The sequence below is a fragment of the Nocardiopsis sp. NPDC057823 genome (assembly GCF_042797335.1).
In the GTDB taxonomy this organism is placed as follows: domain Bacteria; phylum Actinomycetota; class Actinomycetes; order Streptosporangiales; family Streptosporangiaceae; genus Nocardiopsis; species Nocardiopsis changdeensis.
Genome location: NZ_JBHVLR010000018.1, coordinates 1 through 56,723, shown reverse-complemented (window position 1 = coordinate 56,723; position 56,723 = coordinate 1). Strand labels below are relative to the sequence as shown.

46 protein-coding genes (1 of these 46 running past the window's edge) are annotated in these 56,723 nt (G+C 75.6%); 18 read left to right on the top strand and 28 right to left on the bottom strand.

Annotation, left to right across the window (positions count from 1 at the left end; all coding sequences use genetic code 11):
- On the top strand, nt 1-472 hold the 3' portion of the coding sequence (locus tag ACFVNO_RS24415; RefSeq protein WP_355264340.1) for a hypothetical protein. The gene continues 344 nt to the left of window position 1, outside the view; 472 of the gene's 816 nt are visible here — the last part of the coding sequence; the start codon falls outside the window, past its left edge; its stop codon occupies nt 470-472.
- 34 nt (nt 473-506) lie between these two features.
- Here the strand turns inward: ACFVNO_RS24415 and ACFVNO_RS24410 are convergent, their stop codons facing one another.
- Nucleotides 507-1,601 (bottom strand): Zn-dependent alcohol dehydrogenase, encoded by a 1,095-nt coding sequence (locus tag ACFVNO_RS24410; protein ID WP_355264343.1) that lies wholly within the window; start codon nt 1,599-1,601, stop codon nt 507-509.
- A gap of 159 nt (nt 1,602-1,760) precedes the next feature.
- Here ACFVNO_RS24410 and ACFVNO_RS24405 point away from each other — a divergent pair, with 159 nt between their 5' ends.
- The 3 genes from ACFVNO_RS24405 to ACFVNO_RS24395 all read left to right on the top strand — a co-directional run bounded on the left by ACFVNO_RS24405 (nt 1,761) and on the right by ACFVNO_RS24395 (nt 4,586).
- A complete protein-coding gene (locus ACFVNO_RS24405) occupies nt 1,761-2,708 on the top strand; it encodes a Ku protein (RefSeq protein ID WP_378895944.1) in 948 nt (315 codons plus the stop codon).
- Between the two features lie 207 nt (nt 2,709-2,915).
- On the top strand, nt 2,916-3,761 hold the full coding sequence (gene ddaH, locus ACFVNO_RS24400) for a dimethylargininase (RefSeq protein WP_378895943.1): 846 nt from the start codon (nt 2,916-2,918) through the stop codon (nt 3,759-3,761).
- A gap of 207 nt (nt 3,762-3,968) precedes the next feature.
- On the top strand, nt 3,969-4,586 hold the full coding sequence (locus ACFVNO_RS24395) for a TetR/AcrR family transcriptional regulator (protein ID WP_220561350.1): 618 nt from the start codon (nt 3,969-3,971) through the stop codon (nt 4,584-4,586).
- A gap of 389 nt (nt 4,587-4,975) precedes the next feature.
- Here ACFVNO_RS24395 and speB read toward each other — a convergent pair whose 3' ends face one another.
- Nucleotides 4,976-5,929 carry an agmatinase gene (gene speB, locus ACFVNO_RS24390; protein WP_220561349.1) on the bottom strand — a complete coding sequence of 318 codons (954 nt, stop codon included), beginning with the start codon at nt 5,927-5,929 and terminating at the stop codon, nt 4,976-4,978.
- Nucleotides 5,930-6,159: 230 nt separating this feature from the next.
- Here speB and ACFVNO_RS24385 point away from each other — a divergent pair, with 230 nt between their 5' ends.
- A complete protein-coding gene (locus ACFVNO_RS24385) occupies nt 6,160-7,656 on the top strand; it encodes a PucR family transcriptional regulator (RefSeq protein ID WP_355264354.1) in 1,497 nt (498 codons plus the stop codon).
- 310 nt (nt 7,657-7,966) lie between these two features.
- The gene (locus ACFVNO_RS24380) at nt 7,967-9,286 is read left to right on the top strand and encodes a GAF domain-containing protein (RefSeq protein ID WP_355264357.1); all 1,320 of its coding nucleotides are present in this window, start codon (nt 7,967-7,969) and stop codon (nt 9,284-9,286) included.
- 280 nt (nt 9,287-9,566) lie between these two features.
- On the opposite strand, the gene ACFVNO_RS24375 is transcribed toward ACFVNO_RS24380, so the two are convergent.
- Nucleotides 9,567-10,079 (bottom strand): hypothetical protein, encoded by a 513-nt coding sequence (locus tag ACFVNO_RS24375; protein WP_378895939.1) that lies wholly within the window; start codon nt 10,077-10,079, stop codon nt 9,567-9,569.
- 543 nt (nt 10,080-10,622) lie between these two features.
- On the opposite strand from ACFVNO_RS24375, the gene ACFVNO_RS24370 reads away from it, so the two are divergent.
- Both ACFVNO_RS24370 and ACFVNO_RS24365 read left to right on the top strand, forming a co-directional pair.
- Nucleotides 10,623-11,855 (top strand): PLP-dependent aminotransferase family protein, encoded by a 1,233-nt coding sequence (locus tag ACFVNO_RS24370; RefSeq protein WP_355264621.1) that lies wholly within the window; start codon nt 10,623-10,625, stop codon nt 11,853-11,855.
- A 48-nt stretch (nt 11,856-11,903) separates the two neighbouring features.
- Nucleotides 11,904-12,854: a D-alanine--D-alanine ligase gene (locus ACFVNO_RS24365; RefSeq protein ID WP_378896038.1), complete on the top strand. Its 951-nt coding sequence runs from the start codon at nt 11,904-11,906 to the stop codon at nt 12,852-12,854.
- 63 nt (nt 12,855-12,917) lie between these two features.
- Here the strand turns inward: ACFVNO_RS24365 and ACFVNO_RS24360 are convergent, their stop codons facing one another.
- The 14 genes from ACFVNO_RS24360 to ACFVNO_RS24295 all read right to left on the bottom strand — a co-directional run bounded on the left by ACFVNO_RS24360 (nt 12,918) and on the right by ACFVNO_RS24295 (nt 34,056).
- The gene (locus ACFVNO_RS24360) at nt 12,918-13,880 is read right to left on the bottom strand and encodes a S1C family serine protease (protein WP_378895937.1); all 963 of its coding nucleotides are present in this window, start codon (nt 13,878-13,880) and stop codon (nt 12,918-12,920) included.
- Between the two features lie 184 nt (nt 13,881-14,064).
- Complete coding sequence (locus ACFVNO_RS24355) at nt 14,065-14,823, bottom strand: SDR family NAD(P)-dependent oxidoreductase (protein ID WP_355264369.1); 759 nt, start codon at nt 14,821-14,823, stop codon at nt 14,065-14,067.
- A complete protein-coding gene (locus ACFVNO_RS24350; protein WP_355264372.1) occupies nt 14,820-15,680 on the bottom strand; it encodes a TauD/TfdA family dioxygenase in 861 nt (286 codons plus the stop codon). Before ACFVNO_RS24350 ends, ACFVNO_RS24355 begins: the two co-directional genes overlap by 4 nt.
- 38 nt (nt 15,681-15,718) lie before the next feature.
- On the bottom strand, nt 15,719-19,873 hold the full coding sequence (locus tag ACFVNO_RS24345) for an AMP-binding protein (RefSeq protein ID WP_378895935.1): 4,155 nt from the start codon (nt 19,871-19,873) through the stop codon (nt 15,719-15,721).
- Entirely contained in the window at nt 19,870-20,442 is a 573-nt protein-coding gene (locus ACFVNO_RS24340) for a DUF6309 family protein (RefSeq protein WP_378895933.1), read from the bottom strand. The genes ACFVNO_RS24345 and ACFVNO_RS24340 overlap by 4 nt, the downstream gene beginning before the upstream one ends.
- A gap of 6 nt (nt 20,443-20,448) precedes the next feature.
- The gene (locus ACFVNO_RS24335) at nt 20,449-21,246 is read right to left on the bottom strand and encodes a phytanoyl-CoA dioxygenase (protein ID WP_355264381.1); all 798 of its coding nucleotides are present in this window, start codon (nt 21,244-21,246) and stop codon (nt 20,449-20,451) included.
- Nucleotides 21,247-21,682: 436 nt separating this feature from the next.
- Nucleotides 21,683-22,636, bottom strand: a complete 954-nt coding sequence (locus ACFVNO_RS24330) for an FAD binding domain-containing protein (RefSeq protein WP_378895931.1) — start codon at nt 22,634-22,636, stop codon at nt 21,683-21,685.
- Entirely contained in the window at nt 22,633-25,233 is a 2,601-nt protein-coding gene (locus ACFVNO_RS24325; protein ID WP_355264387.1) for a molybdopterin-dependent oxidoreductase, read from the bottom strand. The genes ACFVNO_RS24330 and ACFVNO_RS24325 overlap by 4 nt, the downstream gene beginning before the upstream one ends.
- Nucleotides 25,234-25,404: 171 nt before the next feature.
- Nucleotides 25,405-27,069, bottom strand: coding sequence for a serine/threonine-protein kinase (locus ACFVNO_RS24320; protein ID WP_378895928.1), 1,665 nt, complete (start codon nt 27,067-27,069; stop codon nt 25,405-25,407).
- Nucleotides 27,070-27,243: 174 nt separating this feature from the next.
- Nucleotides 27,244-28,683, bottom strand: coding sequence for an NCS2 family permease (locus ACFVNO_RS24315; protein ID WP_378895926.1), 1,440 nt, complete (start codon nt 28,681-28,683; stop codon nt 27,244-27,246).
- 219 nt (nt 28,684-28,902) lie between these two features.
- Entirely contained in the window at nt 28,903-31,302 is a 2,400-nt protein-coding gene (gene pucD, locus ACFVNO_RS24310) for a xanthine dehydrogenase subunit D (protein WP_355264395.1), read from the bottom strand.
- Complete coding sequence (locus ACFVNO_RS24305; protein WP_378895924.1) at nt 31,302-32,672, bottom strand: 8-oxoguanine deaminase; 1,371 nt, start codon at nt 32,670-32,672, stop codon at nt 31,302-31,304. Before ACFVNO_RS24305 ends, pucD begins: the two co-directional genes overlap by 1 nt.
- A complete protein-coding gene (locus tag ACFVNO_RS24300) occupies nt 32,669-33,193 on the bottom strand; it encodes a (2Fe-2S)-binding protein (protein ID WP_220561337.1) in 525 nt (174 codons plus the stop codon). Before ACFVNO_RS24300 ends, ACFVNO_RS24305 begins: the two co-directional genes overlap by 4 nt.
- On the bottom strand, nt 33,184-34,056 hold the full coding sequence (locus ACFVNO_RS24295; protein ID WP_355264401.1) for a xanthine dehydrogenase family protein subunit M: 873 nt from the start codon (nt 34,054-34,056) through the stop codon (nt 33,184-33,186). Before ACFVNO_RS24295 ends, ACFVNO_RS24300 begins: the two co-directional genes overlap by 10 nt.
- 224 nt (nt 34,057-34,280) lie before the next feature.
- On the opposite strand from ACFVNO_RS24295, the gene ACFVNO_RS24290 reads away from it, so the two are divergent.
- Complete coding sequence (locus ACFVNO_RS24290) at nt 34,281-35,849, top strand: PucR family transcriptional regulator (protein ID WP_378895921.1); 1,569 nt, start codon at nt 34,281-34,283, stop codon at nt 35,847-35,849.
- Between the two features lie 48 nt (nt 35,850-35,897).
- Nucleotides 35,898-36,599: a pentapeptide repeat-containing protein gene (locus ACFVNO_RS24285; protein WP_355264407.1), complete on the top strand. Its 702-nt coding sequence runs from the start codon at nt 35,898-35,900 to the stop codon at nt 36,597-36,599.
- On the opposite strand, the gene ACFVNO_RS24280 is transcribed toward ACFVNO_RS24285, so the two are convergent.
- Nucleotides 36,583-37,410 carry an SDR family oxidoreductase gene (locus tag ACFVNO_RS24280; protein WP_378895919.1) on the bottom strand — a complete coding sequence of 276 codons (828 nt, stop codon included), beginning with the start codon at nt 37,408-37,410 and terminating at the stop codon, nt 36,583-36,585. The genes ACFVNO_RS24285 and ACFVNO_RS24280 overlap by 17 nt on opposite strands.
- Before the next feature lie 74 nt (nt 37,411-37,484).
- On the opposite strand from ACFVNO_RS24280, the gene ACFVNO_RS24275 reads away from it, so the two are divergent.
- Nucleotides 37,485-38,453, top strand: a complete 969-nt coding sequence (locus ACFVNO_RS24275; RefSeq protein WP_378895917.1) for an AraC family transcriptional regulator — start codon at nt 37,485-37,487, stop codon at nt 38,451-38,453.
- Here the strand turns inward: ACFVNO_RS24275 and ACFVNO_RS24270 are convergent.
- From ACFVNO_RS24270 to ACFVNO_RS24250, 5 genes are all read right to left on the bottom strand, one after another.
- A complete protein-coding gene (locus ACFVNO_RS24270; RefSeq protein WP_378895915.1) occupies nt 38,421-39,380 on the bottom strand; it encodes a helix-turn-helix domain-containing protein in 960 nt (319 codons plus the stop codon). The two genes, ACFVNO_RS24275 and ACFVNO_RS24270, sit on opposite strands and share 33 nt — an antisense overlap.
- Before the next feature lie 19 nt (nt 39,381-39,399).
- Entirely contained in the window at nt 39,400-40,368 is a 969-nt protein-coding gene (locus ACFVNO_RS24265) for an alpha/beta hydrolase fold domain-containing protein (protein ID WP_355264419.1), read from the bottom strand.
- Between the two features lie 104 nt (nt 40,369-40,472).
- Nucleotides 40,473-41,387, bottom strand: coding sequence for an aminoglycoside phosphotransferase family protein (locus ACFVNO_RS24260; protein ID WP_355264422.1), 915 nt, complete (start codon nt 41,385-41,387; stop codon nt 40,473-40,475).
- 11 nt (nt 41,388-41,398) lie between these two features.
- Complete coding sequence (locus ACFVNO_RS24255; RefSeq protein WP_355264424.1) at nt 41,399-42,556, bottom strand: endo-1,4-beta-xylanase; 1,158 nt, start codon at nt 42,554-42,556, stop codon at nt 41,399-41,401.
- Between the two features lie 3 nt (nt 42,557-42,559).
- Nucleotides 42,560-43,813 carry a cytochrome P450 gene (locus ACFVNO_RS24250; protein WP_355264427.1) on the bottom strand — a complete coding sequence of 418 codons (1,254 nt, stop codon included), beginning with the start codon at nt 43,811-43,813 and terminating at the stop codon, nt 42,560-42,562.
- A gap of 283 nt (nt 43,814-44,096) precedes the next feature.
- Here ACFVNO_RS24250 and ACFVNO_RS24245 point away from each other — a divergent pair, with 283 nt between their 5' ends.
- The gene (locus ACFVNO_RS24245) at nt 44,097-45,962 is read left to right on the top strand and encodes a serine/threonine-protein kinase (RefSeq protein WP_355264430.1); all 1,866 of its coding nucleotides are present in this window, start codon (nt 44,097-44,099) and stop codon (nt 45,960-45,962) included.
- Between the two features lie 7 nt (nt 45,963-45,969).
- On the opposite strand, the gene ACFVNO_RS24240 is transcribed toward ACFVNO_RS24245, so the two are convergent.
- The gene (locus ACFVNO_RS24240; RefSeq protein WP_378895911.1) at nt 45,970-47,178 is read right to left on the bottom strand and encodes an FAD-dependent oxidoreductase; all 1,209 of its coding nucleotides are present in this window, start codon (nt 47,176-47,178) and stop codon (nt 45,970-45,972) included.
- Between the two features lie 124 nt (nt 47,179-47,302).
- Between ACFVNO_RS24240 and ACFVNO_RS24235 the strand changes: the two genes are divergently transcribed.
- Nucleotides 47,303-47,788 carry a MarR family winged helix-turn-helix transcriptional regulator gene (locus ACFVNO_RS24235; protein ID WP_378895909.1) on the top strand — a complete coding sequence of 162 codons (486 nt, stop codon included), beginning with the start codon at nt 47,303-47,305 and terminating at the stop codon, nt 47,786-47,788.
- Nucleotides 47,789-47,803: 15 nt separating this feature from the next.
- On the opposite strand, the gene ACFVNO_RS24230 is transcribed toward ACFVNO_RS24235, so the two are convergent.
- The 4 genes from ACFVNO_RS24230 to ACFVNO_RS24215 form a co-directional block, all read right to left on the bottom strand.
- Nucleotides 47,804-48,730 carry a sucrase ferredoxin gene (locus ACFVNO_RS24230; RefSeq protein ID WP_355264439.1) on the bottom strand — a complete coding sequence of 309 codons (927 nt, stop codon included), beginning with the start codon at nt 48,728-48,730 and terminating at the stop codon, nt 47,804-47,806.
- 83 nt (nt 48,731-48,813) lie between these two features.
- Entirely contained in the window at nt 48,814-49,512 is a 699-nt protein-coding gene (locus tag ACFVNO_RS24225) for a GntR family transcriptional regulator (protein WP_378895907.1), read from the bottom strand.
- Nucleotides 49,513-49,727: 215 nt separating this feature from the next.
- Nucleotides 49,728-50,519, bottom strand: a complete 792-nt coding sequence (locus ACFVNO_RS24220; RefSeq protein WP_355264445.1) for an SDR family oxidoreductase — start codon at nt 50,517-50,519, stop codon at nt 49,728-49,730.
- 51 nt (nt 50,520-50,570) lie between these two features.
- On the bottom strand, nt 50,571-51,509 hold the full coding sequence (locus tag ACFVNO_RS24215; protein ID WP_355264448.1) for a LysR family transcriptional regulator: 939 nt from the start codon (nt 51,507-51,509) through the stop codon (nt 50,571-50,573).
- Between the two features lie 70 nt (nt 51,510-51,579).
- Here ACFVNO_RS24215 and ACFVNO_RS24210 point away from each other — a divergent pair, with 70 nt between their 5' ends.
- The 5 genes from ACFVNO_RS24210 (at nt 51,580) to ACFVNO_RS24190 (ending at nt 56,636) form a co-directional block, all read left to right on the top strand.
- Nucleotides 51,580-52,869, top strand: coding sequence for an MFS transporter (locus ACFVNO_RS24210; protein WP_378895904.1), 1,290 nt, complete (start codon nt 51,580-51,582; stop codon nt 52,867-52,869).
- 33 nt (nt 52,870-52,902) lie between these two features.
- Nucleotides 52,903-53,853 (top strand): ring-cleaving dioxygenase, encoded by a 951-nt coding sequence (locus tag ACFVNO_RS24205; RefSeq protein WP_355264454.1) that lies wholly within the window; start codon nt 52,903-52,905, stop codon nt 53,851-53,853.
- The gene (locus ACFVNO_RS24200) at nt 53,850-54,485 is read left to right on the top strand and encodes an alpha/beta hydrolase (protein ID WP_355264457.1); all 636 of its coding nucleotides are present in this window, start codon (nt 53,850-53,852) and stop codon (nt 54,483-54,485) included. The genes ACFVNO_RS24205 and ACFVNO_RS24200 overlap by 4 nt, the downstream gene beginning before the upstream one ends.
- 358 nt (nt 54,486-54,843) lie before the next feature.
- Nucleotides 54,844-55,611 (top strand): TSUP family transporter, encoded by a 768-nt coding sequence (locus ACFVNO_RS24195; protein ID WP_355264460.1) that lies wholly within the window; start codon nt 54,844-54,846, stop codon nt 55,609-55,611.
- 104 nt (nt 55,612-55,715) lie between these two features.
- A complete protein-coding gene (locus ACFVNO_RS24190; RefSeq protein ID WP_378895901.1) occupies nt 55,716-56,636 on the top strand; it encodes an SPFH domain-containing protein in 921 nt (306 codons plus the stop codon).
- The last annotated feature ends 87 nt before the right edge of the window (nt 56,637-56,723 follow it).

Sequence of the window (56,723 nt, the reverse complement as noted above, 5' to 3'; positions counted from 1 at the left end):
CGCCGTGCTCGTATGGTGGGAGCACCGGGGCGGCCCGGGGGAGCCCCCGCCGCCCACCGAGCGGCTCGTGCCGCGCACCGCCGCCGGGTGGCGGCTGCTCCTGGCCGTTCCGGTGCTCGACGGGCTGTCCGGGGTGCTCGTGTTCGCCCTGGTCCTCTACCCGACCGTGGCGGTCCTGGTCGACCCCTGGGCGGCGGTGCTGGCGGCGGGCTGGATGTGGGGCTGGCGCAGCTGGCGCTGCCCCATGAACGGCGGGGTCGGTGCGGGCACCCTCTTCGGGGTGTTCGCCGCCCTGCTCTACGCCCTGGGACTTCCGGGTTTCCCGGTCCCGGGGGCGTTGATCATGGTCGGGATGGGCGCGCACCGGTCGATCCTCTTCCACCGGCTCCTTTCGGCCCTCGCAGACCGGGCCGACGACGAGGCGCCCCTGGAGGTGCTGGAGGTGACGGTGGAGGACCCCGGGCGGCGCTGAGCACGGTGGGGGCGCCGCCGCGCCCCCACCGCGTTCACGCCCCGAAGCGGACCAGCGACCGGCCGCCCTTGCCCTGGCGCATCCGCTCGAACGCGTCGGGCACGCCCGACAGCGGGATCTCGTCGGTCACCATCGCCCCGAGCCGCAGCTCGCCCGAGCGCACGCTCTCGGCGATGACGGGGATGTCGCGGTCCGGGTCGCTGGACCCGAACACGCAGCCGCGCAGCGTGCGGGCCTGGTGGAACAGCTCCAGGGCGTTGAACGTCACCTCGTCCTTCACCGATCCCAGGCCCACCACGGTGACGGTGCCGCCGCGGCGGCTGGCCCTCCAGGCGGCGCGCACCACCTTCGCCGAGCCCACCACCTCGAAGACGTGGTCGGCGCCGCGCCCGCCGGTGAGCGCCCGCACCGCCTTGGACAGGTGCTCGTCGGCGAGCAGGAACTCGGTGGCCCCCAGCGACCGGGCCAGTTCCTCCTTGTCGGGGGAGACGTCCACGGCGACCACCGGGTCGGCCCCGGCCATACGGGCCGCCTGGAGTACCGACAGGCCCACCCCGCCCAGGCCCATGACCACGGCCGACTGGCCCGGGCGCACGGCGGCGGAGTTGTTGACGGCGCCCCATCCGGTGAGCACCGCGCACCCCAGGATGGCGGCGGCGGCCGGGTCCAGGCCGTCGGGCAGCGGGACCACGGCGTCGGCCCCCACGACGGTCGCCTCGGCGAACGCGCCGCAGCCCAGGCCGGGGTGGACGGGGGTGCCGTCGGTGAGGTGGGCGTAGGGGACGGCGGACCGGTCCAGGGCGTGCTCGCACAGGTGGGGTTCGCCGTTGCGGCAGAACCAGCAGGCGCGGCAGGCCGGGGCCCAGTTGAGGATGACGTGCTGGCCGGGGTTGACCGAGGTGACGCCCTCGCCGACGGCCTCGACGGTCCCGGTGCCCTCGTGGCCCAGGACGGCGGGCCACTTCTGGGCCAGGGTCCCGTTGGACAGGGAGAGATCGGAGTGGCACACCCCGGCGGCGGTCAGGCGCACCCGCACCTGGCCGGGCCCGGGGTCGGGCAGCACGAGATCCCGGATCTCCGGGGGTGCCCCTTGGGAGGCGAAGACGGCGGCCTTGACGGTCGTACTCATGGTAGGAACTCCAATCGCGGACTGCCGCGATCCTAGCGATACCGACCGGTCGGTAAAAGAACGGGGTTCGGTTGTCGGGAAAGTCCCATGGCCGGTTCTTTGTTCTTTTCGACCGGTATTTTGCCCGCCCCCGGTGATCATGGGGACTAGGGAGGCACCATGGTCAATCCTGTCTGGGTGGGCACCCTCATGTTCGGCGAAGTGCCGATCGGGGTGCGCCTCTACAGCGCCCGCGAGCGCCGCGGACCGGTCCTGCACCAGTTCGAACGCGGCACCGCCGACCGCATCCGCTACATCCGCGTCAACGAGCGCACCGGCGAGGAGGTCCCCGCCGAGAAGATCGTGCGCGGCGCCCGCACCGCCGTCGAGGACGAGTACGTCGTCCTGGAACCGGAGGAACTGGAGGAGATCCTCCCGCACGGGTCGCGCACCATGCGCCTGGACGGGTTCGTCTCCGAGGGGTCGGTCGGGCCCCTCTGGTACGCCTCCACCTACTACATGGCCCCGCGCGACCCCGCCGACGCCCAGCCCTACCAGCTGCTCTACGCGGCCCTGGACCGCACGCGCCGGGCGGGGACGGCCACCGTCGTCCTGCGCGACCGCGAGTCCCCGGTGCTCATCGAGCCGACCCGCGGCGTGCTGTCCGCCTCCACCCTGTGGTGGCCCGACGAGGTGCGCGCCCCCGACGACGTGATGCCGCCGGTGCCCTACCCCGCGCTGGGCAAGGAGGAGCTGGCGCTGGCCGCCGAACTGGTCGACTCGCTGTCGGTCGACTGGGACCCGGCCCGCTACGAGGACAGCTACGGCCACCGCCTCACCGAACTGGTGCGCGCCAAGGCCAGGGGAGGCACCATCACCCACCGGCCCGGCGGGGAGGACCGGCCGCGCCGGACCGAGGGGTCCTCCGGGGACGGCGCGCTCCAGGAGGCGCTGCGCCGCAGCCTCCCGCACGGGCGCGCCCCCGGGCCGCGCCCGCCCGCCCGCGGTGAGGGCCGGCGCACCAAGCGCGAACTGCTCCGGCGCGCCTCGGAGCTGGACGTGCCGGGCCGCTCGAAGATGAACCGTGAGGAACTGGAGGAGGCGGTGGCCCGCGCGGGCGGCCGCTGACCGCGCGCCCCGCGGCCGCCCCCGTGCCCGTCCGGTCGCGGGGGCGGCCCGTGCCGGGGACCGCGTGTTCACCGAACCGTGCCCCTTGGCCCGGCCCCGGTGCGGGTATCCCCACATCGAACGGACGAACCCCGAGGTGGCGCACGGTGGTGAAGGCTGTGCCGCCGCGGGGGTCCGTGATTCCCGACGGTCTCACTGGGAGGTTCAATGAAGAACCCGACCGGTCCGGTGGCGGTTCGACGGCACTACCTCATGTGCCGCCCCACCTACTTCGCGGTCGAATACGCGATCAACCCCTGGATGGACCCCGCCGTGCGGGTCGACCGGGAGCGGGCGATCCGCCAATGGGAGGCGCTGCGCGACCTCTACCTGGAGCTGGGCCACGAGGTCCAGGAGATCTCGCCCATCGAGGGGCTGCCGGACATGGTGTTCGCCGCCAACGGCGCCCTGGTGGTCGACGGCCGGGTCTACGGCGCCCGCTTCGCCAGCGCCGAACGCACCCCCGAGGGGCCCGCCTACCTGGAGTGGTTCCGGGCCGCGGGGTACACCGAGACCCGGGAGCCCAAGCACGTCAACGAGGGGGAGGGCGACTTCATCACCCTCGACGACGTGGTCCTGGCCGGCACCGGCTTCCGCACCGAGGCGGCCGCGCACCAGGAGGCCGAGCGCTTCCTGGGCCGCCCGGTGGTGACCCTGCAACTGGTGGACCCCCGCTTCTACCACCTGGACACGGCCCTGTTCGCGCTGTCGGGCGAGCGCGTCGCCTACTACCCGGGCGCGTTCTCCGCGGGCAGCCGCAGGGTGCTGGAGGCGCTGTTCCCGGACGCCCTCGTCGCCACCGAGGACGACGCCCGCGTCCTGGGCCTGAACGCCGTCTGCGACGGCCGCAACGTGGTCCTGGCCGCCGAGGCGCGGGACCTGGCCGACCGGTTGCGCGCCGAGGGCCTGACCGTCCACCCGGTGGAGCTGGACGAGCTGCGCAAGGCCGGCGGCGGCGCCAAGTGCTGCACGCTGGAGCTGCGCCCGGCGTACGGGCAGGCCGTGACGGACTGACGGGAGGCGGCCGGGTTCCGCGCACCCGTGTGCGGTATCCGGCCGCCCAAACCCCGGAGAATGTGGGATGCACCACCATGGGTAAGGGTGGACTCACCCGTAGTCACAGGTCATCCGCCCACCACGGAATCCGAAGCCCTTCCGCGTCCGGAAACGGGTGCCGGGAGGCCCTGGTCAAAAGAGGGCGGATCAATAGGGTTCGTCAGAGTGAAGAGCAAACAGCGCAGACTACCGCGTCGGATCCGTGAACAACTGATGATCGACGCCGCCGTCACGGAATTCTCCCGAGGCGACTACCACACGGTGCGCGTCGAGCAGATCGCCGCGGCCGCGGGGACCTCCAAACCGACGGTGTACCACTATCTGGGCTCGAAGGAAGGCATATTCACCGCCTGCGTGCGCCGCGAGTCCGAACGCCTCATGCTCACCCTGCGCGCCGCCGTCCACGACCCCCGCGCCCCGCGCGGAGAGGACCCCCTGCGCCGCGGAATCCGCGCCTTCTTCGGATTCGTGGTGGAGAACAGGGAGAGCTGGACCGTCCTGTACCGGCGCGCCGCCGCCGGCCCCTTCGCCGCCGAGGTGACCCGGGCCCGCGACCGCGTGCTGGCCGAGGTCACCGACCTCATCACCACCTGCGGCGGGCTGCCCGGGGACGTCCGCGAGCGCGACGCCGCGCTGCTGGCCAGGATCGCGGTGAGCACCGCCGACGCGTTCGCCGACTGGCTGCTGGACCACCCGGGGGAGAGCCCCGAGGCGATGGCCGACCACGTCACCGCCCTGACCTGGGCGCACCTGGAGGCACGCGGAGCCCCGGCCGGAGCGTAGGGCGTGTCCGGCGGATCATTCCGGGTCGCGGTCGCCGGGCCGCCTCTCGCCGCGCCGCCTGGGCTCGGACGGCCGACCACGGGCCGACATCGCCGGGCGGCTTGCGGGAGATCGCCCGACGACCGCTCCCGGCACCCGGCGCGAGCGCCGGGACGCACGAAGGCATCCACCGGACACGCCTCGGCGGCGGGGCGCCCGCGTGCGCCGGAGCGCCCCGCCGCTCCGGCCCGGGACCCGCCCGGAGGGGGCGTGCGGCCGTCCGGAGGGACGCGGGGCGCAGCCGGAAGGGCGCCGGAGCCGGCCCCCACACCGGTCCTCGACGCCCTTGAGGACCTTCCGCCGCGCGACGGGCGGGCCGCAGCGGGGCGGAGGTCCGGAAGAGTACGGCCTCAGGCCCTGCGGGCGTGGTTCAGCGCGAGCACGCTGACCAGGTCGTAGGCGACGTGGGAGGCCGCGGTCGAGGTGATCTGCGCGTGGTCGTAGGCCGGGGCGACCTCCACCACGTCGGCGCCCACCAGGTTGCAGGAGGACAGCCCGCGCAGGATCTCCAGCAGCTCGCGGCTGGTCAGCCCGCCCGCCTCGGGGGTGCCGGTGCCGGGCGCGTGCGCCGGGTCCAGCACGTCGATGTCCACCGACACGTAGAGCGGCCGGTCGCCGATGCGCTGGCGCAGCGCGTCGGCGATCTCGTCCACGCCCTTGCGCATGACGTCGGCGGAGGTGACGATCCCGAAGCCGAAGCGGCGGTCGTCCTCCAGGTCCTTCTTGCCGTACAGCGGGCCCCGGGTGCCGACGTGGCTGATCGCCTCGGTGTCGAGGATGCCCTCCTCCACGGCCCGGCGGAACGGGGTGCCGTGGGTGTAGGGCTCGCCGAAGTAGGTGTCCCAGGTGTCCAGGTGGGCGTCGAAGTGCAGCATCGCGATGGGGCCGTGCTCGCGGTACAGCGAGCGCAGCAGCGGCAGCGCGATGGTGTGGTCGCCGCCCAGGGTGACCAGGCGGGTGCCCGCCCGCACGAAACCGGAGGCGGCCTCGTCGATGGTCTCCACGGCGTCGCCGATGGAGAACGGGTTGACCGCGATGTCCCCGCCGTCGACCACCTGGGCGGTGGCGAACGGGGACACGTCCAGGCCCGGGTGGTAGGGGCGCAGCAGGCGGCTGGCCTCACGGATGGCGGAGGGGCCGAACCGGGCGCCCGGACGGTAGGAGACACCGGTGTCGAAGGGGACGCCGACCACGGCGATGTCGGCCCGCTCGACCTGGTCGATGCGGGGCAGCCGCGCGAACGTCGCGGGTCCGGCGAAACGCGGTACGAGGCTGGAGTCGGTGGGTCCGATCGGTGCGCTCATCGGGCGGTGGTGTCCCTCTCGTGGTCGGCGCGCTCTGCGCGGCGGGTCGGGGGTGCGACCGGCGACGTCGTCGGCGCCGGCCGCACGCGCTCCGGTCAGGGTAGGCGGGAACCCGGGACCACTCCAGTGGACGAAAAGCACAATCGGATGTGTTCCCATGGACGGAGTATCCAAGGCCGATCCAGGGGTCGGAGGGTGTCCGGGGAGGGCCGGGCGGGGGAGGGGGACGGGTGGACGAGGAGCACCGCGGGGCCGACGGCATCGCGCTGGGCACCGTGCTGGCCCGCCGCGACCTGGGCCTGCGCCCGGTCGTGGCGGCGGGGGACCCGGCGGTGACCTGGGCGGTGTCCAGCGAACTGGCCGACCCCACTCCCTACCTGCGCGGCGGCGAGCTGCTGCTGACGGCCGGCAGCGGGCTGCCCGCGGACGGGGCCGGGGTCCGCGCCTACGTGGCCGCCCTGGTGGAGACCGGGGTGGCCGCCCTCGGGTTCGGCGTCACCCCGGTCCACGACGCCGTCCCGGCCGCCCTGGCGGAGCAGTGCCGCCTGCACGGGCTCCCCCTGTTCGAGGTGCCCCGCCCCACCCCCTTCGCCGCCGTGGTCCGGGCCGTCGCCGAGGCGCTGGAGGAGGTGCGGCTGCGCGACCTGCGCCGCCTGGGCGAGGCCCACCGCGACATGGCCCGCGCCGTCTCCGCACCCGACCCGGCCGAGCGCGTCCTGCGGGTGCTGGCCTCGGCCCTGGACGCCTGGGCCCTGGTCCTGGAACCGGACGGGTCGGTGGCGTTCTCCGCCCCCGGGGCGCCCGACGACCCCGGACCGGAGGCCGCCGAACTGCTGGGCCGCCTGACGGCGCCGGCCGGACCGCGCAGCGCCAAGACCCGCCTGGCGGGCGACGAGGTGTTCTGGCACACTGTCGGCGCCCCGCCCCGCGAGTACGGGGTGCTGCTGGTGGGGCGCCCCGAACCGCTGGGCCTCACCGACCGCGCCGTGCTGCGCACCGCCACCGCCCTGCTCGACCTGGTCGCGCGCACCGCGCCCGCGCCGCCCCCGGTCCCCGGGGCGCTGATCACCGCGCTGCTGCTGGACGGCGGGCCCGGCGGCGCGGCGGCGCCCCTGCTCTCCGAACTGGCCGGAGACCCGTCGGCGGACCGCTACCGGGTGCTGCGCGCCGCTCCGGCCGGGACCGGCCGGCCCGCCCCGCCGCCGCTGCCCACCGCCGTCGCGGGCACCCTTCCGGACGGGACCCTGCGCGCCGTCCTGGCCGACCGGGGCGCCGACGCCCACCGGGCCGACCTGGACGGCCTCGCCCTGTACGGCTGGACCGGCGCGGTCGGCGACCCGGTGCCGCCCGGGGACCTGCCCGGCGCCGACCGCCGCGCGGCCGCGCTGCTGGACCGCGCCCGCGCCGCGGGCACACCGCTGCTGTGGGAGGAGGACACCGACCCCTTCGCGGAACTCCTGGACCCGGCCGCCGCCGACGCCCTCGCCCGCCGGGTGCTGGGGCCGCTGGCGGGACGGGACGACACCGCCCGGATGCTGCGCCGCACCCTGCGGGCCTGGCTGACCCGGCACGGCGGCTGGGACCGGGCCGCCGCCGACCTGGGCGTGCACCGCAACAGCGTCCGCTACCGGATCGGCCGGATCGAACGCGAACTGGGAGTGGACCTGGGCGACCCCGAGCAGCGGATGCGGCTGTGGTTCGCCCTCACCCGCCTGCCCGGCGGCTGAGCCGCGGCCCGCTGCGGCCGGGCCCGGGGAGGCGCGGTGGCCGTTATCGGCCAATCGCGCGGTATCCCTTGCACGTCGGCTGTTCCCGGCCCCGGAGATGGTGGAAGCTGAAGGGCCACCCCGGCGTCCGGACCCGGTGGCCGCGCTCCGCCTCCCGTGCCTTCGGCCACCCGTCACCTCTCACAGAAAACGGATGTGGACAGTGCCATCGGCCTCCGAAACGCGCGTCTGTCGCGGTTCGCTCAACGACGCCGGATTCGAGGCAGGACACTGGATGGACGCCACCGTGAACACGAGGTCAGGGAGCCCCATGTCGTTTCCTCCGCTGGACACGGCCCTGCCCGCAGGGGTCGACGCCCGCGAACACGCCCTCGCACTGCGCCGGATGCACGACGCGTCCCTGAGCGGACGCCCCGGCCCGGTCCGGCCGCGACCGGTCATCGAGGACTCCTGGAACCGTATGCGCCGCTTCGGCATCGACCCCGACGCCGGGCCGCCGCCGCGCCTGGTGTCCACCGACGAGCTGCACCGCCGCCGGCAGGAGTCCCCCATCGCCGAGGTCCTGCCGCTCATCCGCCGGTCCCTGGTGTCGGTCGCCGACGAGGCCGACCACATCATGCTGGTCACCGACGCCTCCGGCCAGGTCCTGTGGCGGGACGGCTCGCACCGCATGCGCGGCGTCGGCGACCGGGTCGGCCTCGTGGAGGGCTCCTACTGGAACGAGGGCAGCACCGGCACCAACGCCATCGGCACCGCCCTGGTGGTGGGCCGGCCGGTGCAGGTGTACTCGGCCGAGCACTTCGTGCGCAACCTGCACGCCCTGACCTGTGCCTGCGCCCCCATCCACGACCCGCGCGACGGGCGCCTGCTGGGCGCCATCGACGTCACCGGCCCGGTCTCCACCATCCACCCCTCCACCCTGGCCCTGGTGAGCGCCGTCGCCCAGCTGGCCGAGGCGCACCTGCAGAGCATCCACCACACCCACCTGGAGCGGCTGCGGGCGGTGTCGGCGCCCCTGCTGGCCGGGATGCGGGAGCGGGCCCTGGTGGTCGACGAGACCGGGTGGACGGCCGCCGCCGTCAACATGGAGCCCATCCGCCGGGTGCTGCTCCCCACGCACCGCGAGAGCGGTACCGCCTGGCTGCCCGCCCTGGGGGAGTGCTCCCTGGAGCCGCTGCCGGGCGGCTGGCTCGTCCGCCCCAGGCCCGCCGAGTGCACGGCGCCCTCGGTGGTCACCCTGGACCTGTCCGGGCCCGCACCGGAGGTCACGGTCGAGGGCAGCAGCGGCAGCTGGGCGCACCGGCCCACCCCGCGCCACGCGGAGCTGCTGCTGTTGCTGGCGGTGCACCGGTCCGGGCGCACCGCCGCCGAGCTGTCCACCGACGTGTTCGGGGCGGTCGGGCACGTGGTGACCGTCCGGGCCGAGCTGTCCCGGCTCCGCCGCCACCTGGGCGGCATCGTGGAGAGCCGCCCCTACCGGTTCAGCGAGGACGTGGTGGTGCGCGTCGTGCTGCCCGACTTCCCCGAGGACCTGCTGCCGGGTTCGGACTCCCCCGGGGTGCGCGAATTGCGGTCCCGGGTGGGATCGGGTGACGGAGCGGTTCCCCTCGGTGTCGAGGTCGCAACCTAGTGCAACCGTTGCGGACGGGGTCCCGGGCGCGTTTGATGGGTCGTGCGCGGCCCCTGCCGGGGCGGACGTCGGGCAAGAGAGGGCGCGACGGCCGCAGCAACCGGGAGCGGTACCGGCGCCCGCCGTATCCGAGGCCTTGAGGGGGGCCGAGGAGCCGCGGCGGGCGCGTCCACAGGCCGGAGGTGGGTCCGGGACCTCGGGGGAGTCCGGACCGTCCGCGCATCGGCGGCGTCCCGGTACGGTCTCTCCGGGACGCCGCCCCGGCACCCTTCCGGGGCCCTCAGTCCTCGGTGCGGGCCGAGGCCGTGTCCTTCTGCCCGTCGGCGTCCTCGGCGGCCGGGGCGCACTGCAGGCAGTCCATCCGGAACACCTCCTCGCCGTCGACGGTGCCCACGAACGTGCCCGGCAGACCGTCGTCGCCCGCCGGGCGGGCGATCAGCGCCTCCCGGGACAGCTCGCCCTCGAACCGCACCGGGGCGCCCTCCTCGGTGGTGCCGGTGCAGTGCACGACGGTGGTGCCGCCGGCCTCGGCGTCGGCCTCCCGGGAGGGGGAGGCGTCGGCGGGCGGGGTCGTGCCGCACTCCAGGGCGCCTTCCAGCGGGTGCCCCTCGCGGGCGAAGGCGCGCTCGGCCCCCGGGCGCAGCACCGTCACCGACAGGGCCTCGGCGGTCCGCCGCAGCTCCACCGCGGCGGGGTCGGTCTCCGCCGCGGGCGAGCACGAGACGACGGCCCAGGCCGCGCCCGCCAGCAGGACCGCCAGCGGCGCGCGGGACCCGGTCGAGCGGACTCCCATGGCTTCCCCTTCCTCCGGTCGGCCCGCCTCCGCGGCGGGCCCGCCCCCACGGTCGCCGAGGGGCGCCCGGCCGCACCGTTCCGACACGGTCACCGAGAGTGAAATATCGTCCAAGATCCGGTCATCGCCGTGCGAGTCGCCGGATCCGGGCGGGTACCCCTCAGAGACGATGCGGACTGATCGGGCGAAAGGGGAAAGCGTGATGAAAAGCACGAATCCCTTGCCCGGCGGGGGTCGCGGCGGTGCACTGGGTTACACTCGCTGCATTTACCGAACCGTGTTCGCGCACGGCTCACCCGACCCGACCGTCGCATCGGCGTCGCCCCCGGCCCGGCCGCCACGGACGACCCGTGTGAACCGCAGGCCCGTCGAGGGCGTCGAAACCAGGACCAACGATGATCCCGGCGGCGCCGCACCGGCCCGCCCGACCGTCCTTCCCAACGGAGGTGGATCGTGTCCACTGACCCCCGAGAGCAACAGCCCGATCGCCAGGGCTCGCGCATCGACCCGCACATCGGCCGCTACGCGCGCCGAGCCCAGGGCATGGTCGCATCGGAGGTCCGGGCACTCTTCGCCGTCGCATCGCGCCCCGAGGTCGTCTCCCTCGCCGGCGGCATGCCCAACGTCGCGGCGCTCCCCCTGGAGCCGCTGGGCGAGCTGGTCAAGGACGTCGTCGCCGAGGAGGGCGCGGCCGCGCTCCAGTACGGCTCCGCCCAGGGCGACCCCGTCCTGCGCGAGCAGCTGTGCGAGTACATGAAACTCGAGGGCATCCACGCCGCCCCCGACGACGTCATCGTCACCGTCGGCTCCCAGCAGGCCCTGGACCTCATCACCCGTGTCTTCGTCGACCCCGGCGACGTCGTGCTCACCGAGGCGCCCACCTACGTCACCGCCATCAACACCTTCACCGCGTTCCAGGCCGACATCCGGCACGTGGGCATGGACGAGCAGGGCGTGGTACCCGAGGAGCTGGAGGAGGCGCTGGTCCGCGCCGAGCTCGACGGGCGGCCGGTCAAGTTCTTCTACACGATCCCCAACTTCCAGAACCCGGCCGGGATCACCATGAGCGCCGCGCGGCGCACCGCCGTCGTCGAGGCCTGCCGCCGCCACGGCGTGCTCATCATCGAGGACAACCCCTACGGCCTGCTGCGCTACGACGGGGAGCCGCAGCCCACCCTGTACTCCCAGGGCGAGGGCAACGTCGTCTACCTCGGGTCGCTGTCCAAGACCCTGTCGCCCGGCCTGCGCATCGGCTGGGCCCTGGCCCCGGCCGCGGTCCGCGCCAAACTGGTCCTGGCCGCCGAGTCGGCGATGCTCAGCCACTCCACCTTCAACCAGCTGGTGGTGCGCCGCTACTTCCGCAAGTTCCCGTGGAAGGAGCAGATCAAGGCGTTCAACGGCATGTACAGCGAGCGCCGCGACGCCATGCTCTCCGCGCTGACCGCGATGATGCCCCAGGGCTGCACCTGGACGCGCCCCGAGGGCGGCTTCTTCGTCTGGGCGACCCTGCCGGAGGGCATCGACGCCAAGGCCATGCTGCCCCGCGCCGTCACCGAACGCGTCGCGTACGTGCCCGGCACCGGGTTCTACGCCGACGGCCGCGGCCGCCAGAGCATGCGGCTGAGCTTCTGCTACCCCACCCCGGAGCAGATCCGCGAGGGCGTCCGGCGCCTGGTCGGAGCCATCGAGGGCGAGCTGGACCTGCGTGATACGTTCGGCAGCACCCTCGCCCCGCCCACCCAGGGCGACCAGGCCCCCGCCCCCGACACGCCCTGACCCCGAGGGGCACCGAGCACCATGACAGCACAGAAGGAGGTCCGCGCCGTGGCCGACCTTGACCGCGTTCTCGTTCTCGCCGGGGGCCTGTCCCCCGAACACGAGGTGAGCGTCCACTCCGGACGCAGCGTCGCCGAGGCGCTGCGCCGACTGGACGTGGAGGTCCAGGTCGCCGACGTCGACGCCACCCTGCTGGACCGGCTCACCGCGGACCCGCCCCAGGTGGTCTTCCCCGTCCTGCACGGGTCCGCGGGCGAGGACGGCACCATCCGCGAGGTCCTCGACCTGGTCGGCGTCCCCTACGTGGGGGCCTCACCCGCCGCCTGCCGCCTGGCCTACGCCAAGCCCACCGCCAAGGCGCTCATGGCCGCCCGCGGCGTGCGGGTGCCGCGCGGCGTCGTCCTGCCCAAGTCCGCCTTCCACGACCTGGGCGCCCCGGCGCTGCTGGCCAGGCTCGCCGACCGGCTGGGCTCGCCGCTGTTCGTCAAGCCCGACCGGGGCGGATCGGCGTTCGGCGCCACCCCCGTCACCGGCGTGCAGGACCTGTCGGCCGCCCTGGTGTCGTGCTTCGCCTACAGCGACTCGGCCCTGGTCGAGGAGCAGGTGCAGGGCACGGAGCTGGCCGTGGGCGTGCTCGATACCGGCGACGGGCCCACCGCCCTGCCGCCGGTGGAGATCGTGCCCGACGGCGGGGTGTACGACTACGCCGCCCGCTACACCGCCGGCCGCACCGAGTTCTTCTGCCCGGCCCGGCTGCCGGAGGAGGTCCTGGCGGCGGCCCGCGAGGTGGCGCTGACCGCGCACCGCGCGCTGGGGCTGCGGGACCTGTCCCGCACCGACCTCATCGTCACCGACGGGGGCGAGGTCATCTTCCTGGAGGCCAACGTCGCCCCCGGGCTGACCGAGACCTCCACCTTCCCGATGGCCGCGGCCGCCGCCGGGCTGGACTTCGCGGTCCTGTGCCGCGAGCTGGCCCACCAGGCGCTGCTGCGCGGCTGACCCGGACAGGGGGAGAGGGGCCCGCCGACCGGCGGGCCCCTCTCCGTGTTCCGCGCGCCCGGCTCAGCGGGCCGGGGCCAGCTCCTCCGGGACGGCCACCACGTCCACCAGCGCGCCCTTGCGCAGCACGGTGATGGGCATGCGCGAGCCGATCGCCGTGCCCAGCATCAGCCGCTGCAGCCCCTGGCCGTCCTGGACCGGGTGGCCGGCGGCGTGCAGGACCACGTCGCCCAGGTGGATCCCGGCGACCCCGGCGGGGCTGCCCGGCACCACCTCCACCACGCGCAGGCCGCGTGTGCGGCCGGTGCGCCCGGCGATCTCCGGCGGCAGCGGGGCCGGGACCCCGGCCACCCCCAGCCAGGCGCGCCGCACCCGGCCCCGGGAGACCAGGTCGGCGATGATGCCGCGGGTGGTGGAGTTGATCGGCACCGCCAGGCCCAGCCCGTACCCGGCGACGGCGGTGTTGACGCCCACCACCCGGCCCCGGGAGTCGGCCAGCGCGCCCCCGGAGTTGCCCGGGTTGAGGGCGGCGTCGGTCTGGATGACGTCGTCGATGAGCCGCACGTGCCGCCCCTCCCGGGCGGGCAGTGACCGGCCCAGCCCGGAGACGATCCCGGCGGTGACCGATCCCGACAGCCCGAACGGGTTGCCGACGGCCACCACCAGGCGGCCCACGGTCAGGGTGTCGGCGTCCCCCAGGGTCACGGACGGGGCGAGGTCGCGCTCGGTGCGCAGCACCGCCAGGTCCGAGAGGGGGTCGGCGCCGACCACGGCGAACGAGGCCTCGGAGCCGTCGCCGAACGCGGCCCGGCCCCGGTCGGCGCCGTCGACGACGTGTGCGCTGGTGAGCAGGAGCCCGTCGGGCGTGAAGACCACGCCCGATCCGGAGCCGGAGCCGCGGGGGCCGCGCAGGGTCAGGGCGGCGACGCTGGGCAGGACCGTCTCGGCGACGGCCGTGACGGTGGAACTGTAGGAGTCGAGGATTTCCTGGTCCGGTGTCTGCGCTGTGTTCTTCTCAGCGTCCATGTGCACCCCAACACCGGCCGGCCCCCGCTGATGCCGGGAAGCCCTTGCGCCCAGGGCGAACGCGCGGGCCGGCGGGCCGCCACGCCACGGCGGCCCACCGGCCCGGTCGGACCCGTGTCACCGGCCCGACGCCCCGATGACACCACGCCCCGCCGGTGCCGGGCAAGGGGGGCCGGGTCCGGGATCAGCCCCTTCCCGTGTAGGGCATGGCGGTGGGCAGCACGGTGAGCGAGTGGACGTTCGCCCCCGGCGGCATCGCCGCCATCAGCAGCAGGGCATCGGTGAACCGCTCCACCGGGATCACCGGCTCCACGGCCATGGAGCCGTCGGCCTGCATCGCCGCGGGCTGCGGCCCCCCGTCCGCGGGGGCGACGTTGCCGACGTCGATCTGCCCGCAGGCGATGCCGTGGGCCCGCCCGTCCAGCGCCAGGGACCGGGTGATGCCCAGGACCGCGTGCTTGGCCGCGGTGTAGGCGATCGCGTGCGGCCGGGGCACGTGGGCGGAGGGCGCGCCGTTGTTGATGATCCGGCCGCCGGGCGGGGACTGGTCGCGCATCACCCGGAACGCCTCCCGCGAGCACAGGAAGGTCCCGGTGACGACGGTGTCCAGGACCGTGTGCCAGTCGGCGAGGTCGACCTCGGGCACGGGGACCCGCGGGACGGCCGCGCCCGCGTTGTTGAACAGCAGGTCCACCCGGCCCAGCTCCCGGACCGCGGCGGCGAACAGCTCCCGGACCGCCTCGGGGTCGCGGATGTCGGTGGGCACGGCCAGGGCGTTCCCGGCGTCGCTCCCGGCCAGCCGCAGGGTCTCCTTCAGGGCCTCCTCGCGGCGGCCCGCCACGACCACCCGCCACCCGTCCCCCAGCAGGGCGAGGGCGGCGGCCCGCCCCAGGCCGCTGCCGCCCCCCGTGACGACGCAGACGCCGCGCCCCGTGCCGCTCACAGCTCCTCCGCGCTCATCCAGGCGCGCAGGATCCGCCGGGCGCGGGGCCCGGGCTCGTCGGTGTAGGCGGTGCGCGCGTGCAGGACCCGGCTGTTGCGGAGCAGCAGCAGGTCGCCCGCCTCCATGCCGAGGGTGAAGGCGACCTCGGGGCGGTACAGCACGCCGTCCAGGGTCTCCAGGGCCTCCCACTGGCGGTCGGTCAGCGGGGGACCGCCCCGCTCCGGGGAGGTGCGCACGGTGCGCGGCTGGTAGTAGCAGTTCGACGTCCCGTCCGGCCCGGTGAAGAGGATGGGGGTGACCACCACCTGCTCCCCGGCCCGGCCGGTGCGGTCGAACGTCCAGTCGCCCTCCAGCTCGGCCAGGGCGCCGGGGTACTCGCGGCGGATGATGTCGCGCGCGGTGCGGGCGCTGGCCAGCCGGGTCCGACCGCCGCCGTCGGCGGCCGGCTGAAGACACAGCAGCACCAGGACGTCGCAGGTGTCGCAGTGGAACGCCAGCTCCGTGGCACCGTCGCCGTCCTGGTCGCGCAGGACCCGCGTCAGGGCCCCCTCCGCGTTCTGGGGGATGACCTCGCCCAGGGCGCGGAGCAGGAACAGCAGGCCCGAGGCGAGCTCGGACTCGGGGCGGGAGGCCACCGCCGCGTTGGACACGTGCGCGAACCCGACCGCCCCCAGCCCGCCGGACAGGAAGGAGCGCAGGCGCTCGCGCACCGGTACGGCCCCGTTCCAGTCGCCCTTCGCCGCGTCGGCCCACAGGGCGTCGCGCTCCGCGTCGTCCAGCCGGGTCGTCCACAGGGAGGGCCGGTTCTTCAGGTCGTCGGTGGTCCATCCGAGTTCGAGCGTGCTGCGGTCGGTCAAGGCTCTCTCCTGGGATCGTGGGAAGGAGTGGCGGCTGTTCACTGGGTGACGCTCTCCCGGGGCACGGGCGCCGGGGGGAGGAACCCGGCGTCCGAGGCCCAGGCCAGGGCGGCCGCCCACCAGCGCCGGGTGGGCGGTGCGAAGGCGATGCCGTGCCGTCGCAGGACGGACACCGTGTAGGCGGAGTCCACGGTCACGTTGCGCTCCCCGAGCCGCGACCAGGCCGCCGCCAGGCCGATCTCGGTCGGGTGGAGCCGCTCGGCGCGCTCCAGGGCCGCCGCGAAGGCGGCGTCGTCCCCGAGGGCGACGGGGTGGCCGCACGCGTTGATCCATCGCACCAGGTCATCATGGGCGACGGTGTGCGGGTTCTCCACGTGGTACACGCCGGGGGCGGTGTGGGGGTGCAGTGCCAGGGAGGCGATGGCGGCCGCCACGGTGTCCACGTAGGAGAACGCGAAGGAGTCGCCCGGCCGCCGGGGGGCGGCACCGGACAGGACGTAGCCGCGCACCAGCTGGTACACGCGGTTGTCGGCGATGTTGGCCTGGAACGCCCCGGTGCGGCTGTGCGCGGCGACGTGGCCGCTGCGGTGCACGTGACAGGGGCGGCCCGAGGCGGCCCAGGAGCGGAGCACCTCCTCGGCGGCGAACTTGGCCCGTTCGTAGGGGGTGCGGAACTCCTGCCCGATCCACAGGTCGGCCTCCCCGAAGGTGCGGGGGCCGCCCGCCGCCGTCCCGGACACCGCGAGCGTGGACAGGTGGTGCAGCCGGGCGCCCGGGGCGTGCCGGTCCATCCAGTCCACCAGCCGCCGCACCGCGGCCGTGTTGGCGTTCTCCAGCTCGGCCGGTGGGGCGACCAGGCGCACGTCGGCCGCCGCGTGGACGACGGCGTGCGCCCGGCCGGCCCGGCGCACGGCCGCCTCGTCCATCCCCAGCCCCTCGCGGGTGATGTCCCCGCGCACGGCCTCGACCGCGCCGGTGCCGCCGCCGACCCGGCGCACGGCCTCGGCGTCGGTGGAGGCGCGTACCAGGCAGGTGACCCGGGCGCCCCGCTCCAGGAGCTCGGTGAGCAGGTGGCCGCCGATGTACCCGGTGGCGCCGGTGAGCAGGACCCGCACGGGTTCGCGGGACACCCGGGCCCGGGGCTCGGGGGGCGCCCCGGCCAGCAGCGGCTGGCCGGAGGTGGAGGCCGGGGCCCGCACCGCCGCGGGGGGCTCCGCCCCGGCGGCCGCGGCGACCTCCGCGCCGAAGCGGGCGACGATCCCCCCGGCCTCGGAATCGGCGACCCGGGGGTGGGCGTACACCAGGTCGGCGACCAGGCGGCCGTCCACCACCCGCGCGGTCAGGCGCAGGTCCTGGAGGGTGTCGCCGTCGTCGCACCGCGCCACGCCCGCCTGCTCGGGGGCCGCGGACCAGCGCAGGGACGGCTCCCGCGGCGGCCGGAAGGCGCCCAGGAAGTTGAAGCCGGTGGCGGGCCGCTCGCCGGGCGCGTCCAGGGGGATCTCGGGGGCGGCCGCCAGGGCGCGCTCCACGTCCCGGGGCGAGGCCGTGCCGGGCAGCCGTACCCGCCGCACCGCGGTGAACCAGCCGACGGTGTCGAGGAAGGGGTCGCCCGCCGCGGTCGTGTCCCGGCCGTGCGTCTCCACCTCCACGTCGGTCCCGCCGGGTCCGCAGCGGTGCCGCAGGGCCCGGGCGAAGGCGCCGAGCAGGAGGGCCTCCAGCCGGCGGCCGCCCGCCCGGGACAGCGCGGCGGTGGCGTCCGGGGGCAGGGACCAGACCAGGGCCCGGGGCCGGGCGCCGTCGCGCGGGGCCGGGGCGGGGGCGGGCCGGGGGCCGGCCTGCGGGGCCCGCGCGGCCCAGCGGTAGAAGTCCCCGGCCGGTGCGGTGTCCGGGGTCCCGTCCAGGGCGCGGCGGTAGGCGTGGGCCAGGTCGTCCAGAAGGATGCGCCAGGACACCCCGTCCACGACCAGGTGGTGGGCGATCACCGCCAGGCGGTCGTCCGAGCCGGGGCCGCCCCGGAAGAGGTGGACCCGCAGCAGGCGCCCGGAGCCGGGGTCCAGGGAGCGGTGGAGCTCGGTGCAGACCCCGTGGATCGCGGCGGGCGCGTCCGCGGGGTCGTCCGGCAGCGGGGAGAAGCCCACCGCCCCGGGGCCGTCGGCGGCCCGGGGCGCGCCCGGCCCGGCCGGGCCGATGGGGCGGCGCAGAGCCTCGTGCCGGTGCAGGACGGCCTGCACGGCGGCGGTGAGCGCCTCGGGGACGACCCGGCGCCCGCAGCGCAGCAGGACGGACTGGTTCCAGTGCCGCGGGTCGCTCAGGGGGGTCCCCAGCAGCCAGCGCTGGGCCGGGGCCGCCGCGCCGCCGGCCGCCGGGTCCGGTTCCCCCCGCCCCGCCCCGGGGGCGGCCGGGGCCTCCCCGGGACGGGACGCCCGCGCCAGCCCCGCGGGGGTCGGGTGCCGGTAGAAGTCCTCGAACCGGGCCCGCCGCCCCAGCCTGCGCAGCAGGGAGACCGTGCGCATCGCCAGGATGGAGTCACCGCCCAGGGCCAGCACGTCGGCGTCCGGGGCCATGGCGGGGACGCCCAGGGCCGCGGCCCACAGCCGGGCGATCGCGTCGGCGGTCCCGGGCCCCTCCGGCTCCGGCGCCTCCGGCGCCCGCGGCCCGGCCTCCCGGGCCCGGGAGCCGAGCACGCGGTCGATCTCCGCGGCGATCCGGTCCCGGTCGAGCTTGCCGTTGGGGGTGGTGGGCAGTTCGGGCAGGGCCACCAGCGGGGCCGGGACCGCGTGGTCGGGCAGCCGCTCGCGCAGGAGGGCGCGCACGGCCTCCGGGTCCCCGCCCGGGGACAGCCGCACCGCGGCGGCCAGCCGCGGGCCGTCGGGGGTGGTGCGGACCACCACCGCGCAGCGGGCCACCCCCGCGCACGCCTCGGCGACCCGTTCGACCCCGTCCGGGTCGACCCGGAAGCCGCGCACCTTCACCTGCCGGTCGGTGCGGCCGACGAAGACCAGGTTCCCGTCCGGGCGGCGGCGGCACACGTCGCCGGTGCGGTACACGCGCCCGCCGTCGATCCGGACGAAGCGCTCGGCCGTCTCCCGGGGCAGGCCCAGGTAGCCCGCGGCCACCCCGCTCCCCCCGATGAGGAGCTCCCCCTCGCCGGTCCCCGCGACGGTGTCCCCGGCGGGTCCGACCAGGCGCAGCACGGCGTCCCCGATGGGGGTGCCGATGGGCACGGTGGCCTCGTCGGCCGGCAGCCCGGCGGCCTCCCGGGCGGTGAAGCAGGTGGCGCCGACGGTGGTCTCGGTGGGGCCGTAGTGGTTGACCACGCGGTGCGCGACCCCCCGCTCCAGCAGGTCGGCGGCCAGGGCGCGGGGCAGGGCCTCACCGCCCAGGATCAGGGTGTCCAGGGGCGGGGCGTCGGCGGGGCGCCCCTCCAGCAGGACGGCGAGGTGGGAGGGGGTCGTCTTGAGCCAGCGCGTCCCGTGGCGGGCCAGGCACGGCCAGAAGGCCCGGGGGTCGCGGGCGAGGCCGTCGGGGACGACGTGGACCGAGCCCCCGGTCGCCAGGGCCAGGAGCCAGGCGGTGTGGCCGAGGTCGGCGGCCAGGGTGGTGACGTGGGCCAGGCGCGGTGCGTCGGCGCGGGTCAGGCCCAGCCGCCGCCGCAGGGCGCGGGCGTAGTGGACCGCGTTGGCGTGGGTGACGGCCACGGGTTTGGGCTCGCCGCTGGAACCCGAGGTGAAGGACAGGTAGGCGGTGTCGCGGGGGGTGGCGGCGGGCCGGGCCGCCGGGACCGCTCCGGATCCGGCCCGGAAGGGGTCCAGGACCTCGACCCTGCGCTCGCCGGGTATCCCGGCCCCCTCCTCGGCGGCCAGCGCGTACCGGACCCCCGCCGCGTCCAGGCGGCGGGCCAGGTCGGCGCCGCTCCAGCCCGGGTCGACCAGCACCGCCGCGGCGCCCGCCCACAAGGTCCCGTGCAGCAGGGCCGGGAGCCGGGCGTCGCGGGGTCCCGCCAGGGCGACCCGGTCGCCCCGGCGCACCCCCATCCGCTCCAGGGCCGCCGCGGTGCGCAGGGCCGCCGCACGGAGCCCGCGGTGGTCGAGCGAGCGGTCGCCGTCGGTCAGGGCCGGGCGTTCGGGGTGGCGGCGGGCGGCCAGGTCGAGGAGGTCGGGCAGGGCGGGGGCGGGGCGGTGGGGCGCGGTCATGTTCTCCGTTCCGCGGTCGGTGTCCCCGGGCGGGGCCGGGGCGGGGCGGTGCCGGGCAGGCCGGCGACGAAGGCGGTCAGGCGCGTTCCCGGTCCCAGCCGTCCGGCCAGTTCCCACGCGAGCATCCGGTGCAGCCCGTCCAGGTGGACGAGGCCGCCGCGGACCCGCAGGTCCGCGTAGTCGTCGTGGTCCACCGGCCGGGTGCTGAGGTACACGGGGGTGAAGGGCGCCCGGGCCAGCAGGTCGAGCTTGGCCGCGCACACCGGGTTGGCCCGGGCCAGCTCCGGGCCTCCCCGGCGCAGGACCTCGGCGGCGCGGGCGACGGTCAGGCCGGTGCGGGGCACCAGTTCCCGGGCCCCGCCCTCGGCCAGGTGCCAGGGCAGGACGACGCCCAGGGCCTCCCGGGCGGTCAGCCGGACCCGGGACCAGGTGCCGAGCATCCGCTCGGCGCGCTCCAGGTTCTCCTCGCCGTCCCCGTTCGAGTTGGCCTCGTGCGGCCGGTCCCGCGGGTGGTCGCCGCGGTAGGCGGCCAGGACCTCGTCGAAGGGGACCTCTCCGAGCCGCTCCACGGGGCCTCAGCCCGCGCTGTACTCGGTGAAGTGGCGCTCGGCGAACAGTTCCGGCCACCGGTCGCCGCCCAGTTCGAGCCGGCGGGCCCGGCGCAGCATGTCGCGCCAGTGGGGCTTGGCGGGCCGCCACCTCCCCCCGACCTGGCAGTAGGAGGCGTCGATGAAGTAGCGGTCGCGGCCCGCGCCTCGGTGCGGCACGGCCCGGCGCGCGTGGAACAGGGCGGAGTCGAGCAGCACCGTCGAGCCGGGGGGCAGGTCGGCGATGACGGTCTCGCCCGGCAGGACGGCGGTCCCCAGGTGGGCGCGCGCGGTCTTGCCGGCGCGCTCGCGGTGCGAGCCGGGCAGCACCGCCAGGTGCCCCATGGTGGCGTCCAGGCCCGCGGGGTAGTGCAGGGCGTGGACCATCAGCAGGTCCGCGCGGTCCCCGTCGTGCGGCTCGCGGTCGTGGTGCCAGGGCTTGCCCTCGGTGTCGGGGCCGTGCCGGGCGCTGTGCAGGTGGTGGTGGACGAAGGGGCCGCCCATGAGCGCGGCGATCCTCTCCAGCAGGGGCGTGAAGGTGAGGAGCTCCGCGTGGGCGGGCATCTCCAGTTCCACGAGCGGGGGCGGACCGTGCCGGTCCGGGGCCAGGGAGGAGGCGATCGAGCGTTCTCGGAGCCCGCGGTCGACCCAGTGGTCCACCTCGGGCAGCAGGCGCCGACACAGGTCGTCGGGCAGCAGGCCGGGGAGGACGAGGTGGCCGGATGCGGCGAAGCGTTCTCTGAGGTCGTCCGCGTTCTCGTCGCGCACGGAAGGGGGGAGGGTCAAGGTACCACCCGGATTCGCACATCGGTTTTCAGGGGTGCCGGAATTGTTCATCGCGGGGACGCCGGCCGATGTTCTTCGGGCGGTGTTTCCCGTGGAAAACAACGGGGGGTTTCCGGAGGGGGTGAGTTCCGCTTATTCCCGGAATCAATTTTCCATCGGCCCGGAGTCGTGTCAAGGCTCTCCGATGAATCGGCTTGTGACCTCGGGTTATTCCTCGAATACTTCTTGGATTCCGAAAATGTGCAGGTCAGGGCGTTTTTCTGGGGTGAATTCAGGTGTGGGAAAGACGTGTGTGGCCGATGTGGCGCAAGGGGTCGAAGAATTCACGGGTTTCCGAAAATTCCCTCAGGTGCCGGTGTTCTCCCGGATTGCGAAGAACGCCGCCGGGGCGGGGGAGATCCCGTCCCGGCGGCGTTCTTCCTGTTCGGTACGACCGTTATCGCCCGTTCGTCCGTTCCCGCAGGGCGCGTTCGACGGTGTCCTGAAGGGCGGCCCGCAGCAGGGCGGCCTTGTAGCGGGTGCCCGGCAGCGGGGTGGTGCGGGCGGCGACCGCGTCCAGCGCCGCCGCCACCCGCGGGCCGGGCGCCGCGCCCGTCGCCGCCCCGGCCAGGGCCTCCTCCACCTCCGGCAGCCTCAGCGGTACCCGGGCCACCGCCCCGACGGCCACCGCCGCCCGTTCCACCGTCCCGTCCGGGCCCGGCAGCAGCCGGACCACGGCCTCCACCAGCGGCCACTCCGCCCGGGCGCGCCCGGCCGCGCGCCGGTGCGCGGCCCGCTCACCGGGTACCGGGGCGGGCAGCAGCACCGCCGTCAGCACCTCGTCGGGGGAGAGCAGGTGGTCGCGGCCGGGGTCCGCGGGTCCGTACAGGTCGGCGAGGGGGAACGTGCGCGTCCCGCCCGGGCCGACGGCCTCCACCGCCGCGTCGTAGGCCAGCAGTGCGACGGCCAGCGACGACGGGTGGGGGGAGGTGCAGCCGCCGCTGTCGAACACCACCCCGTGCAGGTGGTCGCCCTCCCGGGAGGGGCACTCCCGGCCCGGCGCGTGCGCGTCCGGGAACGCCGGGTGGTCCAGGTAGGCGCAGCGGCCGCGCTGGAGCAGGTTGCCGCCCACCGTGGCGGTGCCCCGCACCTGCGGGGTGGCCAGCGCGCCGGCGGTCAGGGCCAGCGCCGGGTACCCGTCGAGCCCGGCCAGGGCGGCGACCGTGGTCAGCGCCCCCACCCGGGTCGCCCCGTCCCCGTCGCGGGCGGTCCCGTGCAGGCCGGCGATACCGGTCAGGTCCACCACCGGGGCGCCCCCGGCCGGTTCGATGCCCCCGGCGCGGGGGCGGGCCCCCGCGGCCAGGGCGGCCAGCGCCCCGTCCAGGGAGTCGGGTCGGACGACGTTGCTCATCGCATCCCCTCGATCAGTCGGTCCGGGCGCAGCGGCAGCTCCCGGGGACGCCACCCGGTGGCGTCGAAGACGGCGTTGCCCAGGGCGGCGGCCACCCCCACCACGGACACCTCGCCCAGGCCCACCCCGCCGCCGGGGACGTGCTCGAACCCCTCCTGGTGGAAGTGCACCTCGGTCTCGGGCACGTCGCCCATGCCCGGGATGCGGTAGTCCTCCAGGTCGTCGGTGAGGATCGCCCCGGTGCGCGGGTCGTGGCGGCGCTCCTCGAACAGGGCGTAGCCCACGCCCTGCACCACCGCCCCCTCGCACTGGTTGCGGGCGGTGCGCTCGGAGTAGATCCGCCCGGCGGCGATCCCCGCCCAGCAGCGGGTGGGGCGCACCCGCCCCAGCAGGGTGTCGACCTCCACCTCCATGACGTGCACGGCGCCGCTCATGCCCCGGCCGATGGCCAGGTCGCCGGACATCTCGGGGGTCAGCGCCCCCCACCGGTCGCGGCCGCGGCCGCCCACCACGCTCAGGCCCTCGGCGGCGGCCAGCGCCTCCTTGAGCACGTGCTCGTCGATGGGACCCCGGGCGGGGACGCCCGGGTCGAGTTCGCGCAGTGCGGCGCGCAGCCGGTCCGCGGCGTCCGCGGCGGCCGGCCCCATGGAGGGGGTGGTGCGGCTGCCGTAGGAGCCGGTGCCGTGCACCGACGAGGAGTCGCCGATCTCCACGCGCACGCCCCCGGCGGGCAGGCCCAGGCGCTCGGCGACGGTGCCGGCGAGCACCGTGCGGATGCCGGTGCCCAAGTCCTGGGTGGCCGCGCGGGCCACCAGCTCCCCGCCCCGGACGACCAGTTCCACCTGCGCCCGGGGGCCGAACAGGTAGAGCCAGTTGGAGGCGGCCACGCCCACCCCGCGCCGGAAGCGGCCGGTGCGCGGGCCGCGGGGCCGCTCCCGCCACAGCGGGGTGCGCGCGGCGCGCTCGTACAGGGCGCGCCGCTTGGGGTTGCCGTCCCAGCGCAGCCGCAGGGCGAGGGGGTCCTCGTCCAGCCGGCGGGCCATCTCGTCCACGGCCTGCTCCAGCGCCCAGGCCATCGGCGGTCCGCCGGGGCCGCGCATGGGCATGCCGGGCGGGCGGTTGGTGACCACGTCGAAGTCGCGCACCCGGCGGGGCGCGCGCCCGTACATGAGGAAGGCCAGGGTGGCGGTCGTGGAGCCCACGGAGACGCCGCCGTCGCCGTGGGAGTCGACGCTCATCGCGGCCAGGCCGCCGTCCCGGTCGGCCAGCAGCGCCACGCGGGTGCGGGTGCCGGGGCGGTGCCCGGCGTCGGTGAGCTCCTCGGCGCGCGTGAAGGCGACCCGGACCGGGGCCCCGGCCGCCCGGGACAGCTCGACGGCGGCCTGGATGTCGACGGAGATGCCGTTCTTGGCGCCGAAGCCGCCGCCGACGTGTTCGGTCACCACGTGCACCCGGTCCCGGTCCAGCCCCCAGCGGGCGGCGACCCGGTCGGCGAGCCTGCTGACGGACTGGGTGGAGGCGAACAGGCGCAGGCCGTCCCCGCTCCAGTGGGCGACGCACACGTGCGGTTCCAGCGGAGTGTGCACCTGGGTCGCGGTGGTGTACTCCTGTGCCACCAGCAGCGGGTCGCCCGCCTCGGCGGCGGCGCGCAGCCGCCGCACGGCGGTGGGGCCGCGCCAGCTCAGGGTGCCCGGGCCGCGCACGTTCCCGGTCCAGGGCGCCGGGGGAGTGGGGGCCTCGCCGTAGGAGGGGGCGCCGGACCGGTCGGTCCGGGTGGGGTGGACCAGGGGCGCGTCGGGGGCGCGGGCGGCGTCGACCTCGGCCACGGCGGGCCGGGGCTCGTAGTCGACGGTCACGGCGGCGGCCGCGGCCCGGGCCGCCTCGGCGGTGGGCGCGGCGACGGCGGCGATCGGCTGGCCGACGTAGCGGACGGTGCGGTCCGGGGGCAGCAGGTCGACCAGCGGGGTCGCGGGGTCCGCGGCGTGCACCGCGCGGACCCGGGCGTGGGGGAGCGGGGAGCGGACGATGACGCCCTCCCAGGTGCCGGGCGGGGCGTGGTCGCCGCTGTAGCGGGCGCGGCCGGTGACCTTGTCCAGGGCGTCCACGCGCGGCGGGTCCCGGTCGGGCTCGCCGTCGAACTCCCCGGCGCAGGCGGCGGCCACGGCGGCGAAGATGCCCTCGTAGGCGCCGCAGCGGCACAGGTGCCCGGCCAGGGCGTCGGCGATCCGCTCCCGGTCGGGCCGGGTGTCGCCGTGCTCGGCCCGCCAGGCGTCGACGAACACCGACGCCTCGACGACGAACCCGGGCGTGCAGAACCCGCACTGGAGTCCGTCGTGGGCGGCGAAGGCGCGCTGGACGGGGTGGTCGCCGCCCAGGCCCTCCACGGTGGTGACGTCGCGCCCGGCGAGCCGGTCGGCGGGCAGCAGGCAGGAGACGGTGGGGGAGCCGTCGACGAGGACCGTGCAGGCGCCGCAGACGCCGGTGCCGCAGGCGATCTTGGTGCCGGTCAGGCCCAGGCCGTCGCGGATGTGCGCGGCGGCGCTGGTGGAGGGGGAGTCGGGGACGGTGACGGGTGAGCCGTTGACGTGGGCGTCCATAGTGCTCTGTGTGTTCTTCCCGAAGAGGATGTTGTCAATGACAACTTATGGGGGGCGCCCACGGGGTGTCAACGGTGTCTTCGGGCGGGTATCGCCGCGTCCGAGTGTGATCTACTTCGTAAAGGTGGCGGTTCCGGACATTCCGCAGATCACCGACTCCCGGAACCCGGCTCACGGGAGTTCGGCGTCCGTACCCCCGTGGGTGCCGGTGCCCGCCTCCCCGGTCCCTCCGTCGGTTCCGCCGCCGGTCCCCCCGTCACCGGTCCCGGTCCCCTCGCCGGTGCCCCCTTCGCCCCCGCCCGTACCGGGGTCCGGGCAGGCGTCGGGGTCGGTCCCGCAGTCGGTCGGGTCGACCGTGGCGCAGTCGGGGTGGTGGGGGTCGGTGTGGCAGTCGGTCCCGGTGCCGCCACCGGTCCCGCCGGTCTCCTCGGTGGGCGGTGTCCAGGTGCCGCCCTCCCCGCCGGTGCCCTCCCCCTCGGAGGGGGCCTCCTCCACGGGCTCCTCCTCGGAGGCGGAGGGGTCCACCGCGACCTCCTCGGAGGTCGGGGTGTTGCCGACCGGCTCCACGGGCGGGGGAGTGCTCTGGACGTAGACCCAGAACAGCACGCCGCCCAGGGCGGCGAGCACCGCCAGGGCCCCGGCCGTCACCCACCCGGCCGCGGGGCGCCGCCGGGGCCGTTGCGCCGCGGGCGCCGGGGGAGCGCCGCCGGGCGGCCCGCCGGGGCGGCCGCGGCCCGCGGTGCGGGGTGCGGTCCGCGGGGACACCCGGGTGCGCGGGACCTCCGTCCCGGGCGCGGCGGGCCCGGTCCGCCAGGGCCCTCCGGCGGTCTCCCCGGGTGCCGCCCCGCCCTCGGGGGCGCCCCCGGCGGGGCCGACCGCGGGCAGCGGCCCGGTGGCGGGCCCGCCGTCGGACGGGGGCGCGGCCCCCCGCCGGGGCCCGGGAACCTCGGGGACGGCGCGGATGCGGGCGGTGTCGGTGTCCACCGCGGTGGAGGTCTGCTCCAGCAGCAGGGTGGCGGGGGTGGCCGCGGGCAGGGGGCCGCCGCCGATGAGCGCGCCCAGCACCTCCATGGCGGTGGGCCGCCGGCCGGGGTCCTTGTCCAGGCAGCGCTCCAGGACGGGGCGCAGCCGGTCGGGGACGCCGGTCAGGTCCGGAGGGGAGGTGAGCACCTGGTCGACGATGGCCAGGGTGGTCCCGCCGTGGAAGGCGCGGTGGCCGGTGGCGGCGTAGACCAGGACGCAGGCCCAGGAGAACAGGTCGCCGGCCGGCCCCGCGGCGCGGCCGCGGATCTGCTCGGGGGACATGTAGGCGGGGGTCCCGGCGACGGTGGTGGTCTGCCGGGTGGCGTCGACCAGCCGGGCGATGCCGAAGTCGATGACGCGGGGGCCGTCGGGGCCCAGGATGACGTTGCCGGGCTTGAGGTCGCGGTGCACGACCCCGGCCTCGTGGACGGCGGCCAGGGCGGTGATGGTGGCGATGGCCAGCCGGTCCAGGTCGGCGCCGGTGCGGGGGCCGCCGCTCTCGACGGCGGCGCGCAGAGTGGGGCCGGGGACGTACTCGCTGGCGATGTAGGGCGGGTCGGCGTCCATGTCGGCGTCCAGGACGGCGGCGGTGCAGAAGGGGGCGACGCGGCGGGCCGCGGTGAGCTCCTGGGCGAAGCGGTCGCGCTGGCGGGAGTCGCCCTCCCAGGTGCGGCCCAGCACCTTGACCGCCGCCCGGGTGCCGTCGGCGGCGCGGGCGAGGTAGACGGTGCCCTGCCCGCCGCTGTCGATACGGGCCGTGACGGTGTAGGGGCCGATGGCGGCCGGGTCGGTGGGGAGGAGCGGTGTGGTCATGGTTCGCGCCCTGTCGGTGGGGAGTCGCCCGCTGCGGTCTCCATCGCTCACTGTGACGTGGCCCGGGGGCCGGGGGGACCTTGCCCGCCGGTGATAATCACCTTGCTTTTTCCGGACGACGGGGGAGACCGGTCCGCATACCGCGCGAACCGGTCTCCGGGTGGGGCGGGCCCGTCAGAGCCCGAGTGCGTGCATGGAGAAGTCGAAGACGAAGACGCCGGTGAGGATCCACATGAGCCAGCCGACGTCGCGGACGCGTCCCTGGACGGTGCGCAGGACGGTGTGGGCGATGATGCCGATGCCGATGCCGCCGGCGATGTCGAAGGCGAAGGGCATCATCGCGATGGTGAGGAAGGCGGGGACGGCCACGCCCATGTCCGACCAGTCGATGTCGGCGACGTGGGTCATCATCAGCGCCCCCACCAGCACCATGGCGACCGAGGCCGCCTGGGCGGGGACGATGGAGAAGACCGGTGCGAAGACGATCGCGGTGAGGAACAGGGCACCGGTGACGACGCTGGACAGCCCCGTGCGGGCCCCCTCGCCGACGCCCGCCGTGGACTCGACGAAGACGAGGGTGGCCGAGGAGCTGGTCAGGCCGCCGACGACGGCGCCGGTGCCGTCGGTGACGAGGATCTGGTTGACGCGGGGCATGGCGCCGTTCTCGTCGGTGATCCCGGCCTTGGCGCCGATGGCGAGGATGGTGCCGACGGCGTCGAAGAACCCGGCCAGGACGAGGGTGAAGAGGATGACGCCGGCGGTGGTGGGGCCGGCGGTGGTCCAGGCGCCGAGGAGGTCGACCTGGAAGAGGAGTCCGAAGTCGGGTACGGCGACCAGGGAGGCGGGGAGCTCGGGCGCGCCGCCGCCCCACTGGGCGGCGTCGAGCCCGAAGGCGTAGTGGACGACGACGGCCAGGACCGTGGCGCCGACGATGCCGTAGAAGATGGCGCCGGGGACGCCGCGGACGAGCAGGGCCGAGGCCAGGGTCAGGCCGATGACGAAGATGAGGACGGGCCAGCCCAGCAGGTGTCCGCCGTCGGCCTCGGCGCCGAGCTGGAGGAGGCTTCCGCCCTCGCCGCGGCTGACGAAGCCGGCGTTCTTGAGGCCGATGAGGGTGACGAAGAGGCCGATGCCGACGCCGATGGCGATCTTGAGGTCGCGGGGCAGGGCGTTCATGACGGCGGTGCGGACGCCGGTGACGACCATGGCGATGATGATGAGGCCCTGCCAGACGACCAGGCCCATGGCCTCGGGCCAGGTCATGTTGGGCGCGGCCTGGTAGGCGACGACGGCCATCACCCCGAGGGCGGCGGCGCAGGCGATGGGGGCGCGTCCGACCACGCCCATCATGATGGTGACGAGCCCGGCGGACAGGGCGGTCATGGTGGTGAGCTGGGCGGGGTCGAGGTGGTCGCCGTTGATGTCGGTGGCGCCGCCCAGGATGACGGGGTTGAGGACGATGATGTAGGCCATCGCCATGAAGGTGGTGAGTCCGCCGCGGAGTTCGCGTGCGGGGGTGGAGCCGCGGGCGGTGATGGAGAAGTAGCGGTCGAGCCAGGATCGACCTTCGTGGGGGGCGGATTGCGGGCGCTTGGCGCTGTCGCGTGTGGTCATGTCCCCTCCTGGAGGGAAACGGGGCGGCCTTCGGTCGCCTGTTGAGAGTGGATGATCACACAGAGTGATCGTCCGTGGGCGTGCGGGGGCGTCGTCGCCCCGTGCCCAGGGCGGTGGCGCGCGCGTGCGCGGATGGGCGCGTGCGCCGGTGGGCCGCTCACCGGGTGGGTGAGGGAGGTCGGGCGGTGCGGCGGGGTGGCCGCCGCACCGCCGGTGGTCTTACAGGGGGATGCCGACGATGTCCTCGGGCCGCACGGGGGCGTGGGTCAGGGCCTTGCCGGTGGCGTCGCGGACGGCGGCCACGATGGCGGGCGTGGAGGACAGGGTGGGCGGTTCCCCGGCGCCGCGGACGCCGTAGGGCGAGTGCGGGTCGGGGTGTTCGAGGACCTCGATGCGCATGGGCGGGGTGTCGAGGATGGTGGGGATGAGGTAGTCGGTGAAGGACGGGTTGCGGATCTGGCCGTCGCCGACCTGGACCTCCTCCATGAGGGCCAGGCCCAGGCCCTGGGTGGAGCCGCCCTGGATCTGGCCGATGAGCTGGAGCGGGTGCATGATCTTGCCGACGTCCTGGACGGCGTCCAGGGCGATGACCTTGACCAGGCCGAGTTCGACGTCGACGTCGACGACGGCGCGGTGGACGCACATGCCGAACTGGGTGTGGGAGGAGCCCTGCCCCAGGGTGGGGTCGAGCATCTCGGTGGGCCGGTGGTGGTACTCGCGGGTCTGCTCCACGACGGTGCCGTCGCCGAGCAGGTCGGTGAGCGAGACCAGGGCTCCCAGGGTGCGGGAGACGACCTTGCCGCCGGTGAGGGACAGGTCCTCGTCGTCCAGGGCCGCCGGGATGTGGCCGCGTTCGCGGGCCAGGGTGTAGAGCTCCTCGCGTACGGCCAGGCAGGCGGTGCGCACGGCGCCGCCGGTCATGTAGGTCTGGCGGGAGGCGGAGGAGGATCCGGCGGAGCCGACGCCGGTGTCGGAGGGGGCGATGACGACCTTCTCCACACCCAGTTCGGTGCGGGCGATCTGGCCCTTGATCGTGACCAGGCCCTGGCCGACCTCGGCGGCGGCGGTGTGGACGAGGGCGACGGGTTCGCCGTTGACGACCTCCAGGCGCACGCGTGCGGTGGAGTAGTCGTCGAAGCCCTCGGAGAAGCAGAGGTTCTTGAGGCCGACGCCGTAGCCGATGCCGCGGACGACGCCTTCGCCGTGGGTGGTGCCGGCGACGCCGCCGGGCAGGGTGCGCAGGTCGGCGGGGTCGGGCAGGGCGTCGCGCGCGGGCGGCAGGGGCAGGTCCTTGGCGCGGGCGAGCATCTCGGCCATGGGCAGGGGCATGTCGACCTCTTGGCCGGTGATGATGCGCGAGCCCTGGCTCATGGAGTTCTTGATGCGCAGGTCGACCGGGTGCATGCCCAGGGCCTGGGCGAGGCGGTCCATCTGGGACTCGTAGGCGAAGCAGGCCTGGACGGCGCCGAAGCCGCGCATGGCGCCGCAGGGCGGGTTGTTGGTGTAGACGCCGTAGGCGTCGACGCGGGCGTGGGGGATCTCGTAGGGGCCCAGGCCCAGGGAGGAGGCGACGCCGACGACGGCCGGGGTGGCGGAGGCGTAGGCCCCGCCGTCGACGATGACCTCGGCGGTGGCGTAGAGCAGGGTGCCGTCGGCCAGGGCGCCGTGCTCGTAGCGCATCTTGGCGGGGTGGCGGTGGACGTGCCCGTAGAAGGACTCCTCGCGGTTGTAGACGATCTTGACGGGCTTGCCGGTGTGCAGGGCGAGCATGCAGGCGTGGATCTGCATGGACAGGTCCTCGCGGGCGCCGAAGGCGCCGCCGACGCCGGCCAGGGTGATGCGGACCTTGTCCTGGGGCAGGGCGAGGGCGGGGGCGATCTGGCGCTGGTCGACGTGGATCCACTGGGTGGCGACGTAGAGGTCGACGCCGCCGTCCTCGGCGGGGACGGCCATGCCGGACTCGGGGCCGAGGAAGGCCTGGTCCTGCATGCCGACCTCGTACTCGTCGGCGACGACGACGTCGGCGCGGGCGCGCAGGGCCTCCAGGGCGGTGTCGGGGTCGCCCTGGGCGAAGTCGCCGGTGCGGATGGGCTGGTGGCGCAGGCGGTTGCCGCGCTGGTTGTACTCGGGGTGGTCGGGGACGGTGCCGGGTTCGTGGACCAGGGGGCAGTGGGGGTCCATGGCGGCGCGGCGCGGGTCGGTGACGGGTTCCAGGACCCGGTAGTCGACGCGGATGCGCTCCATGGCGCGGCGGGCCGTCTCGGGGTGGTCGGCGGCGACGATGGCGACGGGTTCGCCCTTGTAGCGGACCTTGCCGTAGGCCAGGACGGGCTGGTCCTCGAATTCGAGGCCGTAGCGCTTGGTGCCGGGGACGTCCTCGTGGGTGAGGACGGCCTCGACGCCGGGGACCTTGAGGGCCTCGGTGATGTCGATGGAGAGGATCTCGGCGTGGGGGTGGGGGCTGCGCAGGGTGGCGCCCCAGAGCATGTCCTCCATCCACATGTCGGAGGAGTAGGCGAATTCCCCGGTGACCTTGAGGGTGCCGTCGGGGCGCGGCGGGCTGGCGCCGATGCCGTCCCTGGTGGTGCTGGTGAGATCGGTGACGGTGGTCGCCGGCATCAGCGGTTCGCCTCCTGGGTGAGTCGCGCGTGGGCGTTGCGGCCGCGGGCGGCGGCGGCCTCGCGGGTGACGGTGGTGAGTTCCCCGCCGGAGACGACGGGGAGGGCGCCGACCCACAGGTGGGCCAGCGGCGGGGTGGGGCCGAAGACGGCGGCGACGACGGGGTCCTCGATGACGTCGTAGCCGAAGCCGTCGACGCGCCACAGGGCGATGTCGGCGAGTTTGCCGACGGTCAGGGAGCCGAGTTCGGCGTCGCGGCCCAGGACGCGGGCGCCGCCGAGGGTGGCCATGTGCAGGGCCTGGCGGGCGGAGAGGGCCTGGGGGCCCTTGCGGGCGCGGGCCATGAGCAGGGCCTGGTGCATCTCCCCGGCCAGGGGGGTGAGTTCGCTGGAGGCGGGGCCGTCCACACCCAGGCCGACGGGGACCCCGGCGGCGAGGAGTTCGGTGGTGCGGCAGATGCCGGCGCCCAGCCGGGCGTTGGAGGTGGGGCAGTGGGCGACGCCGGTGCCGGTGGCGGCGATGCGGGCGATGGCGTCGTCGGAGAGGTGGACGGCGTGGGCGAACCAGACGTCGGGGCCGAGCCAGCCGAGCTTCTCGGCGTACTCGACGGGTGTGCAGCCGAATTCGGCCCGGCACTGCTCTTCCTCGTCGAGGGTCTCGGCGAGGTGGGTGTGCAGGCGGACGCCCTTGTCGCGGGCCAGGTGGGCGGCCTGGACCATGAGGTCGCGGCTGACGGAGAAGGGCGAGCAGGGGGCGACCGCGATGCGGGTCATGGACCCGGGCGAGGGGTCGTGGTGGGCGTCGATGGCGTCGGCGGTGCCCTGGAGGGCGTCGTCGAGGGTCTCCACGACGCTGTCCGGGGGCAGGCCGCCCTGGCTGTGGCCGCGGTCCATGGAGCCGCGGGCCAGGTCCAGGCGCACGCCCACGTCGAGGGCGGCCCGCACCTGGGCGTCGACGATGTCGCCGCGGCCCGCGGGGTGGATGTAGTGGTGGTCGGAGGCGGTGGTGCAGCCGGACAGGGCCAGGTGGGCGAGTCCGGCGGTGGTGGTGTCGGCGACGACCCGGGCGTCGAGGCGGTGCCAGATCTCGTAGGAGCCGACGAGCCATTCGAAGAGGGTGCCGTCGGTGAACAGGCCCTGGGTGGCCCACTGGTAGAGGTGGTTATGGGTGTTGACGAGGCCGGGGGTGGCCAGGTGGCCGCGGCCGTCGACGCGGGTGGCGTCGTCGGGTACCAGGTGGGCGGGCGCGGGGCCGTCGCCGACGGCGGTGATGAGGCCGTCGCGGGCGATGATGTGCCCGTCGGGGTGTTCGGCGCCGTCGACGGTGGCGATGTGGGCGCCTTCGATGACGAGGGAGCGGTGGTCGGTCATGCGGTGCTCCCGGCGGTGTCGGTGCCGGCGCGGCGTGCGGCGGCCAGGTGGACGGCGTCGAGGATCTTCTCGTAGCCGGTGCAGCGGCAGAGGTTGCCGGCGAGGGCTTCGCGGATCTCGGGGTCGGTGGGCGCGGGCCGGCCGGCGTCGACGGTGCGGTTGAGCAGGTCGTCGGTCTGGACGAGCAGGCCGGGGGTGCAGAAGCCGCACTGGACGGCTCCGGCGTCCAGGAAGGCCTGCTGCACGGTGTTCAGGGGGCGGTCGCCGCCCTTGCCGGCGCCGTCGGCGAGGCCTTCGACGGTGCGGACGCGGCGGCCTTCGGCCTGGCCTGCGGCGACCATGCACGAGCAGACGGTGACGTCGTCGAGGTAGACGGTGCAGGAGCCGCATTCGCCCTGTTCGCAGGCGTTCTTGCTGCCGGGCAGTCCCAGGCGCTCGCGCAGGACGTACAGGAGGCTCTCTCCGGGCCAGACGTCGTCGGCGGTGACGTCCTGGCCGTTGACGTTGATGTTCACGCGCATGCGGCGGCTTCCTTGCGGTAGTCGGTGATGGACCAGGTCAGGGTGCGGCGGGCCATGACGGACAGGGCGTGGCGCCGGTAGGCGGCGCTGCCGCGCTGGTCGTCGATGGGGCGTGCGGCGGCGGCGACGAGTTCGCCGAAGCGGCGGACGGTGGCCTCGGGCAGGGGCCCGGGGGAGTCCCAGTCGATCTCCTGGGCGAGGAAGTCCTCGGCGGCCTCGGCGCGCAGCGGGGTGGGGCCGGCGGAGCCGATGCCGGTGCCGACGGTGCGTGCGCCGGTGTCCAGGGCCAGGGCGAAGGAGGTGACGGCGATGACCATGGCGTTGCGGGTGCCGATCTTGGCGAAGTGCTGGGGCCCGGCGGGCGCGGGCAGCAGGATCGCGGTGATCAGTTCGTCGTCCCGGCGCGCGGTGGTGCGGAACGAGAGGAAGAAGTCGCGGGCCCTGACACGGCGGGTGCCCCGGGTGGAGGCGAGTTCGACGGTGGCGTCGGCGGCCAGCAGCGGCGGGAGGGCGTCCCCGGCGGGGGAGGCGCCGCCGAGGTTGCCGCCGACGGTGCCGCGGTTGCGGATCTGCGGTGAGGCGACCGTGCGGGAGGCCTTGGCCAGCCCCGGTGCCAGGGCGGGCAGTTCGGCGATGATGCGGCTGTAGGGGACGGCGGCGCCCAGGCGCGTGTGGCCGTCGCCGGCGGTCTCCCAGCGGGAGAGTTCGGCGACGCGGGTCAGGTCGAGCAGGATGTCGGGCCTGCGCTTGTCGAAGTTGAGTTCGACCATGACGTCGGTGCCGCCGGTGATCGGGACGGCGTCGGGGTGCTCGGCCTTGGCCTCAAGCGCCTCCTGCAGGGTGGAGGGGCTCAGGAATCGCATGTGTGAAGGTCCTCGCGTTGACTTGACCGGTGGGTTGTGTGAAGTACAGCACTCCGGTGTCGTCGCTTCCAGGCGGCGATGACATGAAGTGATGGCGGAACGAACGGTTATCGTTGGTCGTTTCCTCCAAGTGGTGCCCGTGGGAGGGTTCGTACTTCCCCACCACTGAACTCCCGTAAGGTCTCGGGGACCATCATCGACACACGGACTCAAGAGGGACGTTCATGCGTCTTGGCGATTTGATCGCGGTCGAGCGGCTGCACCTGCGCTTCCTGGCGGGGGCGGAGGAGGCCGACCGCGAGGTGGGGTGGGCCTACACCACCGACCTGTTGGAGCCCGCGCGGTATCTGCGCGGGGGCGAGCTGGTGCTCACGGGGATGATGTGGCGTGAGGGGCCCGGGGACTCGGACCGGTTCGTGGCGTCGGTGGAGTCGGCCGGCGCGGTGGCGATCGGGGCGGGGACGGCGCTGGGCTCGGTGCCCGAGGACCTGGTGCAGGCGTGCCTGCGGCGGGGGATGCCGCTGGTGGAGGTTCCGCCGGAGACGTCGTTCGGCGCGGTGACGGAGGAGGTGCTGGGCTCGCACACCCGGCGCCGGTTCGCGGGGCTGGCGCGGCACCGGGACCGGTTGCGCCAGGCGGTGGCGGAGGTGGCCGCCGGCGCGGATTTCGCGGAGGTGTTCGCGCGGGCGTCGGCGCAGGTCGGGGTGCGCGCGTGGGTGGTCTCGCCGACGGGCCGGCTGGTGGCCGGCGACGGCGCGGGGCTGGGCGCGGCCGAGCGGGAGTGGCTGGCGGCCCGGGCCCTGGCGTGGCCGCTGCTGCCGCACACCACGCGGGTGCCGGGGGCCGGGGAGGCGGTCGTGACGGTGCGGGAGGTGGCCACGTCGCGGTCGCATCCGCTGTCGCGGTGGCTGCTGGTGTGCGCCGGCGACGAGGCGGTGTGGTCGGAGGAGGAGCGCGAGACGGTCGCGGAGCTGGGGTCGGTGGCGGTGCTGGCCCGGGGGCGGGTGGAGGACCGGTGGAGCACCGAGGCCCGGCACCTGGAGGGGGTGGCCCGGCTCCTGGCGGCGCAGCGGTTCGACGAGGTGGCGGCGCTGCTGCGGGGTACTCCGCAGGGCGGGGGCGAGGACCACGTGGTGGTCAGCGCCGTGATGCTGCCCGCGCCGCGGGCGGGCGAGCTGACCCGGCACGTGGTGGCCGAGCTGGTGGCCGACCTGCCCGGCGCGGTGGTCACCGGGGACGGGGACGGCGACACGCTGGCGCTGGTCCCGGTGCCCGCGGGCGGCGGCCCCCGGGAGGCGGCCGAGCGGGTGCGCACGGTGCTGGTGGCCGGGGCCCGGGTGCTGGAGGGCGGCCTGCTGGACCACCGGTTGGCGCTGGGGTCGTCCTCGGCGGCGCGCGGGGTCCCGGAGCTGCGGGGCGCGGCGGTGGAGGCCCGGCACGCGCGGCGGCTGGCGGAGCTGCGGGGCGGCCGGTGGCGGGTGATCGCGGGGGCGGAGATCGACTCCCACGAGCTGCTGCTGGCGTCGGTGCCGGAGGAGGTGCAGAGCTCCTACCGGGAGCGGCTGCTGGGCCCGCTGGTGGCCTACGACCGGGACCACCGGTCGGAGCTGGTGGAGACGCTGGAGCGGTTCCTGGAGCACTCGGGGTCCTGGCAGCGGTGCGCGGCGGCGATGCACGTGCACGTGAACACGCTGCGGTACCGGATCGGCCGGGTGGAGGAGCTGACCGGCCGGGACCTGAGCAACCTGGAGCACCGGGTGGACCTGTTCCTGGCGCTGAAGCTGCGCGACTGAGCGGTTCCGGCGGCGCGCTGTCGGCGGCGCACGGTAGGGTGCGCGCCCATGGGCACGGATGTTTCTCGGGAGTCGTTGCAGGGCGCGGATCTGGCGGGGGCCGATCTGCGGGAGGAGTGGGGGAGCGCGGGGGGTGCTCCCCGGGAGCTGGTGGGGTGCGACCTGTCGGGGGCGGACCTGCGCGGGGTGGACCTGGCCGAGGCGGTGGTGCGGGACTGCCGGCTGGACGGGGCGCGCCTGGACGGCGCGGAGCTGGAGGGGGCCCGGTTCGTCGGCGGCGGGGCCGCGGGGGCGGTGTTCGGCGGGGCCGAGTGCACCGAGGCGCGGTTCGAGCGGGTGGACCTGGCCAACACCCGGTGGCAGGGGGCGCTGCTGACCGACGCGGTGTTCTCGGGGTGCCGGATGACGGGGGCGGGGCTGACGTCGCTGCGCGGGGTGGGGTACGCGTTCGACCACTGCAACCTGATGCTGGCCCGGTGCAAGGGCATCGACCTGCGGGGCCGGGTGCTGGAGGGGCTGCGCCTGGACGAGGCGGACCTGTCGGCGGCGGACCTGCGCGAGACGGTGTGGGTGGACTCGCGGCTGCGCGGGGCCTCGCTGGTCGGGGCGAGGCTGGCGGGCGCGGACCTGCGCGGCGCCGACCTGGGCGAGTTCACGGTGGAGCAGGCGCAGTACCTGCGCGGGGCGATGATCGGCCCCGCGCAGGCGCGCCTGCTGCTGGGAGCGCTGGGGATCACCCTCGCCGACTGAGGGTGTCCTCCAGGGAGCGGGGCGGGCGGCCCAGGACGTCCTCCACCCCGGTGGACAGGTGGGCCTCGCGCCCGCGGGCCAGCGGTCCCATGAGGTCGGCCAGCACCTCGGCCAGGTCCGCGGGGACGCCGGCCCCGGTCTGCTCGGCGATGAAGGCGTCGGGGGTGACGGGGGTGTGGACCACCGTGCGGCCGGTCGCGGCGGTGAACACCCGGGCGACCTCGTGCAGGGTCAGGGGGCGCGGCCCGGTCAGCTCGTAGGTGCGGCCCTGGTGCCCGTCGCCGGTGAGGGCGGCGACGGCGACCTCGGCGATGTCGTCGGCGTCGACGAACGGGCACGCGCCCTCCCCGGTGGGCAGGCGCAGGTTCCCCGCCTCGACCAGGGGCGAGAAGAACCCCTCGGTGAAGTTCTGGGCGAACCAGGTGGGGCGCAGCACGGTCCATTCCAGGCCGCTGCCGGCCAGGGCCTGCTCGCCCTGGAGGTGGCCGTTGTCGGTGTTGCGGCGGTCGGCGTAGTAGCCGGGGTCGTCGGAGCCGCGGGCCGAGAGCAGGACCATGCGCTCCAGGCCGCGGTCCCGGGCGGCGGCGACGAGCTCGGGGGTGTGCGGTTCGGTGTCGTTGGGGACGACGTAGGCGGTGCGCACCCCGTCCAGGGCGGCGTCCCAGGTGGCGGGGTCGGTCCAGTCGAAGCGGTGGGCCGCGCTGCGCGAGGCGACGCGCACGGCGCGGCCCCGCTCGGCGAGCAGGCGGGCGACGCGGCGACCGGTGGTGCCGGTGCCGCCGATGACCAGGATGGGGTCGGTGTTCGTCATGGGGGAAGTCCATCACCCCCGGTTGAGACGAACCATGGTCGTGAGTCTCGTCCGCATGTGCGATCGTCTACGGTATGGACGCACTCTCCGATCTTCTGGACGGGGTCCGGGCCCGCGGGGCCCTGTTCAGCCGTTCCCTGATGGAGCCGCCCTGGTCGGTGCGCTTCGACCACGCCCTGCCCCTGTCGCTGGTCACGATGGTGCGGGGCCGGGCCTGGGTCGCTCCCGGGCGGGGCGACCCCCTGCCGTTGGAGGCTGGTGACATCGCGGTGCTGCGCGGGCCCGGCGCCCACACCGTCGCCCACCCGGCCGACGCCGCCACCACCTGCACCGTCCTGTCGGAACAGGTCTGCCTGGGGCCGGACGGCGAGCCCCTCAACGAGGACGTCGTGCTGGGGGTGCGCACCTACGGCCGGTCGTTCGACGCCCCCGACCTGCTGCTCAGCGGCGGCTACGACGTCACCGGGGAGGTGGGGCGGCGGCTGCTGTCGGCGCTGCCGGAGGTGCTGGTGGTGCCCGCCGACGCCTGCCACGACCCGCTCACGCAGATGATCCTCAACGAGGTGGACTGCCAGGTGCCGGGCCAGCAGGTGGTGCTGGACCGGCTGCTGGACCTGGCGCTGGTCTCGACCCTGCGGACCTGGTTCGACCGGCCCGAGGCCGACCCGCCCGCCTGGTACACGGCGCTGGCCGACCCGGTGGTGGGGGCGGCGCTGCGGGCGGTGCACAACCGGCCCGACGCGGCGTGGACGGTGGCGGGGCTGGCCGAGGTGTGCGGGGTGTCGCGGGCGACGCTGGCCCGGGACTTCACGGCGCTGGTGGGGGTGCCGCCGATGGCGTACCTGGCCGAGTGGCGGATGACCCTGGCCGCGGACCTGCTGCGCGACACCGCCGAGACGGTGGGGGCGATCGCCCGCAGGGTGGGCTACGCGGACGCGTTCGCGTTCAGCGCCGCGTTCAAGCGGGTGCGCGGGGTGTCGCCGACCGACCACCGCCGGGGCGTGCGGGGGTCAGTCGGGCAGGTGGAGGCGGCGCACGTGTAGGGCCACCTGGAGGCGCAGCCTCCCCGGGACGGTGCGCACGCTCCAGCCCAGGAGGCGTTCCAGCCGTTCCAGGCCCTGCTGGGCGGTGGAGTGGTGCACGCCCAGCGCCGTGGCGGCCGCGCGCACGCTGGACGCGGTCGCCAGCGCGTCGGCCAGGGCGATCAGGGCGGTGGAGGTGCGGGCCAGCCGCTCCAGGGCGGTCACGTCGGGCGGGGGCGCGTCGCCGGGGGCGACGGTGTCGGCCAGGGGCAGCAGGGCGCCCAGGTGTTCGGCACGGACGAGGCGGGGGCCGGGGTCGGCGCCCGACCCGGCGGCGGTGAAGCGCAGGGCGCGGCGCGCGTCGGCCAGGGACGCGGGCAGGTCGGCGACCGGTACGGCCGGGCCCAGCCCGGCGCGGGCGGTGCCGGGGTCCTCGCCGGGGGCGAGCAGGCGCACCGGGCCCCGGTGAGGGGCCAGGACCGCGCGGCGGGCGGCGGGCCCGATCCCCGCGCGGCGGGCCGCGGCCAGGCGCTCGTCCTCGCCGCGGGCGGGGTCGGTGAGCACCGCCGCCAGGGGGAGGGCGGGGGCCGGGGAGCGGTCCAAGTGGTCCAGGACGGCGACCGCGGCCCGCTCCAGCACCATGTCCAGGACCGGTCCGGCGGGGCCGGGGACCTCCAGCCACAGCAGGGCGGTCCCCGCGGTGGCGGTCGGCCAGGACGGGTCCGGGGGCGGCTGCGGGGCGCGGGTGAGGCGGCCGTCGGGCAGGGCGCGCAGGGACAGGGCGCGGGCCGGGTCCGTGAGCGCGGCGGGGTGCCCGGCCAGGGCGGCCGCACCGCGCACCAGGGATTCCAGGCCGGTGCCGTGCAGCCGGTCGAAGTAGGCGATGACCTTGACGGCGTCCCCGGCCTGGGGGTCCAGTGCGCTGATGCGGCCCAGCAGTTCCCTCATGGAACCAGTGTGCCCTGCCTCACACGCCGAGGGTGCGGCGCAGCCAGGGAAGGCGCGCGGCCGTGGCCTGGCGGGACAGGGCGGCGTGCGGGGCGAAGGAGTCGAAGCCGTGGAAGGCGCCGGGCCACACGTGGAGCTCGGCGACGCCGCCCGCCCGCCAGATGCGGGCGGCGTAGTCGACGACCTCGTCGCGGAAGGTCTCGGCCGAGCCCACGTCCAGGAACGCCGGGGGCAGCCCCGACAGGTCGGCGGCGCGGGCGGGGGCGGCGTAGGGGGAGGTGTCGGGCCCGCCCGCGGTCCCGCCCAGTAGGGCGTTCCAGCCGGTGTCGTTGGAGGTGCGGTCCCACACGCCCAGGCCCGCCATCTGGTGGGCGGAGACGCTGTCGTTGCGATCGTCGAGCATCGGGTAGATCAGCAGCTGCGCGGCCAGGGCGGGGCCGCCGCGGTCGCGGGCCAGCAGGGCGGTGGCGGCGGCCAGGCCGCCGCCGGCGCTGGCCCCGCCCACCACGACCCGGGCGGTGTCCAGGCCGTGGGCGGCGGCGTCGGCGGTGAGGTGGGCCAGCCCGGCGTAGCAGTCCTCCACGGGGGTGGGGTGGGGGTGCTCGGGGGCGAGCCGGTAGCCGACGGAGGCCACCGCCAGGCCCAGTTCGCGGGCGGTGGCGAGCAGGTCGGGGATCTCGGGGCCGCGGTGGGTGCCCAGGATCATGCCGCCGCCGTGGATCCAGTACAGCAGCCCGGTGGGGGCGGTGGTCCAGGTGGGACGCCACAGCAGCAGGGGGACGTCGGCGCCGTCGCGGCCCGGGAAGGTGAGGGCGTGCTCGGTGAAGTCGCCGCCGTGGGCGAAGTCGCCCTCGACCGGCAGGCCGGCGCGGGCGGTCCGGACGGCGTCGATGAGGTCGGGGGTGATGGAGGGGGTGATCTGGTCGCCGATCAGGGCCAGGGCGGCGGAGAGCTCGGGGTCGAAGGGCGGTGGAGGAGGTGTGGTCAACGGAGGTCTCCCGTCGGTGTCGGTGCGCGGGACCCCATTGTGCGGACGCCGCCGGGCGGGGCGGTAGCGGCGTGCGGCGGGGTGGTGCCCGCCGCGTGGCGGGGTCAGGACCCCAGGGCGCGGGCCAGGGCGAGCATCTGCGCGGGGCGGGCGGTGTCGCCCTCCTCCAGGGACCAGACGGTGTTCTCCAGGACGCGGACCAGGGTCCAGGCGCGGGCCCGCTCCCGGTCGGCGCCGGTGGCGTCGGTGAGCAGGTCGAAGCGGCGGCGCAGCAGGCGCTCGGTCCCGGGGCCGGACGGGAAGCGGTTCCACAGGGCGGGCAGCAGCTCGTAGCCCGGGTCGCCGGCCAGGGGCTTGGGGTCGATGGCCAGCCAGGGGCCGCGGCCGGTGCCCGGGAGCGGGGCCAGGACGTTCTGGTAGTGCAGGTCCCAGTGCAGCAGGCGGTCCCCGGCCTCGGGGGCGACGGCGGCGGCCACACCCGCCCACCGGTCCAGGGCGGCGTCCAGGTCGCCGGGCGGGTCGGCGGCGGCCCGCAGGCGGCGGGCGCGGGCGACGAGGCGTTCGGTCATGGGGCCCAGGCGGCGCAGGCCGGGCGGCCCGGGGCGGGCGTTGAGGGTGGTGAGCAGTCCGGCGATGGTCTCCAGGGCCCGGTCGATCCCGTGGGCGTCGATGGTGGAGTCCAGGTCGCGGCCGGGGTCCAGGGCCTCCAGGAGCAGGTCGCCGCTACCGGGGTCGTGGTCGAGGAGGCGGACGCAGCCGTCGCCGTCCCAGGCGCGCAGCGCGTCGGGTTCGCCGCGGGTCTCGGCGTCGACGGGCTGGATCTTGAGCATGGCTGGGCGGCCGTCGGCGGTGGTGACGGGCAGGACCAGGGAGACGGCGCCGTGCAGGGGGTCGCCGGCGGGGGCGAGGCCCCAGGCGTCCAGGCGCTCGGAGGCCCGGCGGGGCAGGTCGGCCACCCAGTCGGGCCCGCAGAAGCGGGTGAGGGCGGCGGCGACGCGGGCGGGCACACGGACGGTCATGGTGCCGCAGCCTAGCGGGTGGGGCGGGTGCGCCGACCGGGGTTCCCGGCCGGTGCCGGCCGGCGGCCGCCGCGCCGGGAGAGGGCGTCGACCATGCCCGACAGGGCGGGCTTGGGCCGGTAGGCGGTGTCGAAGGGCAGGGCGGCGTCGGTGCCGGGGAACCATTCGGGGATCCAGGAGTGGGCGTCGGTGACGCCCCAGACGGTCACGTTGACGCAGCCCTCGACCTCCAGGCAGGCGGCCAGGACGTCGCGGTACTCGCCGCGCTGCTCCCGCAGGTCCTCGTCGGTGACGGGCTCGGGGATGCGCACGTCCAGTTCGGTGACGGCGACCTCCAGGCCCAGGTCGGTGTAGCGGCGCATCTGGTCGGCGAGGTCCTCGGACACGTCGCCGTGCACGAAGTGGGACTGGAAGCCGATGCCGTGCAGCGGGACCCCACGCTCGACCAGGTCCGACACCAGGGCGTAGAGGGCGTCGGCCTTGGGGCCGGCGGTCTCGATGCCGAACTCGTTGATGTAGAGCTCGGCGTCGGGGTCGGCGGCGTGGGCGCTGTAGAGGGTCTGGGCGATGTAGTCGGGGCCCAGGACCTCGTACCAGAGGTTGCGGCGCATGTCCGGGCCGCCGTCCTCCAGGGGCTCGTTGATGACGTCCCAGGCGGAGACGCGGCCGCGGTAGCGCTCCATGACGGTGGTGACGTGCTCGTGGACGACCGCGCTCAGGCTCTCGGCGTCCCAGTCGCCGCCGGCGAGCCAGTCGGGCTGCTGGTTGTGCCAGAGCATGGTGTGGCCGCGCACGTTGAGGCCGTTCTCGGCGGCGAAGTCGACGACGGCGTCGGGGCCGCTCCAGTCGAACTCGCCCCGTTCGGGCTGGACGTGCTCCCACTTCATGGTGTTCTCGGCGGTGACCGAGGTGTAGTGGTCCTCGACGATGCCCCGGTAGCGGCGGTCGTGGGCGAGGGGGTCGACGGCCACCGCGACGCCCAGGTCGATGCCCCGGGCGCGGGCGAGCCCGGGTAGCAGGTGGCCCTCCTGCTCCGGTTCGGGCAGGACGGCGACGAGGACGCCGGTGACCGTGAGGACGACGGCGCACAGGGCGGCGGCGGTCAACAGCACCCCCTTTCCGTTGACGGGCGCGGGCCTGCCGTGCCCGGTGGTGCGGTGCCCGGTCACCCCTCACCCCTCTCCCGTGGTGACGGGGAAGGCGGCCAGGCCGCGCAGGGTCGTGGTGGGCCGGTGGACGGGCCGGCCGGCGGGGCGCAGGTGCGGTGCCCTGGTGGCCAGGGCGTGCAGGGCGATGCGCCCTTCCAGCCGTGCCAGCGGCGCCCCCAGGCAGTAGTGGATGCCGCCGGAGAAGGCGAGGTGGTCGGATGCGTCGGTACGGGTGATGTCGAACCGGTCGGGGTCGGTGAAGCGGTCGGGATCGCGGCCCGCGGCCCCGATGGAGCACAGGATGTAGCTCCCCCGGCGCAGCTCGTGTCCCATTATGGACGTGTCCCGGTTCACCCAGCGGGACGTCATCTGCACCGGCGGGTCGTAGCGCAGGACCTCCTCGACGGCGTTCCCGGCCAGGCCGGGGTCGGCGGTGAGCCGGTCCCACTGGTCGCGGTGGCGCAGCAGGGCGGCCGTGCCGTTGCCGATGAGGTTGACGGTGGTCTCGAACCCGGCGACGAGCAGCAGCCGGCACATCGCGGCCATCTCCCGGGGGGTGATCTCCCCGGCGTCGGTGGCGGCGGTCAGGGAGGAGACGACGTCCTCGCGCGGGTCGGCCCGGCGCAGCCGCATCAGGTGGTCGAACAGGGTGTCCAGGCGGTCCGAGGCGTCCTGGATGCGGCGCAGGTGGCGGGCGGAGCGGGGCCCGTCCAGGGACGACCCGATGGCCGCGCCGATCTCCACGAACGCGGCGTGGTCGTCGTCGGGCACGCCCAGCAGCCGGGTGATGACCGCGATGGGCAGCGGCTGGGCGAAGTCGGCCATGAGGTCGAAGCTCCCCTTGGCCAGGGCCCGGTCCAGCAGGTCGTGGGTGATCTTCTCGATCTCGACGGCGTACCGCTCCATCATGCGCGGCGTGAACGCGGGCCGGGCCAGGGCCCGCAGCCGGGTGTGCTCGGGCGGGTTGCGGGTGAGGAAGGAGAGGTCGATCAGGTCCACGCCGGTCGGTTCGGCCATGGGGCCCTCCGGGCGCACGCCCAGGGAGCGGTCGCGCAGGATGCCCTGGACGAGGGCGTGGGAGGTGGCGGTGCGGAACCCGAACCGGCTGCGGACGAGGGCCCCCTGGGCCCGCAGGCGCCGGTGGGTGGGGTAGGGGTTCGCGCGCCAGGGGTGGTGCATCAGGCGGGAGGCGTGGTCCCCCCGCTGGGCGGCGGCCCAGGTCATCGCCTGGAACATGCGCAGGCGGGCGTCGGTCCGCAGGGAGTTCAGGACCTGCATGGGCGCTCCTCTCGACGCTACGACCCTAGGCGGGCCGGGTGCGGGGGCGCTGCGGCCCGGGGCGAGTTGGCCGATGCAGGCCAGGGGGGAACTCCCGGGGGCGGTGGGGCGTTGTCGGCGCACCGCGGGGGGAGAGGACCGCAGGTGCGGTGCGGCGCGTCCGACGGTGCGGGGCGCCGCGGGTCCGCGGGGCCCGCCGGGTTGGCTACGATCGCTGGGGTCTGGTGCACGTGTGGTGTACGAGGCGCGACCAGACTCGGCGAATGCGGAAGGACTGAGGACGTTGGGTCCCCTTGAGAGCACCGATCCCGATCGCATCGGCCGGTACCGGTTGATCGCACGCCTGGGGGCGGGCGGTATGGGCCAGGTGTTCTTGGGCCGGTCCGCGGGCGGGCGGGCCGTGGCGATCAAGCGGATCCACCCGCACATGGCGACCGACGCCGCGTTCCGGGAGCGGTTCGCCCGTGAGGTGAACGCGGCCCGCCAGGTGAGCGGCGCGTTCACGGCGCCGGTGATCGACGCGGGCCCCGAGGACGAGGTGCCGTGGCTGGTCACCTCCTACGTCCCCTCCCTGCCGCTGGACGACGCGGTGGCGGCCCACGGCCCGCTGCCCGAGCCGACGGTGCGGGTGCTGGCGGCCGGCCTGGCCGAGGCGCTGGCGGAGATCCACCGGGTCGGGCTGATCCACCGGGACCTCAAGCCCGGCAACGTGCTGCTGGCCGAGGACGGGCCGCGGGTGATCGACTTCGGGATCGCACGGGCCACGGACGGGACGGCGGCGACGCAGTCGATCATCGGCACGCCGGGGTTCATGAGCCCTGAGCAGGTGCAGGGGGAGACGCTGACCCCCGCCAGCGACCTGTTCGCCTACGGTGCGGTGCTGGCGTACGCGGCCGGGGGCACGGGCCCCTTCGGCGAGGGGGCGATGCCGACGATGGTCATGCGGATCATCAGCAGCGAGCCCGACCTGTCGCGGGTGCCGGAGTCGCTGCGGCACCTGGTGGCGGCCTGCCTGAGCAAGGACGTGCGGGGCCGCCCCACGCCGGGCGAGATCCTGGACTACCTGGGCGAGGTGCCCGCCGGGGCCGCGTGGCTGCCGCCCGCGGTGATGGCGGGCGTGCAGGAGCAGGTGGCGACCGTCAACCGGGCGCTGTCGTCGGCGGAGCCGACCGGCGCCCACGGCCGCGGCGAGGGCTCCGCGGACCCGACGCGGGTGTGGGGCGCGGCGGCCGCCGGGGGCGCCGCCGGCGCGGTGGCCGGCGGTGCCGCGGGGGCGGCGGCCGGGGCGTGGGGCGACGACGCGGCCACGCGGGTGACGCCTCCCGCGGCCCAGGACCAGGGGGCGACCTCGGTCCTGGGACAGGGCCAGGGGCAGGGGTATGCGCCCACGCAGCAGTACGGCGCGGGGCAGGCCCAGGGCTACGACGCGACGCAGCAGGCGCAGCCGTACGGTGCCGGGCAGGGGCACGACTCCACCCGGCGGATGCCCGCCCAGGACCAGGGGTACGGCCCGGGGGCGTCCGCTCCGAACGACCCCTACGCCGACCTGTACGGGGGGCGGCGCGGGGCGCCCGGGGCCGACGCCGAGGAGCTGCGCCGCCGGGAGTACGAGCGCCACCAGGAGCAGCTGCGCGCCCAGCAGGAGCGCCAGGAGCAGGAGCGCCGCCGCCAGGAGGAGTACGCGGCCCAGCAGCGGCGCCGCCACGAGGAGCAGGTGGAGCACCGGCGCCGCCAGGAGGCGGACCGGGCCCACCGCGAGCGGGTGCGCGCCGAGCAGGAGGCGGCGCGCCGGGCGCAGGCCGAGGCCCGCGAGGCGGGACGGCCGAGCCTGTGGAGCTTCGCCAAGCTGCTGCCGCTGCTGATCCTGCCGTTCATCCAGATCCCGCTGGGGTACGGTGCGGCGCTGGCGTGGGAGTGGTTCACCACCGAGACCAACGTGTGGAACGGCTCGGTCTTCGTGTTCGAGCCCCTGTCGATGGACGGGTTCTGGCACGCGACGATGCTGGGCTACTTCATCCTCAACAACCTGGTGTCGCTGGAGTTCCTGGTGCGATCGCTGCGGACCTCGTTCGTGACCGGCGCGGTGCTGGCGCTGGGCGTGATGGCGGCGACCAACGGGCTGCTGTACAGCTTCGGCTTCTGGGGCTGAGCGGCGTTCACCGGACGACCCCGGCGGGCCGGACCGGCCGGTCGGGGTCGATGCGGTGGGAGAACACCTCGCGGTGCGGGTCGGTGCGGGCGACGGCCCTGAACACCAGGGGCAGGGCGAGGTCGCGCAGGAACGCGCTGACGGCGTTCCCGGCGAGTTTGGGAGAGCCCTGGCGCCGCCCCAGGGCCACGACGCGTTCGACGCGGTCGCGGCGCAGGTGCTCGTAGGTGGCCAGGGCCCGTGCGGGGTCGTCGATGTCGCGCAGGCAGGAGGCCAGGACCAGGGCGTCCTCCAGGGCCTGGGAGGCGCCCTGCCCGCTGGAGGGGGCCATGGCGTGGGCGGCGTCGCCGAGCAGGCCGACGCGGCCCCTGCTCCAGCGGGGCAGCGAGGCGATGTCGTGGATGCCCGTCGGGGTGAACGCGGCGGGGTCGGCGTGGGCGAGGGCGGCGGCGATGTAGGGGGCGTCGCCGGAGAACCGGTCCAGGACGTACCGCTGCCAGCCGCCCGCGGGCGCGGGGGTGTCGGGCCCGACGTCCGGGTGGGGCAGGTTGACGAACCACAGGGCGGTCTCCTCCCCGGTCTGGTAGCCGAGGAAGGCGCGGCGGCCGAAGACCATGCGGGTGGTGCCCGCGGGGGTGGCGGGCAGCAGGTGCGCGGGCAGGGAGCCGCCCATGTTGAGCAGGCCGGTGTAGGCGGGGCCGGGTGCGGCGGGGTCCATGGTGCGGCGGACGGGGGAGTGGATGCCGTCGGCGCCGATGAGGACGTCGCCCCGGGCGGTGCCGCCGTCGGCGAAGGAGACGGTGACGTGGTCGCCGTGGTCGGTGTGGGAGACCAGCCGCCTGCCGTAGGCGACGGGGACCCCGGCCCGTGCGGCGGCCTCGGCCAGGACGGTCTGGAGGCGGCCGCGGGTGATGGTGCGGGTGCGCAGGTGGTCTCCGTGTTCGGCGGAGCCGTCGCGGAGGCGGCCCAGGACGCGGCCGCGGCCGTTGGTGAACTCGATGGTGTCGCTGGGGAAGGCGGAGTGGGCGATGACGTCCTCGCCCGCGCCCAGGACGTGCAGGACGGCGAGCCCGTTGGGGGCCAGGCCCAGGTGGGAGCCCAGGCCGGCGGCGGGGCCGGGGTGGGCCTCGAAGGTCCGGACGTCGATGCCGGCCCGGTGCAGGGCCAGCGCCAGTGCGGGGCCGCCGATGCCGCCGCCGCTGACGAGTACGCGCATGATGGTCTCCTGGAAGGGGCGATATTATTTCGTTCGGTCGAACGAAATATATTCGGAGGGGTCGCCGCGGTCAAGGGCGCGGTGCCCCGCGGGCGTGCGAGAAGACCGGCGGAACGGAGAAGGCATGGATCGGGACAGGGCGCTGCGCGAGGTCGAGGAGGCCGGGCGCGTGCTCTCGGCCGCGGCGGTGATGTTCCACACCGCGGTGGGCGAGCGCCTGGGCATCGGTCCCAGCGACTGGAAGATGATGGACCTGCTGGAGCGGCACGGCCCCTGCACCGCGGGCGAGCTGGTCCGCCACTCCGGGCTGGCCCCCGCCTCGGTCACCGGCGTCCTGGACCGGCTCCAGCGCCGCGGCATGATCACGCGCGGCCGGGACGAGAGCGACCGCCGCCGGGTCGTGGTCACCCTCACCGGCGTCCCGGCCGAGCGCGCCGCCGAGGTGTTCGGACCCCTCATGCGCGAGCTCGGCGAGGTCCACGCCGACTACGACGCCGACCAGCTCGCCCTCATCGCCGGGTACCTGACCCGGGCCGCGGCCGCCCAGACCCGCGCCACCGCCGAGGTCGCCGGGGGCGCGGAGCCGGCGGGGGAGACCTCGGGCGGATAGCGCCGCCCCGCGCGGTCAGGCGTGGGCGGGCAGGCCCTCGATCTCGGTGACGCGGTGGTGGACCGGGCGGCTGGGCTCGGCCGCCGAGCAGGTGGCGGGGCAGGCCGCGCCCTCCTCGCGGGCGACGGCGACCGTGTACAGGCCGCGGTCGTGGCCCAGGGTGACGCGGACGCCGCCGGGGGCCTCCTCCTCGCCCAGGTGGGTGATCTCGTCCGTGCCGACGGTGCCCAGGCGCATGCGCAGCGCCGCCTCGGCCGCCTGGACGGCGGAGGAGTCGCTGCACCGGCCGCGGAAGTTGTCGGGGACCAGCAGCCCCTTCTCCAGCGAGGTGACGGTGTGCACGGCCGAGACGGGGTCCAGGCGGCCGAAATAGGCGCCCTGGGGCAGGGCGACCAGGTTGGCGGCGAACCGGTCGCCGCCCACGTGGGTGGTCTCCCAGACCTCGGCGTCGGTGTCGGCCAGGGCGGCGGCCACCGGGCGGCCCAGGACGGCGCAGCAGGGGTCCTTCTTGGCGTGGGTGCAGACCAGGTACAGCGTGTGGTCGACGGGGGTGCCGAAGTCCGGCGGTGCGGGGCGTTCGGCGGCGGTGACGTCGATGTCCAGCAGCTCGGCCTGGTCGGTGAAGTCGACCCGCCGCACCCAGGGGGAGGTGCGGCTGACGTGGGCCAGGTAGGCGCGGCGCGGCCCGCCGGCGTCGCGCGCGGCGCCGGGGCGCTTGATGAGCTGGGGCCTGACGTCGTGGCCGGCGATCCGCGCGGCCAGGGCGGAGACGACGCCCCCGTCCAGCCCGGGGCTGGTGAAGGCGGGGTGGCGCCAGGGGCCGGGGTGCTCGATGAGCAGCCATCCGACGGTGCGTCCGGCCGTTCCGGCGATCTGCTCGCCGGTGTAGCGGGCCAGGGCCGAGCAGCCCCGGCTGCCGTCCGGGGCGGTGGGTAGGCGCACGGGTCGGTCCAATCGGGGGCGGGAACGGGCACACGGGAGCGCGGGGTGCCCGGGGCGTGCCCGGACACCTGTGCGCGCCGAGGTTAGGTTAGCCTACCCAAGCCGTCGTCGGTGCCGGAGGGGCCCGTGTCGAGCATGGCGATCAGCGCGTCGCGGGAGGCGGCCACATGCGCCTCGGCGCAGGCGGCCGCCGCGTCGGCCTCGCGGCGCCGGAGCAGGTCGACCAGGGCGCGGTGCTCCTCCACCGAGTCCCGGCGGTAGTGCGGGTGGCAGCGCCGGATGCGGGTGAGCTGGAACAGGTGGACCGGGGAGCGCAGGGCCTGCCAGGCGCCCGCCAGCCGGGTGTTGGCGGCGGTCTCGTAGAGGAGGTCGTGGAAGCCCAGGTCCAGGCGGAGCAGCTCGACGGCGTCGGTGTCGTCGGACAGCGCCCGGTCCAGGGCGTCGACCAGGCCGGACAGCTCGGCCAGGCGGGCGTCGGTGACACGGGCGGCGGCGCGGTGGGCGGCCAGGCGCTCCAGGGCGCCGCGCACGGTGTAGACCTCGTCGACGTCGGTCGGCGTGAGCTCGATGACGCGGGCGCCGCGGTGCCATTCGCTGACGACCAGGCCGTCGCGCTCCAGCAGGGCCAGCCCCTCACGGACGGAGCCGCGGCTGACGTCCAGGCGGGTGGCCAGGTCGACCTCGCGCAGCGGTGCGCCGGGGGGCACGGTGCCCTGGAGGATGGACTCGCGGATACGGTCGGCCGCCTCGTGGGCGAGCCCGCGCCGCCGGGCCCTGCGCATGCGCCTCCTCGGATGACGGGATGGTCGGGTGCTGGGAAAGTGTAGGGCGCACGCAGTAGAGAGTGAGAACCGTCCGGGTCTCGGTACGGTTGCGGGCGGTGGCGCCCCGCCCCCGTTTTGTTGACATTCGGACAAGTTACGGCCGACTATGGGGCGCGCGGCCGCCGCGGTCCGGATACCGTCCTGATCCGGAACGCGGCGGCCGCCCCGCGTGCTCAGGAGGGCGCGGAGATCCCGCCGTCGCTGTGCAGCAGCTGCCCGTTGACCCACCCGCCGCGCGGCGAGCACAGGAATTCGACCAGGTCGGCGGTGTCCTCGGGGGTGCCGGTGCGACCCAGCGGCGTGTACCCGGCCGTCTCCCGCTTCAGCTCCGGGGTCATCCACCCGGTGTCGACCGGCCCCGGGTTCACCGCGTTGGCGGACACGCCCAGGTGGGCCAGCTCCCGGGCGGCGGCGACGACGATCCGGTCCAGCGCCGCCTTGCTCGCGCCGTAGGGCAGGTTGCCGACGGTGTGGTCGCTGGTCAGCGCGACGATCCGGCCGGACCCGCGGGGCGCGGTGAAGGCGCGGGCGAAGGCACGCACCAGCAGCCAGGAGGCGCGGGCGTTGACCGCGAAGTGCCGGTCGAAGGACTCCACACCGGTGTCCAGCAGCGAGGTGTCCACCGATTCGCAGTGGCACAGGACCAGGGCGGCGGGCGCGCCCAGTTCGGCGCTCACCCGCTCCACGACGCGGTCGGGGACCTCGGGGTCGGCGAGGTCGGCCTCCAGCGCCAGGTGGGCGGCCCCGCGTTCGGCCAGGGCGGCGCCGATCCGCTCGGCGGCGCCGGGTTCGGCGCCCCAGGGCATGCGGGCGTCGTAGGGGGCCCAGTGGGTGAAGGCGACGTCCCAGCCGGCCCCGGCCAGGCGCAGGGCGACCGCCGCGCCGATGCCGCGGGTGCGGCCCACACCGGTGACCAGGGCCACGGGTCGTTCGGCGGTTCGTTCGGAAGAGCGCTCTCGTGTCATGGCGGCCAGCGTGGCGGCCGCCCCCGCCCCCCGGCAAGGGGTTTTCGCGGGTCAGCCGGTCAGGTCGGGGATCAGCCGCGGCCCGTGGCGGCGCACGTGGTCCAGGAACGTCGCCACGGCCGGGGGCGTGTAGCCGCCGCCGGAGCCCCCGGCCGGGTGCACCACCCCGATCGGCCGCACCGCGTCCGGGTCGGCCAGGGCCAGCTCCACCGTGCCCGGCAGGGGGCCGCGCGGGCGCGCGGGCAGCACCGACACCCCCAGCCCGGCGCCGACCAGTCCGCGGGCGGTGGCGATGTCGTCGGCCTCGAAGGCGACCTCGGGTGTCAGCGCCGCCCGGTCGGTGATCAGGTCCGTCAGGTGGCGCACCCCCCGGCCCGGCTTGAGGAGCACGAACTCCTCCGCGGCCACCTCGGCCAGGGCGATCTCGCGGTCGGCGGCCGCCAGCCGGTGGTGCTCGGGCACCACGAGGCGCAGCGCCTGGGTGTGCAGCACGGTCGAGGCCAGGCGCGGGTCGGCGGGCAGCGGCGAGGTCAGCGCCAGGTCGGCACCGCCCTCGGCCACGCGGCGCAGGGAGTCGGCCCAGGGCTCCTGGACCAGGGTGAAGCGCACGCCGGGGTGGGCGCGGCGGAAGTCGCGCAGCAGCGCGGGCACCACCTCCACGCCCAGGGTGGGCAGGAAGGTGAGGCCGACCCGGCCCTGTCCCGCGTCGGTGATCTCGCCCACCCCGCGGGCCAGGTCCGCCAGGGCGCGTTCCACGTGCGGCAGCAGCAGGCGGCCGGTGCGGGTCAGCCGCACCCCGCGCCCGGTGCGTTCGACCAGGGTGAGCCCGGTGTCCTCCTGGAGGCGGGCGATCGCCCTGCTCAGGGTGGGCTGGGGCATGCCCAGGGATTCGGCGGCGCGGGTGACGTGCTCGGTGCGGGCCAGGGCGGCCAGCATGTGCAGGCGGGGGGCCAGCAGCCGGGTGATGCGGTCGGCGTCCTCGGGTTCCATGCGTTCCAGTATGGATCAGCGCCTGTTCATGCATTGGACGTATGGGTCACCGGTTTCTAGCGTGGGTTCCATGGACTCCGCGCACTCCGACGACGACCGCCCCCGGGCGGGGACCTCCGCCTACCGGCGCACCGTGGTGGCGATGGTGGCCGTGGCGGTGGCGACCTTCGCGCAGCTGTGGTCGGTGCAGCCGGTGCTGCCGGAGCTGGCGGCGGACCTGGGGGAGTCGGCGGCGCGGGTGTCGCTGACGGTGTCGGCGGCCACCGGCGCGCTGGCGGGGTTCGCGCTGGTGTGGAGCGGGCTGGGGGACCGGTTCGGGCGCACCCGGGTGATCGCGGTGTCCCTGGCGGTGGCCACCCTGGTCGGCTGCGCGGCGCCCTTCGCCGGCGACCTGTGGCTGCTCGTGGCCCTGCGGGCGGTGCAGGGGGCGGCGCTGGGCGGGGTGCCCGCGGCGGCGGTGGCCCACCTGTCCGAGGTGCTGCACCCGGCCGACGCCGCCCGGGCGATCGGTGTGTACATCGCCGGGAACCCGCTGGGCGGGATGGGCGGGCGCCTGGTCTCGGGGTGGGCGGCCGCCGCCGGGGGCTGGCAGTGGGGGGTGGCGGCCTCCACCGCGGTGGGCGTCCTGGCCTGGCTGGTGTTCGTGTGCGCGCTGCCGCGCCGGACCCGCGGCGCGCCCCGGGCCGGGGCCGGCGGGGTCGGCGGCCGCTCCCGGTGGCGGGCGGCGCTGGCCACCCCGGGGATGGCGGCGCTGTACGCGCAGGCGCTGCTGCTCATGGGCGCGTTCATGACCGTCTACAACCTGCTGGGGTTCCGGCTGACGGGCGAGCCGTTCGGGCTCTCCCAGGCGGTGGCGTCGTCCCTGTTCGTCGCCTACACCGCGGGGATGGCCGGGTCGGCCTGGTCGGGGCGGGGCGCGGGCCGGTGGGGGCCCTACCGGGTGCTGGCGGTCTCGGTCGCGGTGATGGGCGCCGCGGCGGCGGTGCTGGCGGCGCCCTGGCTGCCGGTGGTCGCGGTGGGGCTGGTGGTGTTCACGTTCGTGTTCTTCTGCGCGCACGCCACCGCCTCGGCCTGGGCGGCCCGGCGGGCCGGCGAGGGGCGGGCGCAGGCGTCCTCGGTGTACACGCTGGCCTACTACATGGGGGCGAGCGTGCTGGGCTGGGCCGGCGGACTCTTCTACGACCGCTGGGGGTGGGGCGCGGCGCTGGTGTTCGCCGGGTTCCTGTGCGCGTCTGCGCTGGTCGCGGGGCTGGGGCTGCGGCCGGGGAAAGAGGTATTGCCCGGGGCCGGGGTGTCCTTGACCGGAACGGGGAGCGGTGCGGGGGAGCGTGGAGGGGGAAGGCCGCCCAAAGTGGTTTAAGATTCAACCACCTGGTCTCGAAAGAGGTGCCGAATGGACGTACGCCCCGCGGGGATCCACCACGTGACCGCCATCGCCACGGATCCGGCCGCCAACGCCGACTTCTACCGCAACGTTCTGGGCATGCGCCTGGTCAAGCGCACCGTCAACTTCGACGACCCCACCACCTACCACCTCTACTACGGGGACCGGGCGGGCAACCCCGGCACCGTCATGACGTTCTTCCCCTGGCCCGGGGCCCCGCGCGGGCGCCAGGGCGCCGGGCAGGCCACCGTCACCACCTTCTCCGTCCCGGAGGGGTCGCTGGGCTGGTGGGCCGGACACCTCAAGGCCCTGGACGTCGACTTCACCCGGCCCGCCGAGCGCGGCGCCGAGGACGTGCTGTCCCTGCGCGACCCCGACGGCCTGGTCATCGAACTGGCCGCCGCCCCCGACCACCACGACACCGACCCCTGGGACGGGGGCGGCATCCCCACCGAGCACGCCGTGCGCGGCATCCGCGCGGTCACCCTCACCGAGAACCGGGTCGAGGACACCGCCGCGATGCTCACCGACCGGCTGGGCTTCCGGCTGGAGGGCGAGACCGCCGACCGGGTGCGCTTCCGCACCGCCGCGGCGGGCGAGGCGGTGGGCACCATCGTCGACGTGCTCGCGCGGCCGTCCGCCGAACGCGGGCACGTGGCCGCCGGCACCGTCCACCACGTCGCCTACCGCGCACCCGACGGCCCCGTCCAGGCCTCCTGGCGCGAGGACCTCCTCGCCCAGGGCGTGGGCGTGACCGAGGTCCGCGACCGCAACTACTTCACCTCCATCTACTTCCGCGAACCCGGCGGGGTGCTGCTGGAGATCGCCACCGACGGACCCGGCTTCGACTACGACGAGCCCCTGCTCGAACTGGGCCGCTCCCTGCGGCTGCCGCCGTGGCTGGAGCCGGACCGCGAGGCCATCGCCGCGGCCCTGCCTCCCCTGGACACCGACCGGTGAGCGCGGTCGCCGACTTCGTCCACGTCGTCGAACCCGCCCGCCGCCCCCAGGCGCCCACCCTGCTGCTGCTCCACGGCACCGGCGCCGACGAGCACGACCTGCTCCCGCTGGGCCGGACCCTGGCCCCGGGCGCGGCCCTGCTCTCCCCGCGCGGCAGGGTGGACGAGAACGGGATGAACCGCTGGTTCCGGCGGCTGCGCGAGGGCGTCTTCGACGTCGGGGACGTCATCGCCCGCGCCGCCGAGCTGGCCGCCTGGGTGCCCGCCGCCCTGGACCACCACGGCCTGGGCTCCCCGGTGGTGGCCGTCGGCTTCTCCAACGGCGCCAACATCGCCGCCGCCCTGATGCTCCTGCACCCGGACGTGCTGGACGGCGCGGTGCTGCTGGGCGCCGGCTACCCGCTGCAGGGCCGCGACCCCGACCGGGTCGACCTGGCGGGGAGGGCGGCGTTCCTGGGCGCGGGGGCGGCCGACCCGATCAGCACCCCCGACCAGGCCCGGCTGCTGGCCGACCACCTCGCCGCCCTGGGCGCGCGGGTGGAGCTGCTGGAGCACCCCGGCGGGCACAGCGTGCCCCCGCGGGTGGTGGAGGGCGCCCGCGCCTGGTTCGAGGACCGCTACGGGCCGCACTAGGGCGTGTTCGGTGGATGCTTTCGAGCGTTTCGGCGCTCGCGCCGAATGCCGGGAGCGGCCGCGAGGCGATCTCTCGCAAGACGACCAGCGCGGGTCAGCCCGATTCGGCTGTCCGAGCGCAGGCGGCGCGGCGAGAGGAAGCCTCGCGGCCGCGACCCGGAATGATCCGCCGAACACGCCCTGGACCACGGCGGCGCCCCCGGACCCGGGCGTCGCCGTCAGGCGGGGTGCGGTGCGTCCCCGGACGCCCGCACCCCGCTAGAATTCGTCGCGGACACCCCCTTTCTCCCCCTTCATCCCGCACATCCCCGCTCGAAAAGAACCCATGATCATCCCTGTGCTGCGGGGGCGGTGACCCGTGGACCCCGAGATCCTCGGCCTGCTCCTCCTGGTCGGCGTCGCCGCCGGCTGGGTCGACGCCGTCGTCGGCGGCGGCGGCCTGCTGCTCCTGCCCGCCCTGCTGGTCGCCGCGCCCACCACCCCGCTGGCCACCCTGCTGGGCACCAACAAGCTCGGCGCGATCTTCGGCACCGCCTCGGCCGCCGTCGCCTACGCCCGCAAGGTGCCCGTGGACCGCGCCGTCGTGCTGCCCACCGCGACCTTGGCCCTGCTGGGCGCGGGCGGCGGGGCGGCCCTGGCCGCCGCCCTGACCACCGACGTCCTCAAGCCCGTCATCATGGTCGTCCTGGCCGGGGTGGCGCTGCTGGTGTACCTGCGGCCCGCCATGGGCGCCGCCGAGGTCCCGGGCCTGCGCACCCGCAACCGGCTGCTGGCCGCCATCGCCCTGGCCGGGCTGGGGGTGGGCTTCTACGACGGGCTCATCGGGCCGGGCACCGGCGTGTTCCTCATCATCTCCCTGACCGCCGTGCTGGGCATGGACTTCGTGTCCGCCTCCGCCGCCGCCAAGATCGTCAACGTCTGCACCAACCTCGGCGCCCTCACCGTGTTCGCGATCGGCGGCCACGTCGACTGGCTGCTGGGCCTGGGGCTGGCGGTGTCCACCGTCATCGGCGCCCAGATCGGCGCGCGCATGGCGCTGCAGCGCGGCTCGGGGTTCGTCCGCGCGGTCCTGCTGGTGGTCATCGCCGGCCTGCTCCTGCGCATGGGCTGGGACATCTTCGCGTGAGGCCCCGATCCCGGTGGCCTGTGCAGGTCACCGGGATCCGCGGGCGCTCCGCGACCGTCCGAGAGGTGAGGACGGATTCCCCCTCTGAGACGAATGGTGCGCCCATGTCCCCTCGCACGACCAGCCGCACGCAGCCCCGCCGCACCCGCGGGTGGAGGACCGGCACCCTCACGGCCCTCACCGCGGCCGCGGCCGCCCTCGCCCTGACCGCCTGCTCGGCCAACGCCGGACCCGACCGCGCGGGCCTGGAGTACGACGCGGGCGCCTTCTCCTCCACCACCTTCGACAGCTGCATCGACCCCGGCAACCGCGAGTACCACGGCCCGGGCGACGAGACCTACCTCTACCCCGCGGGGCAGCGCACCTTCGAGTTCTCCGGCTCCGACGCCGCCGAGATGGCCTCCTCCACGGTGGTGTCCAAGGACGACCTCGAACTCACCGTCACCGGGCTGGTGACCTTCAGCCTCAACATCGAGTGCGACCAGCTCCAGGAGTTCCACGAGCGGCTGGGCCTGAAGTACACCGCCTACGAGGACGCCGGCTGGATCGACCTGCTGCGCGACTACATCGGCCAGCCCCTCAACCGGGCCCTGGACGACGCCACCAAGGAGTACGCCTGGCGCGACCTGTACACCAGCGCCGACGCCAAAGCCGAGTGGGAGCAGAAGGTCGGCGACCTGACCGCGGCCTACATCGACGAGCAGGGCGGCGGCGAGTTCTTCTGCTCGCCCGTCTACACCGGCGAGGAGGAGTGCGGCACCCCGCAGCTGACCATCCAGCAGCCCACCCCGCCCGAGGAGGTCCGCAACGCGCTGACCCTGGCCCAGGAGGCGGTGGAGATGACCACCGCCCAGGAGCAGGAGAACGAGCGGGTGGACAAGGAGCTGGAGGCGATCGAGGCGCTGGTGGAGGTGCTCGGCCCCGACGGCTACATCCTCTACCAGGCCCTCAAGGACGGGAAGGTCGACTTCCTGCCCATCCCCTACGGCAGCGGCGTCAACGTCGCCCCGCGCGGCGGCAACTGAGCCCCGCGGTCCGGTCGGGGCGCCCGCCCCGACCCGCCCGCGGGGGGGCCCCCCGGGGCCCCGAGGGGAAAGAACCCGGGAGATATA

Excerpts from the sequence above, each read along its gene's own strand:
- pucD (WP_355264395.1), bottom strand. The coding sequence starts at position 31,302 with ATGCCGGCGACCACCGTCACCGATCTCACCAGCACCACCAGGGACGGC.
- ACFVNO_RS24370 (WP_355264621.1), top strand. The coding sequence starts at position 10,623 with ATGGTCGCATCGGAGGTCCGGGCACTCTTCGCCGTCGCATCGCGCCCC.
- ACFVNO_RS24220 (WP_355264445.1), bottom strand. The coding sequence starts at position 50,519 with ATGACACGAGAGCGCTCTTCCGAACGAACCGCCGAACGACCCGTGGCC.
- ACFVNO_RS24410 (WP_355264343.1), bottom strand. The coding sequence starts at position 1,601 with ATGAGTACGACCGTCAAGGCCGCCGTCTTCGCCTCCCAAGGGGCACCC.
- ACFVNO_RS24345 (WP_378895935.1), bottom strand. The coding sequence starts at position 19,873 with ATGACCGCGCCCCACCGCCCCGCCCCCGCCCTGCCCGACCTCCTCGAC.
- speB (WP_220561349.1), bottom strand. The coding sequence starts at position 5,929 with ATGAGCGCACCGATCGGACCCACCGACTCCAGCCTCGTACCGCGTTTC.
- ACFVNO_RS24405 (WP_378895944.1), top strand. The coding sequence starts at position 1,761 with ATGGTCAATCCTGTCTGGGTGGGCACCCTCATGTTCGGCGAAGTGCCG.
- ACFVNO_RS24270 (WP_378895915.1), bottom strand. The coding sequence starts at position 39,380 with ATGAGGGAACTGCTGGGCCGCATCAGCGCACTGGACCCCCAGGCCGGG.
- ACFVNO_RS24295 (WP_355264401.1), bottom strand. The coding sequence starts at position 34,056 with ATGCGATTCCTGAGCCCCTCCACCCTGCAGGAGGCGCTTGAGGCCAAG.
- ACFVNO_RS24275 (WP_378895917.1), top strand. The coding sequence starts at position 37,485 with ATGGACGCACTCTCCGATCTTCTGGACGGGGTCCGGGCCCGCGGGGCC.
- ACFVNO_RS24315 (WP_378895926.1), bottom strand. The coding sequence starts at position 28,683 with ATGACCACACGCGACAGCGCCAAGCGCCCGCAATCCGCCCCCCACGAA.
- ACFVNO_RS24305 (WP_378895924.1), bottom strand. The coding sequence starts at position 32,672 with ATGACCGACCACCGCTCCCTCGTCATCGAAGGCGCCCACATCGCCACC.
- ACFVNO_RS24215 (WP_355264448.1), bottom strand. The coding sequence starts at position 51,509 with ATGGAACCCGAGGACGCCGACCGCATCACCCGGCTGCTGGCCCCCCGC.
- ACFVNO_RS24330 (WP_378895931.1), bottom strand. The coding sequence starts at position 22,636 with ATGAGCAACGTCGTCCGACCCGACTCCCTGGACGGGGCGCTGGCCGCC.
- ACFVNO_RS24375 (WP_378895939.1), bottom strand. The coding sequence starts at position 10,079 with ATGGGAGTCCGCTCGACCGGGTCCCGCGCGCCGCTGGCGGTCCTGCTG.
- ACFVNO_RS24285 (WP_355264407.1), top strand. The coding sequence starts at position 35,898 with ATGGGCACGGATGTTTCTCGGGAGTCGTTGCAGGGCGCGGATCTGGCG.
- ACFVNO_RS24190 (WP_378895901.1), top strand. The coding sequence starts at position 55,716 with ATGTCCCCTCGCACGACCAGCCGCACGCAGCCCCGCCGCACCCGCGGG.
- ACFVNO_RS24225 (WP_378895907.1), bottom strand. The coding sequence starts at position 49,512 with ATGCGCAGGGCCCGGCGGCGCGGGCTCGCCCACGAGGCGGCCGACCGT.
- ACFVNO_RS24360 (WP_378895937.1), bottom strand. The coding sequence starts at position 13,880 with ATGGACGCTGAGAAGAACACAGCGCAGACACCGGACCAGGAAATCCTC.
- ACFVNO_RS24320 (WP_378895928.1), bottom strand. The coding sequence starts at position 27,069 with ATGACCACACCGCTCCTCCCCACCGACCCGGCCGCCATCGGCCCCTAC.
- ACFVNO_RS24210 (WP_378895904.1), top strand. The coding sequence starts at position 51,580 with ATGGACTCCGCGCACTCCGACGACGACCGCCCCCGGGCGGGGACCTCC.
- ACFVNO_RS24290 (WP_378895921.1), top strand. The coding sequence starts at position 34,281 with ATGCGTCTTGGCGATTTGATCGCGGTCGAGCGGCTGCACCTGCGCTTC.
- ACFVNO_RS24380 (WP_355264357.1), top strand. The coding sequence starts at position 7,967 with ATGTCGTTTCCTCCGCTGGACACGGCCCTGCCCGCAGGGGTCGACGCC.
- ACFVNO_RS24240 (WP_378895911.1), bottom strand. The coding sequence starts at position 47,178 with ATGCGCGTACTCGTCAGCGGCGGCGGCATCGGCGGCCCCGCACTGGCG.
- ACFVNO_RS24250 (WP_355264427.1), bottom strand. The coding sequence starts at position 43,813 with ATGCAGGTCCTGAACTCCCTGCGGACCGACGCCCGCCTGCGCATGTTC.
- ACFVNO_RS24325 (WP_355264387.1), bottom strand. The coding sequence starts at position 25,233 with ATGGACGCCCACGTCAACGGCTCACCCGTCACCGTCCCCGACTCCCCC.
- ACFVNO_RS24205 (WP_355264454.1), top strand. The coding sequence starts at position 52,903 with ATGGACGTACGCCCCGCGGGGATCCACCACGTGACCGCCATCGCCACG.
- ACFVNO_RS24300 (WP_220561337.1), bottom strand. The coding sequence starts at position 33,193 with ATGCGCGTGAACATCAACGTCAACGGCCAGGACGTCACCGCCGACGAC.
- ACFVNO_RS24280 (WP_378895919.1), bottom strand. The coding sequence starts at position 37,410 with ATGACGAACACCGACCCCATCCTGGTCATCGGCGGCACCGGCACCACC.
- ddaH (WP_378895943.1), top strand. The coding sequence starts at position 2,916 with ATGAAGAACCCGACCGGTCCGGTGGCGGTTCGACGGCACTACCTCATG.
- ACFVNO_RS24260 (WP_355264422.1), bottom strand. The coding sequence starts at position 41,387 with ATGACCGTCCGTGTGCCCGCCCGCGTCGCCGCCGCCCTCACCCGCTTC.
- ACFVNO_RS24235 (WP_378895909.1), top strand. The coding sequence starts at position 47,303 with ATGGATCGGGACAGGGCGCTGCGCGAGGTCGAGGAGGCCGGGCGCGTG.